The sequence below is a fragment of the Candidatus Izimaplasma bacterium HR1 genome (assembly GCA_000755705.1).
Lineage (GTDB): Bacteria > Bacillota_I > Bacilli_A > Izemoplasmatales > Izemoplasmataceae > Xianfuyuplasma.
The window spans coordinates 1,730,142-1,787,812 of the sequence record CP009415.1 but is presented as its reverse complement, the minus strand read 5'-3'; the positions used below and the strand labels follow the sequence as shown (position 1 = coordinate 1,787,812).

Here is a 57,671-nt window from a genome sequence, read left to right as displayed (position 1 = left end):
CTACCATTATTTAAAGAATATGTTGACGCGACAGACACTCACGGTAGTGATGGACTTAGCGGAATGAATTATAAAGTAAAACGAGTTGCGAAAGATGGTGCTGTTGATTATATCTTAGATATGATAAGACAACATCCAGGTGAAATCACAATATGTGCCCTTGGACCACTAACTAATATCGCACTAGCTATTCAAAAAGATAAAGAAACAATGATGAAAATAAAAGAAATTGTAATTATGGGTGGAGCTGCAAAAATTCACGGTAACTGTTCACCAGTTGCTGAATACAATTTCTGGGTAGATCCAGATGCAGCAAAACAAGTATTCCAAGCTAATTTACCAAATGTAACATTGGCAGGACTTGATGTAACTTACGATATCTTATTCTCACCAAACATGAGAGAAATGGTTAAACAATTCGGTGGTGAAGTTGCTGAATACGTACATAATATTACACAGTTCTATGTTGATTTCCACTGGGCTCAAGAAAGAACATTAGGATGTATCATTAATGATCCATTACTAGTTGCCTACTTAATCGACAGAACCGTACTAACAAGTTATGATTGTGCTATTGATGTTCAAACTGAAGGTATTTGTATCGGTGAATCAGTTGTTGGATTTAACTTACCAGTTGAATACCAAAAATTATATCCATATAACGCTAAAATGTGTATGGATGTAGATAAAACAAAATTCTTTGATATCTTCTTTGAAACAATTTTTCCTGAACATGTTGAAGACTATAGACTAATGAAAAAGAGAGGTTATATATTATGAGAAAGATAATATTTGACACAGACCCGGGGATAGATGACGCTTACGCTATAGTTACAGCAATGAAGAATCCTAATATGAAAGTAATGGGAATATGTACAGTTGCAGGAAATAAAGGAATCGAGTTTACCACAACTAACGCTCAAAAATTAGTTAAGTTTATGAATTATGATTGCAAAGTATATAAAGGAGCTAGTGAATCACTATTAAAAGTAGCTGATGATGCTGGAGAAACTCATGGTACTGACGGTTTAGGAGGAGTTAAATTAGATTTTGATCAAAACTCACTATCTGATATGCATGCTGTTGATTACATTTTAAAAACAGTAAAAGAGAACCCAGGTGAAATCGAATTAATCGTGATTGGACCAGTTACTAACATTGCACTAGCTTGTAGAAAAGACCTAGAAACAATGAAAAAAGTAAAAGCCATTTATTCTATGGGTGGTGGAGTATTCCGTGGGAATATTACCCCAGTCGCAGAATTCAATTACTGGTATGATGCTCAAGCATTAAAAGAAATGTTTGATCTAGGATATCATGTTCCAATCCATATGATTGGATTAGATATCACTCATAATTCAGTAATTACGGCAAACGATTTAGAGTTTATGAGAATGGTTGGTGGAGAATTAGGTGAGTTATTATATTCGATGATTACTCCATATGTAGAATCTTATTGGAAATATAGTCGCTATACAGGTTGTGTAATTCATGACTTACTAGCTGTAATATATGCAATTGATCCTACAGTTTGCCCAAGTGAGGAAATATATCATTCTAACTTAGAAGTTTCTACTAAAGGGATAACTATTGGCCAAACAGTAGTAGATTTAGTTGATAGTTGGAAAAAACCTAAAAATGTTTATGTACCTATGAAAGTAGATGCAAGAAAATATAAGGAAAAATTCTTTGAAATAGCATTTGGTAAAGAAGTTGCTGAAATGTATAGAAAGTACGTGAAATAATGAGAAAAATAATTATTGATACAGACCCAGGTACTGATGATGCAGTAGCAATTATTGCTGCTAGTAAACAAAAAGATTTTGATATTTTAGGAATTACAACTGTAGCAGGTAACAAAGGAATTGAAACGACAACAAGAAATGCTCTTGGATTAGTTAAATTCTGTAATATAGATTGTAAAGTATATAGAGGTGCTGAAGTAAGTATGCAACCTCGTTATCTTAGAACTGAAGATGATAGTTGTCATGGTATAAACGGTATGGGTGGTGTTGACTTAGCATATGATATGGCTGATTTAAGTGATCAACATGCTGTTGATTTCATTTTAGAAACAGTAAGAGCTAATCCAAATGAAGTAGAATTACTTGTAATTGGACCTGTTACTAATATCGCTTTGGCAATCGAAAAAGATTTAGAAACAATGAAAAAAGTAAAAGCCATTTATTCAATGGGTGGAGGAGTTCATTCAGGTAATATGAATCCTGTTGCTGAGTTCAACTATTGGTTTGATGGAAAAGCTACAAAAATGATGTTTGAATTAGGAGAGTTTGTCGAACTACACATGGTTGGATTAAACGTTACTCATCCATCATATTTCTCACCGAATGATTTCTGGTTTTTAAAACTAGAAGGTGGAGAAATCGGACAATTTATCTTTGATGTTGAAATGAACACAATGGAAGCACTAGGATTCTTAGAATCAGGTGTAATCGGGAACACTATTCATGACTTGCTAACAGTAATGTATATGATGGATCATTCCTTATTAACTACAGTTCATGCAAATGTTGAAGTAGCTACTGAAGATTTTATTGGACAAACAGTAGTCGATACTTTAGGATTAAACAAAGAGGCTAAAAAGAATGCCTATGTAGGTATCGACGTAGATGTAAGAAAATATAAAGAGAATTTTATTGATTTAGTGTTTGGAGAAGACACAGGTCTTCTATTCAAGAAACACGTTAAAAGTTAGGCTTTAAGCATTCATAGAATGTAAAAATAAATTAAAAAGAGGAGAGAACAAATTATGAAAAAAAGTTTTACTACAATGACTTTAATCTTAATCCCTATCGCAATCGCGGTAAACTTTATCGGTGGGCAACTAGCTAGTATTTTGAAATTACCAATGTATTTAGATATGATTGGTACTATCTTAGTAGGTGCAGTTGCTGGTCCTATCCCTGCAATGGTTACAGGGTTAGTTACTAACTTAATCTTAGGATTATCATCACCAACATGGATCCCTTACGCAATCGTTCAAATCGCTTGTGGTGCAGTAGCTGGTTATGCTGCTAAAAAAGGTGCCTTCAAATCAATCAAATGGACTGCAGTTACTGCAGTTGGAATTTGGGCAGCAGCTTTATTAACAGCAGTTCCAATTACTACAATTTTATTCGGTGGAATCGCTGGTGGTGGTGGAGGATCTGTAATCACAGCATTCATCTTAACTACTGGACAAGGATTATGGGCTTCAGTTTCAACTTCTGCTTTAATCACTGAAACAGTTGACAAATTCTTATCAACATTCTTAGTATTCTTTATTATCAAAGCTATTCCAGTATCAACATTAGTAAGATTCCCACTAGGGCCTCTATACGTAGAAGAATAAACACACAATACATTTCAAGAGACTCAGAAATGAGTCTCTTGATAAATTGAAAAAGGAGTTGGGCTTATGTCTAAAAAAGGTATCATATCTAGGATGTACCCTTTAGCGAAACTAAGTATTGCGCTAATATTGGGAACAACCTCAATCATCGTTCAAACATGGCAATTTGGATACATGTTTTTACTACCATTAACAATGTTCTTAGCATTAATTGATGGAAGATTTTGGTCATATTTCAAAAAAGTTTTATCAGTATCAATTATATTTTTCTCGTTTATCTTTTTAATTCAAGCATTCTTAGTACCAGAAGGTGCAGTTATGTGGGAATGGAAATTTTTAGTATTAACAGAAGGTGGATTAAACAATGCATTAAGTATAACATCTGTTATCTTATCGTTTTTAACTACATTATTACTTGTATTTGAAACTACAAACATTAGTGATCTAATGGTTTCATTACAAAAAACAGGGATGCCAAACGGAGCAGCATATGTATTCTTAGCTTCATTGCAAATGATTCCGCAAATGAACAAAAGAAGTAAAGTAATTATGCAAGCTCAAAGAGCACGTGGAATTGAAACTGAAGGAAATTTGTTAGTACGTATTAAAGCTTTCGTACCAACATTGAGTCCGTTAATTATATCAAGTATCACTGACATCGGAGATAAGGCACAAACATTAGAAGCTAGAGCTTTCTCGGCAACATGTAAAAACACATTCTATCGTCAAATCAAAGCTAATACATTAGATAAGATTTTACCAGTAGTGGTTGGTCTATTATGTATTGCTTATATTGTATGGACATATGTTCCAGCATTAGGAGGTATGTAATATGCAACCAGTATTATCAATGAAGAACGTATCATTTAAATATTTAATAGGTAAAGAAAAAGTATTTGAAGACATTAGTTTAGATATCTATGAAGGTGAATTTGTAGCAATCGCTGGTAAAAATGGTTCAGGGAAAACTACTTTGTGTAATCTTTTAAGAGGATTTATTCCTCATTTAAATACCGGTAAATTATCAGGAGAAATCCTTTTAAGGGGAGAATCAATTCCTGACACGGAATTAAGTGAATTAGCTGACAAAATTGGTTACATCTTCCAAAATCCGTTTATTCAAGACAGTGGAATTAAAGAAACTGTTTATGAAGAAATTGGTTTCGGTTTAGAAAATTTAGGTGTACCAAGAGATCTTATGATTGAACGAATTGAAAGTACAATCAAATTATTAAAAATTGAAGATCTTCAAGATAAACATCCAGCTGAATTAAGTGGTGGACAACGACAAAGAGTTGCTATTGCTTCAATCTTAGCAATGGATCCAGGTGTTTTAATCATTGATGAACCAACATCACAATTAGACCCTCAAGGTACAGAAGAAATCTTTGAAATTATCAAATTATTAAAAGAGCAAAAGAAAACAATTATCTTAGTAGAACATAAAATAGATCAAGTAGCAGAATACGCTGATCGTGTTATCTTACTTAGTGATAAGAAAATCATATTTGATGGTCCTACTAATGAAATCTTTGCTAATGAAAAAGTTATGGAATATGGAACTAACTTACCACAAGTTGCTAAGTTAGGTATTCGTTATAATAAAGAAGTACAAAAAATCGAAAAAATACCAACTGTATTAAAAGATGCAGTTAAAGTATTTAAGAAGTAGGTGCCAATATGGGAATTATCGTAAAAGATGTGGTATTTAACTACCCGAATGGTTTCTGTGCTATTGATGGTGTATCTATAAATATCGAACATGGTGAAAAAATCGCTATTATCGGACAAAATGGTGCTGGTAAAACAACATTTGTAAAAATGATGAACAATTTACTTAGACCTACAGAAGGTACTATCTCAGTTGATGATGTTGATTTAAGTACATTAACTACAGCACAAATTTCAAGAAAAGTTGGATATGTTTTCCAGAATCCTGGAGATCAGTTATTTAATAGAACTGTATTTGATGAAATAGCTTATAACCCTAGATACAACAAATTGGGTGAAAGCAAAGTCAAAGAATTAGTTGAAGATGCTGCTGAAATGTGTGGAATTACTGAATTCTTAAAAAGTAATCCATATGATTTACCATTTGGAATGCGTAAATTTGTTACAATAGCTTGTGTTATTGCTATGGGTAGTGAATATATTATTCTTGATGAACCAACAGCAGGACAAGACCTTGATGGTTTAAAACTACAAAGTAAAATCATTGATGAATTAATCAAAAGAGATAAAACTGTTATAATCATTACTCATGATATGGAATTTGTTATTGATAATTTCGAAAGAATTATCGTAATGGCAAATAAAAAAATCGTAACTGATTCAAACAGTCATGATGTATTCTGGGACTTTGATGTCTTAGAAAAAGCAAATCTTAAGCAACCGAGTATTTCGAAACTAGGGAACGAACTAGGAATTACTGGAATAGTTAACATTGACGAATTCTTGGAGAAATATAGAAAATAGTGAAGAAATATGCAATTGTTATTCTAACTCTTTTAACATTCGTTACTGTTGTTGAGTTTAGTATAGTGATGCCTCTTGGCCCACAAATAGCAGATAAATATAGTATTTCTAGAAATCATATTTCATGGCTATTCGTTGGTTATACCTTTATGGGTGTATTTACACCAATCATTGGTTATCTAGCGGATAAATATGGGCTGAAAAGATTTATTATTAGTAGTGTAGTATTCTTTATAATTGGTGCTTTTATGAACTCAGTTGTAACTTCAGCTGTAGGTTATTTTATAGGTAGAAGTATTATTGGTTTAGGATATTATGCGATAACTACATTAGTAATTGTTTACTCAAGTAAAATTATTAGTTACAATCATTTAGGTATTGTTAGTGGAATATATAAATTTGCCTTTGCCGGAGCGATGTTTGCTGCTCCAATAATTGGTACATTCTATGTTCAGTACTTTGATATCTCTGCGTTATATCTTTCATTAGCAATCGCAACATTTATTTTATTACTGCTTCTAATTCCTATAAAGGAAATTAAAGGAGAGAATGATATAAGTCTTGGTGATTTGAAAAACATGATGAAAGATCGCAATGTAATCTTAATGATGACAGCAACATTTATGTTATCAGTACCTAGTGTATTCTTCTTTAATTATTTAAGTACACATTTACAAGATATTGGTTACTCAGTAGAACGAGCTAGTATGATGTTTACAATAGTTGCTAGTGGTTCAATCTTTGCAGCAATCCTTATCTTATTAATTAGCGATAAAGTCGGAAAACTTCGAATGGCAAAAGTTGGTATTGTTATCGCAACTTTCGCAATGCTAGGATTTCTATTCAATATAGATATTGTCATTATTATAGCCGGAATTCTTTTCGGGATTGGTTATGACATTATATGGGGATTATTCTTCCCTGTATCATCTAAAATGTATGATGTTGGTGTAAATAGTTATATAGCTGTTCTTAGTATGAGTATGGCAGCAGCAGGTGTCTTTACAAATTTAGTTGCGCCTATTGTAATGGAAAAATGGAATTTCTCAGGAAATGTCGTTATTTCCTTTGTAGCATTAATCTTAACATTTATAACTTTCTATTATGGAACTATAAAATTTAAATCTCGACTCAATTAAAAAAAAGAACCGATTCACTTCTAAAGTGAGTCGGTTCTTTTTATTCTAATAGTTCAATTAATAAATCGACAAATCTTTCATAACTCATATTGGTGCAAACATTATAATTGGTTTTACCATCAACAGTTACTTGCTCACCATAGTGTTCCTCGTTATCAATGACGATATCACTAGATGCTTCGACATATTTAGTTCCGATACTTGGATCAATCATTAAAGCAATGATTCCAGCATCGCAAACAACAAACCCGTTAATATTATGATTTTCATTACTGTATTTTATTAGACTTGAATTAATATCAACAACCCACTTTCCAAGTTCATTCAATTCACTAATTCTCGTAACATCATTATCACGAACATAAACGCCTTCTAAACAAGTATGCCAAGGTAACTGAGTAATTGTAATATTGAAGTTAGAAACGATTTTAGCGGCTAAACCATCAACGTAATAATTAAATTCAGCATAGGGAGTGATGTTTCCTTCGACTAGTCCGTTACCACCCATGACAAAGATGCCTTTTAATTTCTTCATTACATTCGGATTCTGCTTAATAGCTAGTGCAACATTAGTTAAAGGACCGATTGCTACTAATTCTATTTCATAAGGATACTTAGCTACTAATTCAATAATTGCATCAACAGCATGTTTGTCTTCTAGTTTTTGCTTTGGTTCAGTTAATTCAATGTCACCCATACCGTTTAACCCGTGAGCGAACTCTGCAGTGTGTAATTTTCTGTCAATAGGCTTTGAAGCGCCTTTATAGACAGGTGCATGATAAGTATTAGATTTCTCAACGGAAATCAGGGCATTTTTACAAGCCAAATCAATGGGTATATTCCCAGCAACAACAGTGATTGCTTCAACTTTAAAAAGAGGTGATCTCATAGCCATAATAATAGCTACAGCATCATCGCTAGCAGTGTCAGTATCTATAATAATTCTTCGCATAATTAGGTCTCCTTTTTTTGGAAAATAAGTTAATTTAATTATAACATATAAAATGTGTTTATTTGTGATAAAATAGGGATGGATATGATTTTATTACTAAATAATCTCATGAGTTCATACTTGTAAATAATTTAACTTATTTAAGAGTCTTAAAGTATGTCCCAGTAGTATTTAGAGAACAGATTACAAAAGCAAAAATATATTTTTATATAGAAAAATACTATTAGGGATTTAACCTCATTGACAAAACGTTGCTTAAGACCTATAATAAGTATTAATTAGACCTTGGAGGAGAGAATTATGGTTTTTGAAAAAGTTAAAGAAATAATCGCAGAAGAATTAGGAATCGAATTAGATGAAATCAAAATGGAATCTGACTTAACTGATGACTTGGGGGCGGACAGTCTAGATGCTATTGAATTAATCATGGAAGTTGAATCACAATTCGATGTTGAAATTGCTGATAGTGAAGCTACAAAAATCAAAGCAGTTTCAGATATTGTTGAATATTTAATTGCACAAGGAAAATAATACTCATTTATGAGTATTTTTTTTATCTTTAAAGCGCTAAATATGTTAGAATATAATTAATAGTATAGAGGTGAATTCAATGAGTAAATTAATATTGATAGATGGTTCAAATATAATGTTTAGAGCGTATTACGGTACGGCATATTCTGGGAATCTAATGCGCAACTCAAAAGGGCAATATACAAATGCTGTTTTTGGATTTGTAAATATGATGAATAGTGTCTTAAGAGAAGACTTTACCCACATGTTGGTTGCATTTGATAAGTCAGGAAAAACATTCCGCCATGATAAGTTTGAAGACTATAAAGGTGGCAGAAAACCAATGCCTGATGAATTTAGATCACAAATTGATCTTATTAAAAAAAGTCTTGACGTTTTAGGTGTAAAACAACGAGAAATATATTTGATAGAAGCTGATGATATTATCGGTACATATTCAACGAAATATTATGATCAATTCGATGAAATAGAAATAATTAGTAATGATAAAGATTTACTACAATTATTAAATGATAAAGTAAGTATGCGAGCTAGTAAAAAAGGGATGCAGAACTATACACTATATACTCCTGAATTACTTCAAGAACTTATGGGTGTAGCACCTAATCAAGTCACTGATTTAAAAGGTTTAATGGGGGACGCTAGTGATAATTTACCAGGGATACCTGGTGTTGGTGAAAAAACTGCAGTTAAACTTCTAGCTCAGTACCAAACACTTGAGGGTGTTTTAGAACATAAAGATGAGTTAAAAGGGAAACTAGGAGAACGAGTTAGAGAACATTATGAAAGTGCAATTCTCTGTAAAGAGATTGCGACTATTAAAACTGATGTTGAATTTGAATTTACACTTGATCAAGTTGAGTATCACGGTGTTAATGAAGAGGAAATGCTCGAATTCTATAAAGAGTTAGAACTTCATTCTTTAATTAAGAAATATGTCAAAAAAATTCCTAAAGTTAAAAAGGATTTTTCTTATAAAGTAATAGATAATATTTTTGATTTAGATGATATTTTAAAGCCAGATAGTTATTTAACCTTAGAAACATTTAATCCCAATTATCACTTAGCTAAAATCTTAGGTTTTGGATTAGTAAATGATTTAGGTAATTTCTTTATACCTTATGATTTATTACATCAATCATTAAACTTTCAGTTATATTTAAGTGATGAGAATATAAAGAAAAACGTTCATGACGTTAAAATGATGAAAGTTTGCTTAATGAATGACTTGTACGATATTAGAGGTGTCGAGTTTGACTTATTACTCGCAGCTTATATCTTAAATCCTAATAACACAAAAGAAGATTTCAAAGTAATTGTTAATAGTTTTGATTATGATGATATTAGTTATCATGAAGAAGTGTATTCTAAAGGTGCTAAATACCATATACCTGAAGAAAATGTCTATCAAACATATGCCGTTAAAAAGGCTTTTGCGATAAAAGAGTTAAAAGAAGAACTAATTACAAAACTAAAAGCTAATAATCAATTAGATTTACTAAATGATATGGAATTACCAGTAGCTAATGTTCTTGCTGAAATGGAGTTTAATGGTATTTTAGTTGATCAAGATAAACTAGCTTCTTTGAATAAAGAAATTAGTGCTAAAATCGAAACAATTACTAAAGAAATATATGAATTAGCAGGAACTGAATTTAATGTTTCTTCTCCAAAGCAATTAGGGCTAATCCTTTTTGATAATTTAGGATTACCTTTTGGTAAAAAAACTAAAACAGGTTACTCAACCAACGTTGATGTTTTAACTAAACTTTTAGGGAAACATCCAATTATTGAAAAAATCATGACATACCGTACTTTAACTAAGTTGTTTAGTACATATATTATTGGTTTAGAGAATACGATTCTAAAAGATGGAAAAATCCATACGATTTACCGTCAAGCATTTACTTCTACAGGAAGGCTAAGTAGTATTGAACCAAACCTTCAAAATATTCCAATTAGATATCAAGAAGGTAGAGAGATAAGAAAAGTCTTTATCCCTGCTAAGGGTAATAAACTACTAGCTGCCGATTATTCACAAATTGAGTTAAGAGTTCTTGCGCATATGGCTAATGAAAAAGTCCTTATAAGCGCTTTTAATAATAATGAAGACATTCATACCAAAACTGCCCAAAAAATCTTCCAGAAAGAAGAAATCACTTCTTTAGAGAGAAGACAAGCTAAAGCAGTGAACTTTGGAATCATTTATGGCCAAAGTGCATGGGGGTTAAGTGAGGAAATAAATATTGGAGCTAAAGAAGCTGAAAGATTTATTACAACTTACTATGAAGAATTTCCAGGAATAAAAACGTTTATGGATGAAGTTATTGACGGTGCTAAGAATAATGGGTACGCTGAAACACTTTACCACCGAAGAAGATATTTACCAGAACTTAATTCTAGTGTTTATATGCAACGAGAAGCTGGAAAAAGAAATGCAATGAATGCACCTATCCAAGGTAGTGCTGCGGACATAATAAAAATTGCTATGATTGAAATTGATAAAGTTATAAAATCAAAAAGATTAAAATCAAAATTACTATTACAAATTCATGATGAATTAGTATTTGATGTTGATAAAAATGAAATAGAGATAATGGAAAAACTTGTTATTGATACAATGGAAGCTTGTGTTAAATTACAAGTGCCATTAAAAGTAGAACAAGAGAGTGGAATTAATTTATACGAAACAAAATAAGGAAGTGTAATTATGCAACAACAACAAGCTATGATAAAGAGTTTTATTGTTAATACATTTTTAGTAATTTTGAAACTAATAAGTGGGTTTATTTTTAACAGTATTGCACTTATTGCTGATGGTGTTCACAGTATTTCTGATCTCCTTAGTGATATTTTTGTCTTATTAGGAATAAGGCACTCTGTAAAACCAGCTGATGAAGATCATCCTTTTGGCCATGGTAAATTTGAGTATGTCTTAAGTTTGTTTCTTGGTTTATCAATAATCCTTATCGCTTATAACTTAGGAAAAAATGTTATTCTTAGTTTTAACGAAGTATCAGATATACCAAGTTATTTAAGTTTAGTTGTTATTGCTTTTGTCGTAGTTATCAAATTGGTTTTAGCTAGATATTTGATAAATAAAGGTGATGAAATTGATAGTGAAATAATCAAAGCTAGTGGGCAAGAATCATTTAGCGATGTTATAAGTAGTGCTGTTGTTTTTATCGGTGTAATCTGTGTTTTAATCGGTGAAAGATTCGATGTTACCTTTTTAACGAAAGGTGATAAAGTATCTTCGATTATCATTGCCTTATTCATTATAAGAATTGGTCTAATCATTATTTGGAATAGTATCCAAAGTTTGCAAGGTAAATCAGTTAAAAAAGACATTTGTGTGGGTTATAAGGATAAAATCAACAACATAAAAGGTGTCATTGACGTTGATAAACTTGATATGATTAGTTATGGTCCATATTATCAAATCATTGTTGAGATAAGAGTAAATGCAAATATATCTGTAAAAGATGGGCATGAGATTGCTCATAATGTTCATGATAAATTATTAGAAGATGAAAAAATATGTCATGTAAGTATACATGTTAACCCGGAGGAAAAATGATGAGTTTAGTTATGCAAAGAAAAAGTTGTAGAAAGTACACAGAAGAACCAGTAAGTGATGAAGACATTAAAAAGTTATTAACAAGTGCTATGCAAGCTCCAAGCGCTCACAATCAACAACCTTGGGAGTTTGTTGTCGTAAGAGATAGAGAAACACTTGATAAATTATCAAAAGTAAGTACTGGAGCTTGGATGTTAGCTCAAGCACCGTTATGTATTTCTGTAGTTATGAGAGACACTGAATTTGACGTTGATATGCGCCAACAGGACATGGGTGCGTCAGTTCAAAATATATTACTAGAAGCAGTTAATTTAGGTTTAGGTGCATGCTGGATTGGTGCTTATCCGATTGAAGAAAGAATGATTCAATTAAATGAAATATTAAATCTTAAAGATCTAACACCTTTTGCGAATATCTCAATCGGACATCCTACAAAAACTGAAGAAGTTAAGGTTCGTTTTGATGAATCACGTATTCATTACGAAAAAGTAAAATAATGCCCGAACTTCCTGAAGTTGAAACAGTTAGAAGAACCTTAAGTAATTTAATATTAGGAAAAGAAATAAGAGATATTGATATCTTCTATAATAAAATAATTAGAAATAAAACCGAGCAGGAATTTAAAGATATCCTAATTGGCAAAACGATTGATGAAATCGATCGTTATGGGAAATATCTTATCTTTAATCTAGGAGATACTTCATTAATTTCTCATCTAAGGATGGAAGGTAAATATTTTATTAAAAATGCTGATGAACCAAAAGGAAAACATGAGCACATTATTATCTATTTTACCGATGGAAATACACTTAGATATAATGACACAAGAAAATTTGGGACAATGGATATTGTTGAAAGAGATAAAGTATATGTTGACAGCCCGGTAACTAAATTAGGTCAGGAGCCATTTAGTGATAAGATGACTTTGAAATATTTAAAAGAAAAGTTATCAAAAAAGTCTATTGCTATAAAATCAGCTTTATTAGATCAAACGATAATGACTGGTCTAGGGAATATTTATGTTGATGAAGTTCTATTTTTAAGTAAATTAAATCCAGAAACTCCTTCGAATAAAGTAACTAACAAAGATATCAAGAATATTATTGATAACAGTATTAAAGTACTAAATAAAGCAATCAAATTAGGTGGAACGACAATTAGAAGTTATACTTCTAGTTTAGGAGTTACAGGTAGATTCCAAAATGAACTTAATGTTCATACAAAAGCAGGAGAACCTTGTCCTGTATGTAACACACCAATACTTAAAATAAAGGTCAATGGTAGAGGTACTTACTATTGTGATAAATGCCAAAAAAAATAAACTAAAAAGAAGCTTTGGCTTCTTTTTAGTTTCTAAATTTTGTGATATAATTCTCTTAAGGAAGAAATAGGAGGTATGCTTGTGAAGATTCTAGGACTTACTGGTGGAATAGCTAGTGGAAAATCAACTGTTACTAAATTTTTTATTGATGAAGGGATACCCGTTATAGATACAGATTTAATTGCTCGTAATCTTTTAAACAAAGGTACAGAATCATACAATGAAGTAATTGAATTTTTTTCTGATGAAATTTTGCTAACGAATAATGAAATTAATCGTAAAAAACTTGGTAGGATTATTTTTTCTAACCCACAAAAAAGACATAAGTTAAATGAAATTTGCCATCCAAAAGTGTTAAAAGAAGTTAATGAGCAAATTGCATTGTTGAAGGAAGAGAATGCTAAAGTAATTGTGATTGATGTTCCTTTATTATTTGAAACCAACTATCAAGAATTAGTTGATAAAACAATTGTCGTGTATACATCACCTGAAAAACAATTGGAAAGATTGATTTCTAGAGATAGCATTACTGAAGAATATGCCAAAATGAAGATTAATAGCCAAACGCCTTTATCTGAGAAAGTTACTTTGGCTGATTATGTTATAGATAACTCTTTTTCTATTTTAGATACAAAAAGAGATTTTAAAAAAATACTTAAAGATTTAGAGGTGTAATTATGAGTTTTAATTCATGGATAGGTACAATCGCAGAAACAAAAGAATTACATTCAGTGATTTCTTTACGCTCAAGATACTATAAAACAAACTACCAACAAGCCAAAGCAGTTGTTTTAGAACATGCTGAAGCTATTAAAGTAGATGTTAGAAATATCGATGATGAACATAAAGAGATACTACTGCAAAACAGTAGATTTCACATCATTGTTTCTTTTGTACAAGTTAACCCGATTGAAACATCTATCGATTTTAAAGTAGAAATGTATGGATTCTTTGGAATGCATCGCCCTCGTAAAATGATTACTAAATTTTACGAGTATTTAGACAATAACTTAAAATTTAAAGGTGTTGGATTACATCCATAAGGAGAATGTTACATGGAGTTGAACGGACTTGATAAGTTTAAACTTATCACATATCAAAATCTAGATATCGATGAAAGAAATGTATTTACATTACTATATCAACCATTAATTGGGTGTGACGCGTTCACACTTTATTTAACTTTATGGGCATTTATTGGTAGGTCTAGAATGAAAAGTCCTGAGTTCTTACACTATAAACTCTATGATATTCTAAGGGTATCTCCCGCTCAATTTATCCAAGCTAGAAAGAAATTGGAAGCAATAGGACTAATTGTAGCTTATCATAATGAAGAAGTTTATTTATATGAATTAAAGGCACCACTATCAGCAGAAGAGTTTATCAAAGATGGTAGTTTGGGAGCTTATTTATTCTCAAAAATTGGTAAAGAGAATTTCGATGATTTAGTAGAATTATTTAGAGTAAGTAGAAGTGATAAAGATGGCTTTAAAAACATTACTTCAAACTTTGATGAAGTATTCTCATCAATCCCTAAACCAATTGATGTAAAACACAATTTTACTAAGAAATCGAAAGCTAAAATTCAAATAAATCATAATTTTGATTTTGAAATATTTGTTGAAGGTCTTTCGAAAAATTATGTTGATCGACGTAAATTATCAAAAATTGTAAAAGAGAAAATTATGAACATAGCATATGTATATAATCTTGATGAATTCACAATGCAAAAGGTCTTCATGGATAGTGTTGATAGAGACCGTAATATAAACATTGAGGAGCTATCTAAAAATGCTCGTAAGTGGTTTGAATTTGAGAGAGAAACAGTTGAAACAACACCAGAAAAACCATCAAAGCAAAGTGTTACCCATGATGATATATTAACGCAATGTAAAACGGAAACACCATCAACTATTTTAGGAATTCTATCAAATGGGAAACCATCAACTGTTGAATTAAGAGTAGTTGAAAGAATAATTGAGAATTATGAATTTAGTGTAGAAGTAGTTAATTTCTTACTAGTTTATGTAATTGGACAGTTAGAAGAGTTTCCTTCTTATAATTATTTTGATAAAATAGCTGTAGAGTGGCAACGAAACAATGTTGATACAATTGAAGATGCTATTGGGAATATTAAAAATAGACAAAAAAGAATGACAACTAGTAAAGTAAGAAGACAGCCTGGTAAAAACGTATTACCAAAAGATGTTGAATCAGATTGGTTCGATGAATACTTGAAAAATAGATAGGTGATTTTATGAAAAAATTAAACTTAAGATTTAAACCGTTAAACAAAGAGGAAATTGTTGATTTAATCGTTGATGACGAGTATTTAAGAGAGTTTTTTATTGAGAATGATCTCGATACTAATTTCATCGAAGAAAACCTTCAAAATCTATTCAATTTCAAAATCGAATATGACAAATGTAGGAATTGTGAAGGTCTTGATAAGTGCACCCAAGATTTAATAGGACAAGAACCAGTAATTAAGTATGAAGATGATAAAATAATGTACTATTATAAAGACTGTGTGTACCGCGTAACTAGAAGAGAGCAACAAGCACAAACAGAATTAATAAACGCAATGTTCATGCCGAAAATGATTCAAACTGCTTCTCTAGAAGATTTCGATTTCAAAAGAGGTAAAAATCGTACCTATATCCATAACAAATTAACTACTTTTATCACTCTTTATTTAAATGGAGAAAAAATAAAAGGGTTATATTTATATGGACAATACCAAAAAGGTAAAACATACTCACTAGCAGCATTAGCTAACGAACTATCTAAGCGAGGAGTAAAAGTAATAATTGCTTATTACCCAGACCTAGTTAGAGAATTTAAATCTAGAATTGGTAACAACACAATAGAAGAACTAGTTTCGAGATTAAAGACTGTTGAGATTTTAATGCTTGATGATATTGGAGGAGAATCACCTTCACAATGGGTAAGGGATGAAGTCCTAGGACCAATCTTGCAACATCGTTTGTTAGATGAAAAACCAACGTTTTTCTCATCTAACGTCGCTCAAAAAGATCTCATGACATTGATGACTTTGAATAATCAAAAAGCTGAAATGATGAAAGCAGCTCGTATTGACGCTCGTATTCAATCATTAAGTGACGAAGTTGAAATGTAAAAACCTTTGACAAAACACTAAAAAAAGTTATAATAATATTGAAATACATTGAAGAGGATATGATTAATAAAAAACATTTCTTTAGAGAGGTAGTGCTTGCTGAAAACTACCAAATGTTCTTATTAATTACTCCCTTGGAGTAGGACTTGAAAAAGATTCCCGTTTCACTCGCGTTACGAGTTAGAGGGCTTAGGAGACTAAGAACAAAGGTGGTACCACGGATAACAATTCGTCCTTATTTTTAAGGACGATTTTTTTATACAAAAGGAGGAATAAATATGCCCAAAAATGATGTTTTAGAAAGACCTGTTAAGCAAGATGAGAAAATTAAAGAAAATGAGAAGCGGAAAGAAGATATACCTTTTCACTTTGGTGATTTCAAAATAGATGTTGAGAGAAATCCTTTCTTTATATCTTTTCCTAATGGAAGTAAGAAAGAGTATTTTACTGAGAAGTCATTATTCGAAATAGCTCAAGACATTTCGCCATCACTAAAGAAACGCTGTATCGTCGGAAAAGTAAACGGAAATGTCGTTGATATGAACACCGTAATATCAAGTGATAGTGAGGTTGTTTTCATCACAGACGCAGATCCTGAAGCTTTAGAAGTGTTACGACACTCTACAGCTCACCTTTTAGCAGAAACAGTAAAGAAATTATACCCACATGCTAAATTTGGAGTAGGTCCAACTATTGAAGATGGATTCTATTATGATATAGATTTAGGTGAAGATATTGTAAGTGAACATGACTTAAAGAATATCGAGAAAGAAATGAAAAAAATCGCATCAAGAAATGCGAAGATAGAACGAGGAGTCTTAACAAAAGAAGAAGCTCTAGATTTCTTTAAAAAAGACGAATATAAAGTAGAGTTAATCTCAGAATTACCAGAAAATGAAGAAATTTCAATCTATAAGCAAGATCTGTTTACAGATCTTTGTAGAGGGCCACATGTACCTGGTACTAAATGGGTTAAGCACTTCAAATTATTAAGTGTTGCTGGAGCATATTGGCGAGGTAATTCAGATAATATTCAGTTAACTCGTATTTACGGTACTGTCTTCTTTAAAAAAGAGGAACTTGATGAGTATTTACATTTATTAGAGGAACGAAAGAAAAGAGATCACCGTAAACTTGGTAAACAATTAGATTTATTCATGTTAAGTGAATACGGACCAGGATTCCCATTCTGGTTACCTAATGGAATGACTTTAAGAAGAGAATTAGAAAACTTCTGGTATGACGTTCATTTAAGAGAAGGGTACAAACTTATTCAAACTCCAATTATGTTAAATAAAGAATTATGGGAAATTTCAGGACATTGGGGTAATTATAGAGAAAATATGTATACTTCAAGTATTGATGATAAGGAATTTGCTGTAAAACCAATGAACTGTCCTGGTGGAATGCTAGTTTACAAAAGAGATATCCATTCTTACAAAGATTTTCCATTAAAAGTTGGAGAATTAGGATTGGTTCATCGTCACGAAGCTAGTGGAGCTTTGAACGGATTATTCCGTGTTAGGAACTTTACACAAGACGACGCACACATCTTTATGACTGAAGAGCAAATCGTAGACGAGATAAAAGATTTAGTAAAATTATATGATTACATGTATAGTGTATTTAACCTAGAGTATCATATTGAATTATCGACTCGTCCTGAAGACAAATATATCGGAGAAATCTCGACTTGGGATCGCTCTGAAAAAGCTTTAGCTGATGCCTTAGATTCAATGGGCAAAGAGTATGTTTTAAATCCTGGTGATGGAGCCTTTTATGGCCCTAAATTAGACTTCAAACTAAAAGACTCAATGAAACGTATTTGGCAATGTGGAACTATCCAATTAGACATGAATTTGCCAGAGAGATTTGACCTAACATATATCGACAAAAATGGAGATAAAAAACGTCCCGTTATGTTACACCGTGCTTTATATGGATCAATTGAAAGATTCATTGGAATTTTAATTGAACATTATGCAGGAGCATTTCCACTTTGGTTGGCACCTGTTCAAATTAAAGTGATTCCGGTTAACTTACAGTTTCATGAGGAATTTGCCAAAAAACTAAATGAAAACTTGCTTGACCATGGTGTTAGAAGTGAGATGGATATTCGCGATGAGAAACTAGGATATAAAATTCGTGAAGCTCAAACAAGAAAAGTACCATACCAACTAGTTATCGGAGATAAAGAAGTAGAATCAAACAACGTTACTTATCGAAAATATGGTTCACAGGAGCAAGTAACAGTTTCTATTGAAGATTTCATAAATATGGTTACAAAAGAGATAAAAAACTTAGGTAAATAGTAAAATAATAAAAAAGTGTGATTTTCACAAAATTCACACTTTCTTTTATATTTAAAGTAGTATAATATAAATGTAAGTACCTTTTAAGAGGTCTAAAAAGCTGTTATAATTATGATTTGAGGTTATCAAACATACTTGACTCTTATTGATTTATTATAAAAATAAACCATTGATAATCTCCATTAGAAGTAAAATTTGAACCCCCTTATCTAACTGACCTCAATCATATTATGATGTTATATAAAAGTGATCATGCTTTTTTATAAAGAATGTTCATAAAAAAAAGAATAGAACTGTTTAAATACAGTTCTATTTTTTATTTAAACTTAGAATGAATTCCTCGTTTGGATCAATATAAATTGTCTTGTTATTCTTGTAGGTAACAAAACTATTTACCTTCCCAGGGACTTTTTTTAAGTATCTTACCTCTACATAATCAATGGGAACACTACTCGAGTCTCTATAAGTGGAATAATAAGCAGCTAACTGAGCACAGGTTCTAATTGTAACTTCATCAAGAGGTGCAATGGCTCTACTGACCACATGACTTCCAGGAGCACCTTTGACGTGAAACCACATTTCGTTATGCTTAGCTAATTTATGTGTGATAAATTGGTTTTGAAGATTGTTTTTACCGACTAGTATTTCAATTCCTAATGAATCATAGTATGTGTCATAATTTGGTTTATATTTCTTCTTTTTAACTATATTTGTACGTTTAATTAACTTTCTGTTCATAAGTTCCATTTTAATCTCTTCTATATCTTTTAAAGAAGCGGATTCGATTTGAGAGGAAATTTGATCAATATATCGTATTTCCATTTTTGCATCTTTAATTTGATTTTCCAAATGTGGAATACTTGCCTTTACTTTTTTGTATTTCTTGAATATTTTTTCACTATTCTGAACAGGTGTTAGCTTATTATCAAGTAATATTTCTACATCCTGGTCAGTATAGTAATTTCTACATTTCAGGACACTATCACCCTTTAATAAATTGTGTAAATTTGCTTGAATTAACTCGCCTTTTACTCTAATTTCATCCATTTTACTTGTATCATTTAGATCTTTTGAAATTTTATCGATTTTATTAAGCAATTTATTACGATATGTCTTAGTGAACTTAATCAAATTTTTGGAATACTGTTTTATGATATCTATTCTATCTCGATTATAAAAATGATAATCAAGCAATTCGTTAACACTATTGAAATATCTTCTGTCACCTTCAATATAGGTTATATCAGTATAATAAAAATGGTCTCGTTTATTTGTGATTATTACTGGTTTATACTCGTTTTTTACTGTATTTATTACTTCTTTTATGGATTTACTCGTATTGTCTGCTCGATGAATTATCTCTTTATTAATTAGTGGACTGAATCCCATAAGTTGATTATAGTTCTCACTATAATTGTCAATTGATATATTTTTAAGAAATTCATTTAGGTCAGCCTCGATATACGGGTTGATTTGTGTAGTCTTTGGGTACTCATATATTGCTCCAGGAAAGATGGTTCTATCAGTTCCATCAAATGGCATTTGATGTTTAATTGATTCCAATATCTTAAATTCATTGTCAGTAACTATGATATTTGAGTATCTACCCATTACTTCAATGACTAATTTCTTATCCTGTAAATCACCGATTTCATTACGTCTTTCGATGGTTATTACTATGACACGATCATTTTCTTTCTGTTCGAGATTTTTTATAATTCCACCTTCTATTTGCTTCCTTAAAAACATGCAAAATGTAGGTGGTTTATTCGGTTTCTCATATTTCTTATCCGTAAGATGGATTCTAGCGTAGTTTGGAGAGCTAGAAATAAGTAATTGTTGCTTTTTTCCTTTTGCATTAATATTGAATATCAAGTCAAACTTAGAAAGCTGGTAGATTTTAGTAATTCTACCAGTATTTATTAACTCATTTAGTTCTTTGGTCAAATGTCTTATTATATTCCCATCTAAACTCATAATTATCACCACACAAATTATAACACAGAACAAAAAAAATGAAAAAAGTGTTTTCAAATCCTTACAATTTTGTCCATTTAATGTTATTATATATATAATTTATATCAGGTAAAGATATCTCACAAAGGGGGTCAGTTGAGATGAAACTCAATGAACGTGGATTATTAGTTGTCCTAAGCGGTCCCTCTGGGGTTGGTAAAGGTACAGTTAGAAAAGCTTTATTTGAATTAGAGGGTCATGATTTAGTTTATTCAATTTCAATGACTACGCGACAACCTCGTGAAGGGGAAGTCGATGGAGAAGATTATTACTTTGTTTCAAAGCAAGAGTTTGAGCAAAGAATAAAAGACGACCAATTCTTAGAATATGCGGAATTTGTCGGTAATTACTATGGGACCCCGCGAGACAAAGTGGATGAGCAAATTGAACTAGGTAAAGAAGTTGTATTGGAAATCGAAATACAAGGTGCTTTACAGGTTCGTGAAAGAGCTAAAGATGGTGTGTTTATATTTATAGCGCCACCAACAAAAGAAGCTCTTTTTAGAAGACTCTTAAGAAGAGGAACTGAAGATCCGAAAACCATTCAAAAGAGAATGGATAAAGCTGAGAGTGAGTTCCCGTTAGCACATAAATATGATTACATTGTTGTAAATGACGAAGTAACGAATGCAGCAGATAGAATACTGGCAATCATTCGTGCTGAACATGCAAAGACAGAAAGATCTATATACAAATACAAAGAAATGTTGGAGGTAGAATAATTTGAAAAATCAAGAAGGATTACGTTATCCATCAATTGATAATTTACTAAAAAAAATCGATTCTAAATATAAATTAGCTTATACAAGTGCAAAAAGAGCTAAGAAAATTAGAGAAGAAGAATATGTGGCTGTGACCCCAAAATGTAGCAAACCAGTTGGGCAAGCACTTGAAGAGATTTTAGAGGGAAAAATAGAAATTGACTTTGAAGAAAATTAGTAGAATTCGTTCTACTTTTTTTTATTTTATGACCCTATAGGGTCATAATTATGCTATAATATACAGTAGAAAACAAAGCTGGAGTTGACAACATGAATGATAATTTTTTAAACTTACTAAAACAATTAAATCTCCAAGAGAAAACAGATATATATAATGGTGATTTAGTCGAAATCCTAATCGATCCAACTACTGATAGTTGGCTTTTTGATGTGGAATTTGATGAACCGATTTCAATAAGTGATTTTGAAGCTTTTCATCTACAAATACAAGAATTACCAAAAGAAATAAAATCTTGTAAGAAAGCTGAATTAACTATTAGGTATAAGAACAACGACTTCAAAAGGCTTGAAGATTATTATGATTTTGTTCTAAAGCGTTTGGCAGTAAATAAGCCAAGATTTAGTGCGATAGTAGATTTTGATATTGAAATAAATAAAAACCGTATTGAAGTAATATGTCCTAGTGATGGGACATTTGTTACTGCAATGTTATACGAGATAAAATCAGAACTATTAAAAATGGGGTTTGATGCTTTATTAGCAACAAGAATATGTAAAAAGCAACCTAAAATAAAAGACCGAATTATTAAAGAAGGTGTTGATTTTGAAAACACTGTAAATCAACAACAAGAATTCGAAGTTGTTGAAAAGAGATATGTTAGTTTTAATAACAATGCAGTGCGAGGAATTAAACATACAATTGCCGATGTACCTAAAACAGAAAATGATTTAATCGAATATAAATCTATGAGTGAGAATACAATCTTTACCCTTGAAGGTGAAATTACCAAAGTAGATTACCGCGCTTTAAATACGGGTACTCATCTCTATACTTTTATCCTTAGTAATGATGTAGATTCTATATATCTTAAAAAGTTTGTAAAAGACAAAGATGAGAAGAAATTTATGGATGGTACAAAAGTAGGAATGCTTGCCAAAATTAAAGGTAATGCATCATTTGATAAATTCTCTGATGAAGTAACTGTAACTGCAATTGTCTTTGAAAGAACAAACTACATAATACCAAAAGATCCTCGAAAAGATTTGGCAACAGAAAAACGTGTTGAGTTACATCTTCATACAAAAATGTCAACTCTTGATGGAATTGACAATATTACTGACTTTGTAAATACCGCTAAAAAATGGGGACACGAGGCTATAGCTTTAACTGATCATGGTAATGTTCAGTCATTCCCGGAATTATATAAAGCAACAAAGGATAAATCAATAAAACCAATTTATGGTTGTGAGTTTACCTTTGTTGATGAAAGAGATTTGCAAATCGTTCAAAACCCAATTGATATAGCATTTACAGATGCTACATATGTTGTATTTGATATTGAGACAACAGGTCTTAGTGTTAATTATGATAAAATCATTGAAATCAGTGCAATCAAAGTTAAAAATAACCAGGTTATCGATCAATACGATACCTTTGTGAACCCAGAAAGACCAATTAGTCTATTAACAACAAGACTAACATCAATTAAAAACTCTGATGTAGCTCTTGCACCGAAAATAGAAGAAGTAATCCCTGAGTTTAAGAAATTCTTTGAAGGTTCAATTATGGTAGCCCATAATGCTCACTTTGATATGGGATTCATCTATAGTGTTTTAAAGCAAAACGACTTATATGATAAAGAAATCACAACAATAGATACTTTACAAATAGCTAGAAGTCTTTATAGTAATCAACTTAAAAGATTTAACTTAAAAGCTGTTTCTAAGTTCTTTAAAGTAAATTTGGAGCAACACCATCGAGCTGAATACGATACAAGAGCAACTCAAGAAATATTCTTACATATGCTAAGAGATGCTCGTCATCAAGGTATCACAAATATTAAAGATTTTAATATGTTAAGTGATAAAAGTGATGCATATAAACACTCTATTTCTAAGCATATAAACATTTTAGTTAAAAACCAACAAGGACTTCGTAACTTATATAAAATCGTCAGTGACGCTAATACAACACACTTTCATAGGGAAGCACGTCTTTTAAGAAGTGTTCTTGATGAAAATAGAGAAGGATTACTTGTAGGTAGTGGGTGTATGAACTCTAAATTATTCGAAATAGCTAAAAACAAAAGCTATGAAGAATTAAAAGAATACGCTAAATATTACGACTACTTGGAAGTCCAACCAATCAGAGATTTTGCACACTTAGAACAAGACATGGATAACTTCAAAGTAAACATCCAAGATACAATAACTAGAATCATAAAAGTAGGTAAAGAACTTAACATCCCCGTAATAGCTACTGGTGATGTTCACCATATTAGAGAAATGGATAAAAAATATCGTGAGATATATGTTGTTACACCACTTGTTGGTGGTGGATTACATCCATTATCAAGATATAAAAATATCCCTTCACAATACTTTAGAACTACTAACGAAATGTTAGAAGAATTCTTCTTTGTTGATGAAGAAACAAGAACGGAAATCGTTATAACAAATAGCCAATTAATTAACAGTAAAATTGAATTTGTTAAAGCCTTTATTCCTGAATTATATGCTCCTAAAGATGACTTCTTAGCTTTAGAAGGTATCCCGTCAGTGCAAAACAAATTAATCAAAATGGTTAATGACAAAGCACGAGGATTATATGGAGATACCCTACCTAAAATTGTTGAAGATCGTATTAATAAAGAAGTAAAAAGTATCACAGAAAACAAATTCTCAACTGTTTACTATATTTCCCATCTCCTCGTTAAAAAATCTCTAGATGAAGGATATTTAGTAGGTTCACGTGGTTCAGTTGGTAGTAGTTTAGTAGCTACTTTAATGGATATTACAGAAGTAAATCCATTACCACCTCATTATGTTTGTCCTAAATGTAAATTTTCTAGTTTTAAAATGACAACCGAAGAGAAAGGTAAATATAGCTTTGAAGAGAATGAAATTCGTCTACAAGCAATCCTCGATAAATACCAAACAGGGTACGATTTACCAAATGAAACTTGCCCGGTTTGCTCGGAAGATTTAAAAAAGGACGGACACTCAATTCCTTTCGAAACATTCTTAGGTTTCAAAGGAGATAAAGTTCCCGATATCGACCTTAACTTTTCAGGTGATTATCAACCTGCAGTACATGAATATATTAGAAAAATATTTGGCCATGAACGTGCCTTTAGAGCTGGAACGATTTCAACTGTAGCTGAGAAAACTGCATTTGGGTATGTTAAAGGATTCCTAGAGAAAAAAGACCTAACAATGCGTAAAGCAGAAATCGAAAGAAATGCTTCTCATATTACTGGAACAAAGCGTTCAACAGGACAACATCCTGGTGGAATCGTAGTTGTACCTTCATACAAAGAAATAATTGATGTTACTCCCATCCAATTCCCTGCTGATGATACAACAGGTAACTGGCGTACAACACACTTTGATTACCATAGTTTTGAAGATAACTTATTTAAATTAGATGTACTAGGTCATGATGATCCAACAATGATCCGTTTCCTAATGGATTATGTTAAAGAACATCCAATCGATTTTCCATTCTCAGATGCAACAGAAATACCTTTAGACGATCCTAAAGTATATAGTTTACTAAGTACTACCCAATCAATTGGTTTATCACCAGATGAACTAGGATTAGATAGTGAAGTTGCTAGTTTCGGTGTCCCAGAAATGGGAACGAGGTTTGTTCGTGATATGTTAAAAGATTCGCGTCCAAATACTTTTGCAGATATTGTAAAAATATCAGGACTTTCACATGGTACAGATGTTTGGTTAAATAATGCCAAAGACTTAGTAACAAACCGAACTAGTTTCGGTAAAATAGCCTTCAAAGACGTTATTGGTTGTCGTGATGATATCATGGTTTCCTTGATTGCTTGGGGTATGGAAGAAGCGACAGCTTTTGAAATATCAGAGTTTATCCGTAAAGGTAAAGCTGCAGGTAATCCAGATAAGTGGGAAGGCTATAAATTAATCATGAGGGATCATAAAATTCCTAATTGGTATATTTGGTCTTGTGGTAAAATCAAATACATGTTCCCGAAAGCCCATGCTACAGCATATGTTATTATGGCTTTAAGAATTGCCTGGTTTAAATACTATCATCCAATCGTATTCTATAGCGCATATTTCAGTAAGCGAGCTAGTGATTTTGATGTTTATGCATTAAAAGGCGGAGAATATGAAATCTATAAAAAATACCGTGAAATCATGGATAAAGGAAACGCTGCTTCTGAAACAGAAAAAAGAACAGCAGTCGTCCTAGAAGTTGCTTATGAAATGGTGAAGCGAGGATTTAAATTTAAAAATATCAATTTACACAAATCAGAAGCTAGAGACTTTGTAATTGATGAAGATAATAAATCACTTATCATCCCATTTATTACGATAGATGGACTTGGGTTAAAAGTAGCTGAATCAGTTGTGACAGCCCGAACTGAAAGAGAGTTTAAATCAAAAGACGATATTAAAGAAAGAACTTCTTTATCGAAGACGTTATTCAATAAACTAGATATGTTAGACGTCTTTGAAGGTATGCCTGATAATAGTCAAATGAATCTTTTTAACCTTTCATAAGATTTTCAAAACTATTAATTATAAGGTGGTATAATAATTAAGAAAAAGGAGTGGATTTAGATGAGATTTAGAGGAGAAAATCCTGTATATAAATATGGAAATTACGAGGAAGCATATAGTGATACAGATGCAGCTACTTATACTGGAGTAGCAGTAAAAACTGGATTACTATTAGCAATCATTGCTTTTTCTGCATTATATTTTGCTAGTACTTTAAGTTTTAGTACATTTAGTGCAATAACTCTTGCACCAATCATCGCAGCACCAATCATTGCTATAATTGCTGTAATAATGACTCATAGAATGCCACAAATTGCCTTTGCAACATCAATTCTGTACGCAATTTGTGAAGGAGTATTTCTTGGTTTCATTAGTGCATTATTTGCATTTGCATATGGCGGAGAAATAGTTCAAATGGCATTAATTGGAACATTCGGAGTCCTTGCTGGAATGTTGTTCTTATATTCGACTGGAACAATTAGAGTAGGAAGTTTCTTCAGAAAATTTATGTTCTCAATGTTAATAGGGTTAATCTTTGCTTCGTTAGGTTTATTATTACTAAGTTTTACAAGCCTATTATCTTTTGCAGCATTTGATACTTTATATGTTGGTATCGTAGTTATAAGTGTTGTTATATCAAGTCTCTTTTTATTAGTAGATTTTGATAATATTACTAGATACGTAGAATCAAGTGCACCAAAACAATATGAATGGTCTTTATCATTAGGATTAGTTGTTACTATTGTTTGGATATATATTGAGTTACTAAGATTCTTTGCAATTTTAGCTAGAAGAAATTAGATAAAAAAAGCACCTTTTGGTGCTTTTTTATAATAGGGGGAATGCAGTATGAGTGCTGTGAAGAGAAATCCAGTTTACCCAGAATTAAGATATAACTATTCGGGGGACAAAAAAGCAACCTATCTTGGAATGTTTTGGAAAATCGGGTTATTACTAATTGTTCTTTTTATTTCGATTTATTTTGGATACACGTTTGCAAGTGAACCAACTTATGTAAATATTTTAATCTATATCGGAGTGACACCAATCACTGCATACATAGCTCTTAGGCTTGCCCTGAAAGTAGAACCATTAACTGCACTTTTATCATTTGTTTTCTCAACTACATTCGGAATTACTCTTGGGTTTATTATCCGCTTAATTTACCGAGTTGGAGAGGATTCGATATTGCTAATAGCAATATTTACAACAATAATTGTGTTAGTTGTCTATTTAATAATCTTCTTAATCAAACCACTTCGAGTTCAAAATTCGATGTATCAAGGTATGATAGGAATGTTCTTAGGAATAGCATTTTCAATAGTGGGAAGTTTAGGTTTGGATTATTTAAATATAACTTACTCTTATGATCAGTTATTTCTAATGGTTCCTATATTTAGTTTTCTTGCGGCAATCTTCTATACAGTAGATTTTAATAAAATCAATACTTTAGTCGAGGCTGATGCACCAAAACTTAAAGAATGGAACTTAGCATTAGGGTTACTACTTACAATAGTATGGGTATATATAAGAATAGTCGAACTGATTTTGTATATCATTTATAAAAACAATCAGAGAAGAAAAAGAAGCTAATAATCAAAGATATTTACTTATAAAACTTGAATAATAAAACAAACTGCTTTATAATTATAAAGAAATTGAAGACATAGAATTAGTACTTAAAAATTATTAATTACAAGAGAAGAGTATATGATGCTGGAATTACTCAATTAATAACTTAAGGAATTCATCTATCGAGAGATGCTAATCACATCCGCTTGTCCGCGTTAAAGACATAAGAGTGCCTAGAAATATCTAGGAACTAAGGTGGTACCACGGATATTTTAGTTCGTCCTTATTTTAGGACGGACTTTTTTTATATAAAAGGAGTGAATTAAATGAGTGTTTTAGATAAACTAAAAGCAATTCAAGAAAGTGCATTAGAAGATATCAAAGTTATCAAATCAATGCATGAATTAAATGATGTTAAAGCGAAATACCTTGGTAAAAAGGGTGTCTTTAGTGATGTCATGAAACTAATGAAGGATTTACCAAACGAAGAAAGACCATCATTTGGTAAAATGACAAATGAAACAAAACAAGTAATTCTCAAATATATTGAAGAACAACGTACTCTGATTGAAAGAGTAAAAGTTGAAGAACAACTTTCAAAAGAAACAATAGATGTTACCTTGCCAGGTAAAAGAATGAGTTCAGGAAACCGTCATCTACTTACGCAAGTAGTAGAAGAGTTAGAAGACTTATTTATTGGTATGGGGTATGAAATCATGGAAGGACCTGAAGTTGAAACAGATGAATACAACTTCGAAAAATTAAACCTTCCAAAAGATCACCCAGCTCGTGATATGCAAGATACATTCTATATCACTGAAGATACACTTCTAAGAACTCACACATCTCCTGTACAAATTCGTACAATGTTAGAAGTTGGAGGAACCGAGCCAATTAAAATATTATGTCCCGGAAAAGTATATCGAAGAGATGATGATGATGCTACTCATAGTCATCAGTTCATGCAAATTGAAGGTTTAGTAGTTGATGAAACAACTTCGATGGCTGACTTAAAAGGAACACTATTAGAAGTCGCAAATAAAATGTTTGGTGAAGGAAGAGATATTAGATTAAGACCATCATATTTCCCATTTACTGAACCAAGTGTAGAAGTAGATATAAGTTGCCATAATTGTAATGGTAAAGGATGTAATATTTGTAAAGGTACTGGATGGATAGAAGTTTTAGGCGCAGGAATTGTTAATAATAACGTATTAGAAGCTAGTGGTTATGATAGCACTAAATATCGAGGGTTTGCCTTCGGGATAGGTGTTGAACGTATGGCTATGTTAAAATACGGAATCAATGATATTAGACAGTTCTATACAAACGATCTACGATTCAACAAACAGTTTAAGAAATAATGGAAAAAGACTTAGTCCTGATAATAAATGGTGCTGGTACAAACGGTAGTGAGCTAAAATCTTTATACAAAGAATTAGCTAGAAATGAAAAGTACTTCGTTTACTACCCAGGAATTATGCCAGGAGCATTTATTGGAACTCATTTCCCAAAATCAACAACCAAAAACTTTATTGAATTTATTGATTCTACCATGGAAATTGTAAATCAACAAGAATTCAAGAATGTTTACCTAATAGGATATAGCTTAGGAGCTTCTACCGCCGCTATAATGGCTTCTAGAAGCGACAAAATAAAAAAACTTATCCTCATCGCACCAATCGTTAAAAATCCTAACTACAGTAAATTTCTACGAGGATTATCATTCAGTTTATCGTATTCAAAGAACTTAACACGAGTTCAAAAAATATTCTATAGTGAATTTATTAAAAGATTTATAAAAGTCCCAAAAATTCATATTTGGCACTTACAAGTATATCTTCACTTTACAAAGAATTATTTAAAGAAAATAGACAAACCAACATTAATTATCGAGACAATCAATGATGAATTAGTAAAAAGAAAAACAATCGATCAAATCGAAAAAAATATGGACCATCAAGACTTTGAAAGATATAAAGTAGACTCATCACATTTCTTATTCTTTGATCGTGATGTAAGAGACGATGTTATCAATAAAGTTAAAACATATTTAGAGGAGGAGTAAAGATGAAAGTATCATTAAACCATCTAAGAGAATTAGTAAAGACTGACATTAGTGCACAAGAATTAAGTGAACTATTTAATCTTCACTCAGGTGAAGTAGAAGAATATTATCAATTAGCAACAGCATCAAATGTTGTTGTAGGACATGTGTTATCTAAAGAACAACATCCTGACGCTGACAAACTAAGTGTTTGTCAAGTCAATATTGGTGGAGAAACTTCACAAATTGTTTGTGGAGCACCTAATGTTGATCAAGGCCAAATGGTTATTGTGGCTAAACCAGGCGCAGTTTTACCAGGTGGGTTCAAAATCAAAACTTCGACAATAAGAGGTGTAGAATCAAACGGTATGATTTGTAGTTTAGCTGAACTGGGTTTAGATAAGAAATTCGTTTATTCTGAAGGAATCGAAGTTATCAAAGAAAAATGTGAACCAGGAGATAACCCTCTAGAAGTTTTAAGCTTAATTGATGAGGTAATGGCTTTAGATTTAACACCTAACCGTGCTGATTTACTTAGTGTAATGGGTGTTGCTTATGATACCGCAGCTATTCTAGATGTTGAACTAACTCCTCGTAAAATCTGTATTAAAGAAGCAGCAAAAGAATGTACAGTAAAAATAGCTATTGAAACTGAAAATTGCACTTCATATTACGCCCGTATTATTGAAGACATTGAAGTTAAAGAATCACCACAATGGATGAAATCAAGATTAATTGCTAGTGGTATCCGCCCAATTAATAACGTTGTTGATATTACAAACTACGTAATGTTAGAAACAGGGCAGCCTCTTCATGCTTTTGATTATGACACTATTACAACAAACAAGATATCTGTGCGTATGGCAAACCCTGGTGAGATACTTAAAACATTAGATGAACAAGACCGCACTTTAACTGTTGACGACATCGTTATTACTGATGGTGAAAAAGCAGTTGCACTTGGTGGAGTAATGGGTGGATGTAGTACAGAAATTACTGATACTAGTAAAACCGTGTTACTTGAAAGTGCTAACTTCAACCCAAGCAATATTAGAAAAACATCAAGAAGGTTAGATCTAAGAAGTGAAGCTTCAACTCGTTTTGAAAGAAAAATAGATCCAAAAAGAACAATTCTTGCTTTAGAACTAGCAACAGAATTGTTCCAAAAATATGCAGCTGGTAAGGTTTTAAAAGGACATCAAGCAGTTGATAATATTGATTACACAGAAAAAGTAATCACAACTTCAACAAAGCAAATTAATGATAATTTAGGTTCTAACTTATCCAACAATGAAGTAATGGATATATTAAGAAGACTAAACTTCGATGTAAAAGAAGATAAAAACAATTTGCTAGTTACACTTCCAACAAGAAGACAAGATATGACAACATATCAAGACATCGTTGAAGAAGTAGGTAGAATTGTTGGTTACGATAAGTTACCACTAACTTTACCTAAGACTGTATCTAAAGGATTCTTATCTCCTTCTCAATTATTTAGAAGAGAACTTATAAGTAAACTTACTGGTTTAGGTCTAACAGAAGTAGTTACCTACTCATTAGTAAATGAAAATAGAATTAACGATTTTACAAAAGAACCATCAACTTCAACAAGAGTAGCTCTCCCAATGAGTCTAGATAGAAGTACACTAACTTCTTCACCACTAGTTGGAATTATCGATGTTTTAAAATACAATATCAACCGTAAGAACAATGATATCTTCGTCTTTGAATTAGGGAAAAGATATAATGAAAGTGAAAAACTTGTTGTATCAGGAGCTCTAACAGGAGTGATGTCACAAACACTTTGGCAAGGTAAAAAAGAAGTAGTAGACTTTTTTACTGTCAAAGGAATTCTCGATACATTATTTGATAAACTACATTTAGGTCACCTAGAATATGAAGTAAGTAAAGACTACAAAAACTTACATCCAGGTCAAACAGCTATTATAAAAGATAGAAGTGGTCAGGTAGGGTTTATTGGTAAACTTCATCCTGAATACGCTAAAGATCATGACTTAAAAGATGTATATGTCTTTGAATTAGAAATAGAAAAAATGGATCAAGTAAAACGTGTTCTAAAAAAAGTAAAAGAAATTAACAAATTCCCAGAAATGACACGTGATATCGCAATTGTCTTAGAAGACACAGTTTTAACTAAAGATATTCTCGATGCGATTAATAAAGCTGGAAAAAGAATGTTACTATCAAGTGAAGTATTTGATTTATACAAAGGTACACCACTAGATGAGAATCAAAAATCATTGGCTATTAAATTAGTGTTTAGCGATCCAAAGAGAACTCTAGAAACTAAAGAAGTAGATCAAAGAGTAAATGAAATCTTAGGAGTACTTAAAGCTAGATTTAACGCTGAACTAAGATAGGATTGTTTTAACTACATTTATATTCATAATAAAAGTCATATTAGAATTTTATCTAATATGACTTTTTTATTTTCTAATCATCTAAAAGATCAAATACTTCGAAAAGTATGGGATCTGTGACAATAAACCAATTAGCAGCAAAGTATTCATCTATCGTGTATATGCTGCTTCTACCAATATGAACTTCCTTTGACTCGGGGTAATACAACAAATCCTGTAAACCTCCGCTAACTTCAACAAAACCACCTGTCTCATCATAATGAATCAAAGTATTGCCAAGTCTGTAGTAAGGTGTTCCTGCTTCCAAAGTTCTTACATAACCTTCTGATTTCAGATAGAACTCAGCACATTCTAGTCCTGTTAACAAGGTATATTCTACTGGACTTAAAATTGTTTGATCAATATCTACAAAAGTTACTGTAGAATTTGCAGAATCAGTTATATATTCTACCATTGTAAAATAGTGGTCCTCAATATATAACTTAACAGTCGCTGGATATTCGAAATCCAAGTATACTTCAATGTAGCCATCATTAATGGTAGCGGTAACTTCAATACATGATATTAGGAAATTGATATCTATATCAATCCAACTTAATTCATCAGATTCAAACTTCTCGATTGCATAGTATAATCCATCTTCTTCATACAAGTCGTAATACTTATCATTTTTAATCTGATATTTATCGAGCTTATCAATATACTTGAAATCATCAGAAATTTTTATTGCATATTCAGTTACTCCTGTTTCACCTCTGTCAGTGCGAAACATCATCGTTACATTTTCGATTCTCTCCATATTATAAATCGCCTTTTCAACATCGTTTAATGATTCATAATCACGTGGAGCATCATCTCCAATGACACCATTATCAGGATTTTCTCCTGTATTGGTACTGTCTGTATTGCCAAACTCATCACAACTTATTAAAGTGAACCCACTTATAAATATTATTACTAGCATTATTATTCTTTTCATAATATCCCCTCCAACATAATTGTATAATTTTTTTAAAATGAATTCAATCATAAAAAAAACACAAAACTAATTTGTGTTTTTACTCAAATATATCTATTAATTCAGGATATAAATCGACACTAGCATATGCAATTACGCCATCATCAAATTCAACGAAAGTTACCAGTTTATCTTCGTCATCCTCAACAATACAAGAACTACGATATAATAATGTTCCGTAATTAGTCTCGATTAAGATTGTTACTGGGCTATCTGTTTCACAGAGATCAGTTGAATCTTCTAGAAATATAAAATCATATTCAGCAACTGCAGCAATAACTAAACCAAAGACTTCATTACTTTCAGTTGTAGAATTGAATTTAGAATCATATTGTACTCTCTCTTCAAAGATTGTTGTAATACGGGAAATTGTATAATTGTCTAATTTAAATGTTTTTGGTTCACTTGTGCAAGAAGCAAGTGTAATTGTCAATATAAATAATGCGATAATAGTTGTTATTTTCTTCAAGTGTTTTCACCCTTTCTTCTTGTAAAATGTATCATATTTCGGATTAATAAACAATAATAATCCATAAACTACAAAAATTTATATGTAATCTACATATTATAGAATAAATTCTTAACTAATTTTGGTATTTCTTTGTTAGTGAATCCTGAGTATGGAAAGATTACACTATTAGTTTTCTTAATCTCTTCATATTTTAGATAGTAGCGATCACAGTTTCTTGTGAAGACACCTTTAGAAGATTTGCCTTTAAAGTCTAAAACAACGTGTAAGTTAGACTCTGTACCTCTAACTTTGAATTGCTTCTTTTTATTATTCTTAGTTAAAGCGTTAATCATTACTGCGTTTTTCTCTTTATATAAGTTAAATAGTTTTTTGATATGTCTTTGGAATAAACCATCTTTCATATACTGGGCTAATGATAACTGTTCTAACTTTGATACACCTTGTGAGAAATCCATAAATCTACCTTTATAGATATTGTATAAATCAAGTGGTAAAACCATATAACTAACTCTTATTGAAGGGATTATAGTTTTACTAAATGAACCAACATAAATAACACTTCGACCATCATCGTAACTATAGATTGCTGGGATACTATAACTATTGTATCTAAAGAAGAAGTTGTAATCATCTTCTATAATGTATGATTTATTCTCATGAGCCCACTTTATAATTTTGTTGCGCTCTTGAGCTTTTAATACTTCTCCAGTTGGGTAGGTATTAGAAGGTGATATATATAAGAAATCTGCCTTTAACCTAGCGATTTCAATGGTGCTTTTTCTAGGCTTCAAACTATAGCCGTATCCTCTAAAGATATTCATAGCTTTAGGGAATTCAGGAGATAGGTATGTCACTGTCTTTTTATTTGTAATAGAAAGTAAGATATTAAGTAAAGACTGAATCCCGGGTCCAACGATAATTTGATTAATATCACATTTTACATTACGCTCTTTTAATATGTACTTTCTTATTTCCTCGCGAAGCTCATATTCTCCTCTTGGATCAAGCGTTTCGTACAGTTTCTCTGATTGATAGTTAAATACTTTATTAACAGTTGCCTTATAAGGTTTCATATCAAAAAGGTCTTCTGTAAGCTTGTTGTTCTCAGATTTACGGTAATCAATAGGTTCTATATATTTACGGTATCTTTCCTTTTCAAGAATATGGACATCCATAACGATATATCCACTTCTTGGAATACTCTTGATATATCCTTCAACCATTAGCTGATTATAGGCTTTTTCAACAGTAGTCGTGCTTATATCAAGACGTTTAGCTAAAGAACGTACACTTTCCAATTTTGAGTTTTTCTTGTAATCATTTCTTATGATTTTATCTTTGATATCTTCATATAAGGATTGATATAACGGGATATTCATTTTAGACATGTGACCACCTCAAAATAATATTTTTTGCATATTTTTATATATGCACGTTTCCATTATAATACAGGTGACTAAGATTTTAAAGGAGAATTCATATGACTAATAGAAAAACAATTCAAATCGTCGCAAGTGCGATGTTTATTGCACTAGTTGTTGTCGCTACATTTATCAATGTTCCATTCCCAGGAGCTGCCGGTGGACTTGTCCATTTAGGAACCTTAATGATGTTAATCATCGCAATGCGTTTTGGTAAACATTACGGGGCATTAGCTGGAGGTATTGGGATGACTATCTTTGATGTACTAGGCGGATGGTTAGCTTGGGCACCAGGAACTTTTGTTGTTAGATTACTAATTGGGTTTGTTGTTGGTTTAATTGCACATGATAGTAAATTAGGACAAGGTAAGAATATATTAAAGAATATTGTAGCTTGGACAATTGGTTTAGTGATCATGGTAGTAGGTTACTACTTATATGAAGCAATCTTCATAACTACATTTGAGGCTGCGCTACTAAGTATTTGGGGTAATATACTTCAGTTCATCATCGGATTACTAGCAATTCCTGCAGTTTTCTATGCAATGAACAATAAGACATTCGACGACGTAGAATCAAAACTATAGACAAGCACATTTGCTTGTCTTTTTTTTAGCTATAAGCCATATTTATTATTATAATGAGTTATGTGATACAATTAGTAATAAAGACAAATAATAGGGGAGGACTTATGCATATATTTATAACCGGTGGTACAAGAGGTATTGGGCAAGGTATTGTAAAAGAGTTCTTAAAAAAAGGTCATCAAGTTTCATTTACTGGAACTAGTGAAAATAGCATTAAAAAAGGGCAAGAAGGATTAAACGGTGAATATCTTGCGCTTGTTTGTGATGTTAGATATAAAGATATGATTACAACAGCTATGAAATTTGCTGTTGATAAGTTCGGTGATATTGATGTTTGGTTAAATAATGCTGGAGTTGATCAAGAAAGATTGACAGTTTCCGAATTACAGGAAGATGAAATTAAAAGAGTTGTAGAAATCAATATAACCGGAACAATGCTAGGAACTAGTGTTGCTTTAGAGCAAATGAAGAAACAAGGCCAAGGAATGGTTTACAATTTTGAAGGACTAGGTAGTAATAACATGGCTATTCCTAAAACGAGTATATATGGTACTTCCAAAAGAGCTATTACTTATTTCTCAAAAGCAGCTAGAAAAGAAATAAGAGATTACCCAAATATATATGTTGGGACAATTCAACCAGGGATGGTTTTCACTGATTTACTATTACATAACTTAGGTGATGAAGGAATGAAAGTAGCCCGTGTTATCGGTAACGATGTTGAATATGTTACAACCAGAATTGTTACAGGAATCTTGAATAAGAAGATGAGAATTAATATTATGAGCAATGCTTTACTTATGTGGAGATTTATGACTAGTCCATTTTCAAAAAGAAATAAACATATAAAATAAAAAAACAGGAGAAATCCTGTTTTTATTTTTTATTTCCTTTAATATATAAATCTGTTCCAACAATTTCACAACAACCATCAATTAATCCCTTATAAGATTCAAAGTACTTATTATTTTCACCATCACTAGTTCCAACTAATGTTACTTTCTTATCATGAAATTTATGGTCTAACAGAAAAGTTCTCATAACAGCATTTACTTTTCCAGCCCAGACCGGAGACACTAATACGATTTCCTTATATTTATCAAAATCGATTCCTACATGAACATATTCAACACGTTTCTTAAATGTTGTTTTATACCCATACATTAGCATTTGCATAAAAGTAGATTTATATTGCTTCACAGGTTTAACTTCATATCGATCACCATCGAATGAAAAAGCAACAGTCTCACTTCGTTTTTTATTACTATTTGAATGATAGATAATAGCTTTCATAACACCCTCCATTTTCTTTGTTCTATTTATTATAACTTATATAACTAATATGTTATAATGTTTTTGGTGATAATATGAAGAATATATTTAATTTTACGCTTAAAGAATTACAACTTGAATTCGTTGGAAAAGGCTTTAAAAAATTCAACTCAAGACAGGTCTTTGAGTGGGTTTATAAAAAACAGGTTTTAAGTTTTGATGACATGAGTAATCTTAGTAAAAATCTAAGAACTTTCCTAAGTGAAAATTACTCTTTCTTTAACATAGGTGTTAACTCTCATCAAAAAAGTAAAGATGGGACAGAAAAATTCTTGTTTGAATTAGAAGACGGTAATTTAATTGAAACTGTCTTAATGAGACATAATTATGGAAATAGTGTTTGTGTTACAACACAACTAGGTTGCAACATAGGTTGTACTTTTTGTGCCTCAGGGTTACAAAAGAAAAAAAGAGATTTAGACGCTTATGAAATTGTCTTACAAGTTCTAAAAGTTGCTGAAGTAACTAAGGAAAGAGTAAGTCATGTAGTAGTAATGGGTATTGGTGAGCCATTTGATAATTATGAAAATACAATGAAGTTTATTGATATTATCAATGAACCTTATGGCTTAGAAATTGGAGCTAGACATATCACAGTTTCGACAAGTGGTATTGTACCAAAAATACATCAGTTTAGTAATGAGTCTAAACAAGTGAATTTAGCAATAAGCTTACATGCATCTAATAATGATATTAGAAGTAGTATTATGAAAATTAATGATGTTTATCCAATTGAAATGGTTATTGATGCTGCTCGTAATTATGTATTAAAGACGCACCGTAGAATTACTTTTGAGTATATTTTACTTGATGGAATTAATGATGAAGTATGGCAAGCCGAAGAACTAGCTAAATTGATTCGAGGAATTAACTGTTATGTCAACATAATTAGATATAATAGTGTCGAAGAATTTAGTTATAAAGGAACTCCAGAGGATAAAGCTAGAAGATTCCATCAAAGACTTTTAAATAGAGGAATCACAGCAACATTAAGAAGAGAAAAAGGTGGCGATATTGACGCTGCTTGTGGACAACTTAGAAGTAAAAAAATCTAAGTGAGGTGGTTGAAGTGGATTATAGAAATACTATAATTACAACAAAAAGGCTATCGCTAATCCCGATAACTTTTGATCATACTGATGTTTGTTTTTCAAACTTCACTAAAGATATCGCTAAATACATGTACCCACAACCAAGTAATAATAAAGCTGATACAATAGACTTTATTAGTTCATCAGTTAAAACGATGAAAGAAGGAACCAACTTACAATTAGTTATCAAACATCGTCATACTGATGAATATTTAGGTAATGTTGGACTTCATCATTTAGATACAGCCACACCTGAACTAGGAATATGGGTAAAAAAAGATGCTCATGGTATTGGTTATGGTAATGAAGCAATCGTCGCTATAATCGAATGGGCTCAAAAGAATATTGAATTTGAGTATCTAAAATATCCCGTTGACAGAGGTAATATCTCAAGTAGGAAAATACCTGAAAGAAACAACGGTGTAATAAAAAAACAGTACGTAACTAAGAACGCTATTGGTAAAGAATTAGATATCGTTGAATACTGGATTTACAAATTAAATAAATAACGAGAAATCTCGTTATTTTTTTATTGACATGCGCTTACAAAATCACTACACTAATACTGTATATAAATATTACTATATAGGAGTGATCACTTTGGATAGTTATACGGCAAAGAAAATACTTGATTCTAATCTTACTAAAACAATGGGTTGTACAGACATTGGTGTTGTCGGATATATTGCCTCAATCGGGGCATATATTTTGCGTAATAAAAAGATTAAATCTGTTGATTTAGTTATGAGTGAAGAACTCTACAAAAACAGCGTTAACGTTGGTGTTCCAGGACTTAGAAAAAGTGGTTTAGATAAAGCTTTAGCTTTAGGTATTCTTCTAAAAAATCCAAAGAAACAGTTAAGTGTTTTTGAAAGTGTAACCAACGATGATATTGAAAAAATTGAAGAATTGTTAAGTGAAATAGATGTTACTATTTCACATAAGAAATTTGAGGATACAGTTTTATATGAGGAACTATATTTAACTTCAGTTGATGGGGACGAAGCTCGTATTATTATTAAAGATTTTTATGATAATGTCGTTAGTGTAATTAGAAATGGTGAGAAATTAGCTGAGTTTGAAAAAGATGCTTTAATTGGCAGAGTTAATAAACATAAAATTGAGAATTTTGATGAAATCTTAGATTTTGTTAAAGAAGAGGATTTTACTGGTTTAGAAGAATTATTTGATATTGCTAAAATCCAATATGATAATGCCCGAGAGGAAATTAAAAAAGAAGGCGGAGAATACTTAGTAGAAAACCTAAGAAACGCACAAAAAGACTGTTTATATGATTTATCTAACTTCTTAAGGAAACATGTTAGTGTTCCTTCTAAAAAACGTATGGTGGGAGATATTTACACAGTATACGGAGTTGCTGGTAGTGGTAATCTTGGTATTGGTACATTGATTACACCAATGTTCTTAAGTGATGCCCTACAACTATCTAAAAAAGAGACAGAGAAATTAATAGTTCTATCATTTTTAACTAGTGTTTATGTAAAACAAGAAATGAATGTCGTAACAGTATTATGCGGAACTGGTCATGCAACCGGTTGTAGTAGTGCTGCTGTTACAGCATACATCAAGAATGGGACTAGAGCTCAGATTAAAGAGGCAATAAACCTATATCTTTCTACTTCAATGGGATTTGTTTGTGATGGTGCTAAAATATCTTGTACTTATAAAGTATCATTTGCAGCAATGAACGGAATGATTTCAGGTAAAATGGTTATCGATCATCGCAATGTCTGTGATGGTGTTGGTTTAAACAAAGTTGATATTGATAAAACGATAAAGAATTTAGGTAAATTAAATAACGAAATCTTGCATACAGCAAATAAGGGAATAATCGAATTAATTTAAAGGTGTGAAAACACCTTTTTTATTTGTTTAAAACTAGATAAAAGTGCTATAATAAATTAAACGATACAAGTAATTAAGGGTATTTAAAGGAGGATAACAATGAGTATAAAACTAGAAAATGTAACAAAAATTTACCAAGCTGGTGAAGTTGAAACAGTTGCTTTGAAAAATGTTGATTTAGAAATTTTAGAAGGTGAAGTTGTTGTTTTATTAGGACCATCAGGTAGTGGTAAAAGTACAATGCTAAATGTTTGTAGTGGGTTAGATAACCCAACAAGTGGTACTATCACTATTGATAATGAGGTTATTAGTGAAATGAATTCAAAACAGTTAACTAAATTTAGAAGAGATAACTTAGGATTTATCTTCCAACAATATAACTTACTTCAAACTTTAAGTGTTAAAGAGAATGTAGAAGTAGGTAGTGAAGTAAGTAATGATCCTTTTATGGTTGAAGAGATTATTGAACAAGTAGGATTAACTCCGAACATTGATAAGTATCCTTTTCAATTATCAGGAGGAGAACAACAAAGAGTATCAATCGCAAGAGCGGTTGTTAAGAAACCGAAAATCATGTTTTGTGATGAACCAACTGGAGCTTTAGATGAGGAAAACGCAAAAGAGATTTTAGGTGTAATTCAAAAACTTAATGAAACATATAATACTACAGTAGTATTAATTACACACAACCCTAGTATAAGTGTTATGGCTGATCGTATTGTTAAACTTAATAGCGGAGAAGTTGTTGAAGTTATTATTAATAAAGATAAAAAAGATGCTAAAGAAATAGTCTGGGGTTAAGATGTTATTTAAGAATGTTTTTAGAACCCTTCAGAAACAATACGTACAACTTATATTACTAGGAGTAATTATAATCTTAAGTAGTTTTATGTACACCGTTATGGAATATGCAATTGGCGGAGTAATGGAACCAACGGAAAACTACTTTGAAGAATCAAATCAAGAAGATTTTGCGATAAGTATGATTGATATCTTATTAGAAGACGATATCACCTATCTATCTACTAACTGTTCAACACTAGAGGCTTTACCTATGGATAATTGGCCTTTTACAGTTACTGGTGTAAAAGGGATTGATAGTGCTTGTTATTATGATGTTTTAGATAATAGGTTAAACATCATAATGTCTGAATATGAGGATATAGATTTAGAAATCAGAGAATATAAAGATGTATATTTTACTTATGAAACAGACACTTACCGTATTCGTTTCTTAAAAGATATGGAAACAATTAATACAAGTTTCTTTGTTACAGGAAGATCACCTTTGTCTGATTTACATATTGCTGTAGCTGAGACATTTGCGAAAAGTAATAATTTAGAACTCGGTGATAGGATTACAATCAACGAGACAATTTATACAATCAGTGGCTTTGTATTATTCCCAGATTATAATCTTCCAATGTTTGGTAGTGATTTTATCTTAGATAATAAAACACAAACAGTAGGAATGTTAGCAGATAATGCTTTTGAAAGTATGGAAGAGAGCACAAAGTTTGAAGTTGCTGGTGTCTTTACAGGAACGATGGATGTAAAAACTTTTGATAATAAAATAATTGATACTTATCGAGATAATGATAAACTATCTTTTGTAACTAATGTTTTGCAAACAGAAAATAACACTAGAAGTGGGGCTATCTATGCTGAACTTAGTGGTGGTAGAGCATATGGAATCTTATTAAGTTTACTTGTAGCTTCTATCGCATTAATGATTGTGGGAATCATGGTTTCAAGAGTCCTTCATTCACAAAGAGGACCAATCGGAATTTTGAAATCGCTAGGTTACACTAATAATCAAATAGCCTTCCCGTATATTCTTTTTATCGGGGTTATGACATTACCAACTGTAATTATTGGTTACTATTTAGGGTTACTAGCAGCAACACCTTTTAAAGATATCTTTATGTCTTTCTACTTATTACCATCTAATCCAATCGAACAAAACATACCAACAATCATTGTTGCTGTAGTTGTTCCCTTAGGATTTATTCTTGGTTTAAGTTTCTTGATAGTTAGAAGATTATTAAGTCAAAAACCAGTAACTCTTTTAAATCCTGAAGTAACTTCAAAAAGTAACTTCATTACAAAAAGAGTAGGTAAGTATTTAAAACGATTAAAGATTACCGCGAAACTTCAACATTTACTTCTATATAGAAATATCGTTAAGTTTTTAGTATTCTTAATCGGAATGTTCTACGCAGCTTTCTTAATTCTATTTAGTTTCTCACTAAACGGAATATTTGATCGTATGCTTTATGATTATTATGAAAATACTGATCATGAATATATTGGTATTTGTGAATTTGGAGAACTATGTTCTGTTACTGGTGATGCCGAAAAAGTAATTGAATTACCAGGTGCTTTACTAGATGATGAAAATGTAATTATTACTGGTCTTAGTGACGATTCAAGTCTTCATCCTTTATTCGATAAAAAAGGTAAGGAAATTACTTCCCTATTAAGTGAAGGAATAGTTATCACAGAATCATTACGAATTCTTAATGGAGTTAAAATCGGGGACATGCTTGTTTTGGATGTCGGGACAGACTCCGTTGAAATAGAAGTAGTAGGTATAACAAAAGAGTATAGCGGTGAGAAAGCATATATGGATATCGTTCAACTATCTAATATGCTTGTTGATACTGATGATTATTACAATGCAGTATACTCATCTGAAACACTTGATGAAGATGACTATGATATTGTGATTAGTACAAATGATATTGTCCAGCAAGCCACTAATATGCAAGGATTCTTTAATACATTTATATTAATGATGACGATTAGTAGTATTGTTATCGGAGGAATTATAATATATATTCTTACAGTTATGACTATTGAAGATAACTTCTATAATATTTCATTATTCAAAGTTATTGGTTATAACGAGAAAGAGATCAATAAAATGATCTTAGGTGGTTATAGTTTATACGGGGTAATTATCTTTATTCTAGCAATCCCTGTTGCACTTATTAGTTTCTATCTGATGGAAATGATTATGGGAGAATTCTATGGAATATTATTACCATTCCAATTTATTTGGTGGCATGCACCTCTAAGTATTGGAATCTTCTTGGTTATTTTCTACATCGGTGCTTTTCAAGCTAAAAGAAGATTAACCAAAGTATCATTACAAGAAGCAATGAAAATGTATCAAATATAAAAAAAAGCGCTAATTAGCGCTTTTTTATTTTATATTATTGCCTGAGAAATATATCTAGAGATTTCTCTAATATCACTACGACCTCTAAATTCAAAACGTAATTTACCAATACCACTTATAAAAATATCTAATTCAGCATCCATATCAAAAGTACCAGCTGTTTCAATTGAGTAAACGTTAATACGTTTATATGGAATACTTGTATAATCTACTTTCTTTCCTGTTAAGCCTTGAACATTTATTACGATGATACGCATTGTAGTAAATACAACACCATCTCTCATAGATTTATAACTATCCAGTATTTCTTCACCCTGAGCTATTAATTCATGAACTTTCTTTGAAAAACTTGAATCTTGTTTCATTTTTAAGAAACTCTTATTTTGAAAATCAATCATATTTGATTCCTCCTTTTTCCCGTTATTCTAATTATACACAATTTAGTTTAAAAATTAAATTATTACTTTATTTTATAATATTTATAAATTATTATACAATTGAAGTGTAAATAAAAAATAGAGGTGTATGTATGAAGCAAAAAATCGCTATTATTGGAACAGGTCCTTCGGGAATGGCTGCAGCACAAATCTTAGTACAAGAAGATTATCAAGTAACTATGTATGATAAGGCTGATAGACCTGGTGGAATATTAATGTATGGTATTCCTCATATGAAGTTAAATAAAAGTAACATATTAAAAAAAGCAGAAAGATTAGAAGATATGGGTGTTAAGTTTATCCTTGATACTTATGTTTCAAAAGATACTGTAGCAGATGAAATCAGTAAAGATTTTGATGCAGTGTTATTAGCTACAGGAGCAGAACACGCTCGTGACATTAGTATTGATGGAAGACAATTAAAGGGAATTCATTTTGCTATGGAGTATTTAACTGATAATACTAAACACTTGTTAGATGGTTCTAAATTAGATATTGATGCAAAAGACAAAAACGTCGTTATTATCGGTGGTGGAGATACTGCGAATGATTGTGTTGCTACGGCAATTCTTCAAGGAGCTAAAACAGTTAGACAATTAGAGATAAATCCTCCTCGTGAAAATCGTAAAAAGACATACTATGATTTTAATGAAGATGAAGTAAGACTATATCAAAAAACAGCTGTTAAGTTTATTGAATCTGAAGGTACAGTTCAAAAAATAGAAATGGATCATGTAGAAATCATTAGAGATGAGAATGGGACAAAAGTAGAGTTCCAAGATCAAAAAGGTTTAATTGATGCTGATTTAGTCTTTGTTGCTATTGGTTTCTTAGGACCAATTGATGAAGCACTTGCTGCATTTGACGTTAAATTAGATAAAGCAAAACATAACAGAGATACTACAATATTTACCACAGAAAAAGAAAATGTCTTTATTTGTGGGGATGCTAGAAGAGGCCAAAGTCTTATAAAATGGGCTATTGGTGAAGGGAAAATGGCTGCAGAAGTGATTAAAGAATATCTAGCAGCATTAGATTAAACTCTAATAAATAAAAAAGGTGATCCAGAGGAGCACCTTTTTTTTATTTACTTTTGTTTTCCTTTATTAAACCGGTACGATAAGCACCAAGTAATTTGTATAAATCTTGAATTTCGGTTTCAATACGTTTACCTTTATCAGTATTATAAATATATTCTCTTTTGGTATTTATTTCTTCAGCTTGAACGAGATTGATAATGTCTTTCTCGCTTTTGATAAGTTTTTCTTTTGAATCAAAACGATCATGAGATATTAAGAATAACTTATAAGAGTCACTGACAAGGGTGTATCCACCAATATTAATCTTTTCTTTGTACTGTTTACTCATACCACCATCGATAGCATAAATTCTACCATTGGCTTTTAAAGGATTTCCACCTTGAGAGACATCAGTAGGAACGTGGCCATTTATTATCTTTGATTTATTCCATTTTATTCCGAATTCCTTGTATATATTTTTTAAGATACTTTCGTTCTCTCTTAATGTGAAATATGGGTTTTCATTCTCTTTTCTGACTTCATAGTTATCAATAAAGTATCTTTCAAAAGTCTTCATAGCATCTTTACCAAACAAAGGAGATTTAGCTCCTAGCCAAAGATATACAAAATAATCTTTTTCAGCGTTATTAGGACTATATCTATTTAGATAACTAGTTCTAATTTTTTGATCTAATTTATCAAATAGTTTTCTTCCTTTGTATAACTTTTCATCTACTTCAAATTCTAAGAAGTTACCTTGTTCATTTAATGGAATACAACCGTGAAATAACAGGTTGTCATTATAGATCAAATACATCTGTCCGATGTTGAAAAGTTGTTTGATATGAGTTTGCAGTAAATCACTATTTAAAAATGCTCTTTTAAGTTGGTTCAGTACATTAATTTCTTCTGGTAATAATTCAAAAGGATTATCGGTATTAATCGTTGGGAAATTACTATCTTTTAGAGGATAGGTTTTCCCATCGATTGTTATTGTTTTGTCTTGATGATTTATTTTATCTAATAACAATCTATCTTGAAGTCCAAAATGAGGATTCCTGTCACTTAGAGATTTTTCTAGTTTAAACTGCATTATTGTTATTGCCTTATGCATTTTTGCAGTTAGTAATGCTTTATCTATATCAGTAATTACACCAGTAGAAGGCATAAATACATCACAAGGGTCATCGTTGTAGAACTTAAGAGCGAATTGAGCTAAAGGCATTAAACTAATAGCATAACCTTCTTCTAAAGTATCTAGAGTGTTATATTTTGCACTATTTCTTAAAACATTACAGATTGATAATCTACTACCACTAGCAGCACCCATCCATATAATATCGTGATTACCCCATTCAATATCAACACTATGATATTTCTGGATTTTATTCATGACTAGATGTGCTCCAGGACCACGGTCGAAAATATCGCCAACTATATGTAATCTATCAATTGTTAGTCTTTGTGCTAAGTATGATAATTCTATAAGAAAGTTTTTCTCTCTTTTAGTTAAAAAGATTGCATCCAATATCGAATTATAGTATTCACTTTTATCAGATAGATGTCTATCTTCGTACAGTAATTCCTGAATAATGTAGTTGAAGGCTTCAGGGAGTATTTTTCTAACCTTGCTTTTTGTATATTTTTGCGATAAATGATTACAAAGAGTAATTAACTCTAATAGTTTATTTCTTATGAATTTCTTATAAGAAATTCTATCTAAAAGGTCTTGATACTTTGCTATCATTTGTTTTGGATAATATACAAAAAAAGCTAAAGTATTTTTATCTTCGTCACTATAATCATCAAACAAGATGTCAATTTTATCCTTAGTTACCCCACTACCATTTTTTAAGAAGTGATTAAAAGTTTCATATTCCCCGTGGATATCACTAACAAAATGTTCGGTTCCCTTAGGAAGGTTCAAAATAGCTGTTAGGTTTATTAATTCAGTACTTACCTCTTGGACACTTGAGTACTCTTTACTTAGTAGTTGTAAATATTTGTTCTCATATGGCATATTAATACTTCCTTTCCCTTGATATACATATATTATATAATAACTGAGTGAATGTAAGAATACTTTTTTAAAAAATATAGAACATAAATTTATCGGATATTGAGCACCGATAGCAATCAGTATATAATGTTGATAGAGGTGATCAATATGTTGAAGAAAGAAACACTAGATTATTTAAGTAAGCAAAGAGAGAGCAAGTTCTCATTTGAAGGTGTAAATAAGCTAGAATTAACCACGGAACTATTAGAAAACATAGGCGACAAAAACAATGAAATTAGAGATGGATTAATTTATCCTTGTTTGGCTCATTTACTATATGATAAGCATTTTGATGAAGCGACATTAACAACATTCTTATATTCATTATTTTCAGAAAAGCACTTATTCTTTGATATTGATAATAAAATTGGAAATAGTGTCTTAACTAGAAGTTTCTCTTCCCTCCAAATTGTTATTCTCCTTCATGTTCATAAACGAGATAAAATCTTCAAAGAAGATACAATAAGAGAACTATTTAAGATATATCTTGATTACTTCAAAAAAGAGAAACATTTAGAAGGATATAATAAAGAGGTTGGATGGCTTCATAGTATTGCCCATAGTGCTGATGTCTTTGATCAGTTCTTTACATTAGAGTATTTTAAACAAGAAGAGATAAAATTGATGTTAGAAGCAATCCTTTTGAAACTACACAATAGAGATTACTATTTCTCACATGATGAAGATGAAAGAATGGTAGTTGGTATTACTAAAGCAATAAAACGAAATCTTTTATCAAAAGAATATCTGATCGATTGGGTTGAAAGGTTTTCTACCTATGAGAAAAATGGTGATTATCCGGAAATGTATTTCATTACAAACAATATAAAGAATTTTCTAAGATCCCTATATTTTGCAATACTTGAGGAGGAAAAACACAATTATCTAACAGATATAATATTAGAATCATTAAAAGAAAACGTTGGTTTGAGATAAAAAATGAGTATCAGCTTTGTCTGATACTTTTTGTTTGTTTAGAAATATTGTATAATAGAAATATATGGAGGTGGTCTTATGAAGAAACTCTTTAATGATTATACTCATTCAATACCTATTATCCATTCTCATTTAGAAGGGCAATACAAATATACTTTAAGTGAAGTAAAGTACTCATTCACCATTCTTTTCACTGAATTTGATTTTCATTATATTTCAGGAACCATTCCCGAAGATAAAGAAGAAGTTATTAGTGAGATAAGAAAATACATCAAAGAACGTAAAAAGGATGAATTTATTCTCTTTTCTCCTAATGAAGATTGGGATAACTATTTAAGTGAAATATTTAAGCAAATTGGTGGAGCAATTGATTTAAGATATTCTTTTACTTTAGATCAAACTGCTTTCAAGAAAATACATGATAATTATAAGTTTAATCACGAGGTTAAATTACAAAGATTTAGTGACAAATTATCATCATCACCATACTATCAAGCAGAAGTGTATAAAGATGGGAAAGTTATCTCTTTCTCAAGAGCATATATGGAAGGTGCAGCTAATGCTGAATTCGATGTTTGGACAGACTCCAAACACCGTTATAAAGGACTAGCATTTGAGACTTCATTGGTAACTATAAATAAACTTCTTGAATTAGGTTTTACGCCTAATTGGAGTTGCTGGGAGCACAAGAAAGGGTCACATATGTTAGCCTATAAACTAGGTTTTATTAACCCAATTAAGATTAAAGCATTTATCTGGGTTAACGATATGGGAGAATTCTAAATTGCATATCTAATAATTACAATATAAACTTTATTCAATATGGACAGATAAGAAGTCATTTATTGACTTCTTTTTGTATGGTAAAATATTTGAAAAAGATATACTTTTTTGACTTCTGGGTTTTAAAAGAGTTATTTTTAAATGAAATTAATGCAGATGCCAGAAAAATAATCTTAGAATTGAGGATGCTTTTATGTTTGACTTTTATGGACTTATATTGTATCTAGTATTTGGGTTCCTTATGGGAGTTATTGTTGTTATAGGTGTTAGAAGAAGTGTTGAGAATGAACATGCAGGCTATTATGAGTCATGGACAAGTAGGAAGTATAGAATTATATTCACTGTTACTTTCTTAATAGGAACTTTGTCAGCATATTTTGGTTAGTTTTTTTTGACAATTGCATTTTTTTAATATCATAATTTAGAAATAAACTACAAAAAAGTCATTTTAATGAAAAGGTCATGCTTGATTAAGCATGACCTTTTTTAATTTTATTTGATATAAAAATTGGTAAATACATTGCGCCCATAAGTAATGCTGCTACAGAACTGAATATCACTTGATACAACAGTGGATGAATATCGATTAAAAATTGTACTTCCACAAGTGGTGGGTGGAATAGAAATAACTCGTCAGAACCACCAAAACGATAAGTCGCGTAGCCAGAGATAAGGGCAAATATAGCTAAAAGCAACATTGATTTGTATAAATCACTTTTAGTGGGTCTATAGTCTAATACAGTAACACCATATACTGCTAACCAACCTATACAAGCATGTGCTCCGAAAAATGTCCAACCACTCCATCTATCTAATCCCCATAATGTATCAAAGAATAAAAATGTAAGGAATGTCCCAAAGGCGTAGAAGTAAATAATCCTAAATGCTTTTTCTTTACTAAATGCAATCGCAAGAGTTAAGCCATATAATGATACTGCACAAAGTGGCATTCTAAATATAGAATTTTCAAGCATTCTACTTTCAAATACACGCCATTCAAATAGGATAACTAACCCGACTAGGAAAAATCTAAGCACTTTTTCATATTTACTTTGTTTAATCTTTGGTGAAATCCACCAAATTAATACTAAAGATAATATAAAACCAATAATTAAAAGGAAATGACCCAAACTAAACCAAGAAATTGTATAACCAATTTCGTTACTAAAAAAATCTCCCATAAGTATCCTCTCTTTCTATCCAAATTATATCATATTTATTACGATATTAACCAACAAGTATATTTTGTTTTTCTATTATAATAATAGATGTAAAAAGTGAAGTAATGATTCAAAGAAAACTAAACTCTAAATAGTTTAGTTTTCTTTTATAAGTTGATTTGTAGGTTAACATAGAATTCTTATTCAATACTCTTAACCAGCAAAGGTATGAGATATTCTCCATCAATTGATCCATCACTAAGTAATGTTTCAACTGGAATATCAGTGCCATCAATTCTCATAAATAAAATGTTGTCTTTGAGACATCCACTTGCATTATATGTGTAAGTTGTATTATCTATAATAAACGTCTCGCTTCCATTTTGATCACATTCACCACCGGCATAAGCATAAACAACTTTACCATCAATATGGAAATCTAACCAGTAATAATCTGCTTCATCGGATTCTATTATCTCAGGATTACGTTCTAACATCATTAACTCAGGTATTAGGGAATCTAGAGTGATATATTCTAAATCGAGTGCATCACGAAGATAGATATATTCTGAATCTCCTGTTTTAATGAAGTATGACATATTTGCGCTACATCCTTTAAAACTGTAGCCATAATTATAAATTTCACCACTATAAAATATGTCCTCCCAATAAGTATTACAAAGAATACCATTTTGTTCCTTATAATATATGTAGTATCCATCAACAGGTTCAACACTTACAATTATGTATGAACTTGGTTGACATGAGCTGAGTAGAAGAATAAATAAGAATGATATCAAAATCTTTTTCATTTCTTTCCTCCTTACATAAATAGTATAATTCTTTTTAAAGTAATAAAAAAGGAATTGATAGACTATATTGAAAATTCCATATAATCAAACTGATTAAGCAGCCATAAGTGATTGAGATAAGTATTTCATTATGTTACAATTTATTATTGGAGGGGATAGTATGTATAAGGGTATAAAAATAACAATTCTAATTATTATGTTCATTTGTTCAATCCTAATTGGGTTTGAGAAGGATTATGAATTTATTACACATGAAATGTACTATGATGGATATGAAGAAGTGTTTAATGATTTTGTGATAGAAGTAGAAACAAGAGAAAAGGCAATCCAAAAGTATAAGGATAAACATATTATAATAGACGGAGAGTATTATCGTGAATACTATAATTGGAAAGAAGGTATGTTCTTCTTTTCAGGGACACTTTTAGTAACTCTTGTGGTATCAAGTAGCTTGAGAAAAGAAGTAGAGAAAAAAGAAATAGATTATAAGTTTTAACTTAAAAAAGATACATATGAAATGTGAAGTCGTTTACCGGCTTCTTTTTTTATGATAAAATTTAGTTGAGGTGATTATATGTCAAATTTAACAAAAATTATTTCTTGGATCTTGTTAGTTTTTGGAGCAACTTTAACAGTAGTGTTTGTAATTCAAGTTTATGATATGCTTATTAAGGACAGTAGATTTTTATTCTTCCAAATAATATTTGCATTTGTTTGGGGAGTCGGAGCATTGATATTTTGGATAATAGGTTTAGCATTATTAAGAAGTGGTAAGAGGAAAGAAAACGAAAATGATGAATCTTGAAATTGAGAATTGCATGAACTAAAATTTTTCATCCTTTATATTTCTGTATTTTATTAGCGATTTAGAAGTCATTTATTGGCTTCTTTTTTTGATAGAATATTGTATCTATGAAAAACTTGTAATTACACTTTACAAACTGTATAATTGAGTGTTAAACTGCAGAATAATTACAATTGTAAATATTGAGGAGTGATACAATGATTAAAAAAACTAAAATTGTCAAATTAAACCTATCTGTTTTAGGTGTCTATATTAGAGTAGCTAGAATTGAAGCGGGGATATCATTGAGAAAACTAGCAACTCTAACAAATATCTCTCATACTTTGATATCTAATATTGAAAAGGGAAAACAGGCACCATCAGAGGAAACATTGAAAGATATAATGAATGCTTTAGATTTGAAGTTAAACACATCAGATGATGTTTCTACAAGTATGGCTTATTATTATAAAAACATCTTTTCAAATATATTGAATTATAAATATGATGCTGCCAAAGAATTTGTTGATGAATTAGAATCAAAGTCGCAATTGTTCTTAACAAGTTTAGAAGTTGTAAACTATCATATTATTAGATCTTTGTATTATGCTATAACAAATACAAAAGCAGTTCGTGACGAGATTATGGTATATGAGCCTGTTATTCAGTATTTATCACCAGAACAACAGCAACTCATATTTCTTATCAAAGGGGTTGAATGCTTAAGTAACTCGTTATATTCAGAAGCAGAAATACAACTTGAAAAGGCAATTGAAATTGGGCGTGACGAAATTGATGTTTTTATAAATGAATACTTAGTAAGAGCATACTTAAAACAATATAAGTTCACTAATAGTGTTTCATTGTGTAATAAAGTAATTGAGGAATACGAAAAGAGAACTAATTACTTACGGGCAATGCGTTGTAGGTTGTTAATCGCAAAGGTTTATCTAACGATAATGCGATTTGATCAAGTAATTACATTAGTTGATCATGTAGCACAATTTGCTGAGCAGTTTACACTCCAATACTTATTAGATAATTGCTATGTTATGCGAGCTGAAGTATATTTTTATAAAAACAGTTACGAGAAAGCAATAAATGAATTAAACAAAGTTGTTGATACTTCAACAACTGGATATGCTTATACTAAATTTAGAGTGTATTTAGTAAATAAAGATATAAGATTGGTTGGATTTTATAACGAAATAATCAAAGATGAATACTCTGCATTATCAGAGTCTAGTAAATTACTTATAAAGATATTAATGAAATGGCAAAATAAAGACTACAGAGATGATACCTATATTTCTGAAATTAATGAGTTGAAGACTCATTCAGTAAAAGGTAATAGTCAAGAATTAATAGGATTGACATATAACTTATTGATTGAATATTATAAAGAAGATAGAAAATACAAGAAGGCTTTAGAAATATCTGAAGAATTATTAAAATTAAAAAAGATACATATTACACATTATTCGATAAAACCAAGCACTATATAGTTTACAAACACTCGAAAACTGCAAAAAAATAGCTCATTTCGGTACAATGTATATCGACACAAATGAGGTTGTAAAACCAAGACATATTAGTTAAAATATAGTAGTAACGGATTAAGGGAAAAAGTATTAGGGATGATACAAACAATTTTACTGAGGGCATACATGTTAAATGTATGCTTTTTTTCTTTTTATATGGTAAAATAACGAACGAGGAGTGATGTTATGAACAAAAAAAATATAACAAAAGAATTTGACAAAATCACGGATTTTTGGTCGCCCTCTATAGTTGCTGAAGTGAATGATTCATACATGAAGGTAGCTAAAATTAGTGGTGATTTAGTATGGCATACTCATGAGAATGAAGATGAACTTTTTATTGTCATTAAAGGAACGATGATTATTGAATATAAAGATAGTGAAGTACTCCTTGAAGAGGGAGATTTTCATGTAGTTAAAAAGGGGATTGCACATTTCCCGAAAACTACAGAGGAGTGTTGGGTAGTATTATTTGAAAACAAGACAACCCTTCATACCGGTGAAGTAGTTCAGAATTATACAAAATCAGTTGATGAACAATTGAAGTAGGTATAACGTAGTTTATTATAATTGGATGAGGTGGACGAAATGATTGGAAAAATAGTAGATTAACCTTATTAGAGGATAGTATTTTATAAAACCACATTAGATTTAAGGAGACAATGATGATTAAATACATATACGAAGAGAATTTGAAGAATCGCCCGGAGTTATCAAAACATTTAGTAGAATATAATACTGTCTTCACTGGTGTAAGGCCAACCGAAGACAGATATTTTTATATAAAAGAAAACGGTAGGCTAGTAGCAACAATACATGCAAGTCTAGGGTGGGACATGATAACTCTAGAAGATATTTACTATGAGAGAATTGAATTGTTAAATCATCTATTATCAGCAATCTCCAAATACTTTAAAGGAAAAGCCAGTGGAATTCTTTATCAAGGTGAAGAGTCGAAAACAATAAATGATTTTTATACTATAGGATTTTTATGTGACGGTATAATTGAAGCTACACCATTAACAAAGAAATATCATTATCTATCAAACACGTCTTTTAATATTAAAAGTAATCTAAATTTAGAGATTATAGAATCAAAGGATAAAGACGAGTTATTATATAAATCACAAAAGAGCATAAAAACAAGTGATTTGATCGTACTTGCAAAAGAAGATGGCACAATCATTGGTGGTGTCCACGGTGAAATAACATCTGATAGAATAGATATTAGTTTACTTGTAGTTATAGAAAATTTCCGAGGAAAAAAAATAGGTAAGAAATTAATGGAATTAATCGAAGAAAAAGCAACTGAAAAAGGTGTCGCATATGTAGCTCTAGAGACTTGTGAATTTCAAGCAAAACAATTTTATGAGAAACTAGGCTATCGACTAGTAGCAACACTTAAAGATTACCCAAAAGGTTATGAGGAATACATATTTGCAAAAGAACTAAATAAATAAATTTTATTATAAAAAAACCATTGTGAAAAGTTCACAATGGTTTTCTATTTCTATTTAATAAAAGCTTCTCCTGGTCTAACTGCGGACTCATCATATTCATTTGACGGTTTATCCTGATAAAATTCTATTTTGAATAATACATTTCCTGTAATTATCACATGGTGATATCTTTCGGGTTCAATAACGATTGGATGATAACTATTCCCGGTAATAATATCATCCGGAGTGTCCTCCCATACAAAGTCTAACGACCCTTCTTTTACTATAACTAGTCCAACCTTACCTTTAGGAGCCATATGCTTATTGAGAATTGGTTTAAGAACAGTTTCTTCTGTAAGCCAAGTTGTTTCTCCTAATTTGTTTTCTTTACTTGGTAATGGTAGCTTTTGGAATCTCATTTTATACCTTCTTTCATTGATGCTTGTTATTAGTTTAAGTCTAACACTATTTTGATATGTCGTTTCAGAAAACACTATAAATTATAAACAAGCAAATGAGTATCTCGGAAGGATAAATAGTATGAGTTATTAATTATTATAATATAGAAGGCATTTACCAGATTAGTAATCTATGCTAAGATATTTATAGATAATAAAAAAGGAGATACATATGGAAACTTATTCAATTATAACTTTAGTAACTGGAATTATAATAACAATATTAGGAATTCTAGGTGTAGGAAAAAATCAAAGAAAGAATCAATGGCTTATCCAATTTATTGGTGACATTGGATATCGTATTTTCCTAATGGTTATTGGAATAGTCATTATTGTCACATCTTTTATATTTTAGATTCTGTATCAATGATTTACACAAAGAAGTCATTTACTGACTTCTTTCATTATGTTAAAATTGGGTCGGTAAATTATTTATCAACTTACTAAATATGAGGTGACATTATGCCGTTTTATGTAATAAAAAAGGATATTACAGAGTTTAATACCGACGCTATAGTAAATAGTGCTAATACTTTACCAGTAGTTGCTGAAGGAGTAGAAGCGCAGATTTACAATAAAGCAGGTATTGAACTGTTAAATGAAAGAAAAGAGATAGGTGAGATTCAAGAGTCTGAATCCCGTATTTCTAATGCCTATAATTTAAATTCTAAATATGTAATTCATACTGTTTCTCCAATCTATGAAGACAATAATAGTTTTAAAGATAGATTAGAAAAAGCATACCTGTCTGCACTTAAACTAGCAATCAAACATAATTTAGAATCGATTGCATTTCCATTACTATCTGGTGGTACTAATGGATGTCCTCGACATATCGCTATAGAAATAGCAATAGATTCAATTAATAGATTCTTAAGAGAATATGATATTGATGTGTACCTAGTACTATATAAACCATATAGATCTAGAACCTCAAAAATGATATCTCATGATATAAGAATGTATTTAAGAGAACAACATGCTAATAATAGAAACAATATCTTTGAAGCTGAAATGCAAAAACAATCAATGTTTAACATGAATATGGAAATTGATGAATTTCCAAAAGTAGATACTCTTACATTTCAACAAAAATTATTTAAGCTAATTGATGAAAAAGACTATAAAGAAGTAGAAGTGTATAAACAAGCAAATATGAGCAGGAAACTGTTTTCTAAGATTAGGTCAGATAAGTGCTATCAACCAAAGAAAACAACTGCAATAGCGTTGTGTCTTGCATTAGGACTAGATTTAGATGAAACTGAGGATTTACTAGATAGAGCAGGTTATTCCTTAACAGAAAGCATTGAGTTTGATTTAATGATTAAGTTTTTCATTGAGAAAAGAATTTATAACATAATTGAGATTAATCTAGTTCTTCACGAGTATGGTAAGAATCCACTATAATATAAAATAAAATGTCGCTTTCAGGGCGACCTTTTTTATGCTTTATTATCATATAATGAAATCAGAAAAGGAGTGAGTGATATGAAAAAAAACATTACTGAGATAGTATTTATATTAGATAGAAGTGGGAGTATGGGCGGACTTGAGGAAGATACTATTGGGGGATTCAATGCATTAATTGAGAAACAAAGAAAAGAAGATGGGGAAGCATATCTAACAACTGTGTTATTTGATGATCGATATGATATGATTAACAAACATGAAAATATCGAGAATGTAAATCCATTAACAAGTAAAGAATATTATCCGAGGGGGATGACTGCTTTACTAGATGCTGTTGGTAAAACTATTCTTAAGATTAAAAGACAACATGAAAGATTAGATGAAAGTGAAGTTCCTAAGAACACATTAGTAGTTATTACTACTGATGGGCATGAGAATGCTTCAAAAGAATTCACATACAGAGATATTAGAACTTTGATCAAAAAACAAACTGATATTTATAACTGGGAATTTATCTTTTTAGGGGCGAATATCGATGCGGCCAAAGAAGGGGAAAAATTCGGGATAAGAAGAGAACGTTCTGTGAATTACCATGCTGATCATAAGGGAGTTGAAAAACACTATAAAGAACTAAGTAAGACAGTAAGTAATTACCGTATGAATTCAAAGATTGATGATAACTGGGATAAGGATCTTAATAAAGATTTTACAAGTAGGAATCAAATATAAAATAATATTATGACAGTGAATAAAAAAGAAAAGAGAAACTCATCAAGAGTCTCTCTTTTTTAATGACTAAGTATTGATTCTCAAATGGTTAATTTAATCCTCGTATCCATGTAAGTTACCAGAATATCCACCATAAGTGCCAAGCATAAGTTTATTTGCAATTGCACCAGAATTTGTACAGTTTATAATCGTAGAACTTTTCTTGTGTCCAATAATTCCACCAACATTGCTATGGAAACTTGCACCATATATTGTACTAGAGTTTGAACAGTCCGAAATGTTAGTGTTAGTTGAATAACCTGCTATTCCTCCTAGTTGTAACATTCCATATACATTTATAAATGGGTTGAATTTTCTCAGTAAAATAGTGGTTTCACCACTGCTGTTACAGTTTTCTATTATAGTATCCTTGGTGTATCCTGCGATACCACCAACATTGTAATAGATTCCGTTAACAAATAGATATCCTGCAACTCCTTCACTGTTTTTACTTAAAATTGTATTTGAAACATTTAGATTTTTAATTGTTGCACCATCGGTCGCTCCGAACAATCCAAGATTGTAGTATGTACTCGTGCTATCACTTGATCCAAAGTCTACATCAATGCTGTATGTTATGGTATGTCCACCTCCATCAAAATGTCCCTTGAAAGGATTTGCTGGTACAGCAGAACCACTCTCTTTATATGACCCAATTGGAGTCCAATTAGTAATACTAATATCACTTACAAGTTTGAAGTACGTGTTTGCTTGTAAGAAGTTACCAATATTGGATAGATGTGTTTCGCTTGAAATGATGTATGGAGATGCAGAAGTACCTTCTCCACCAC

57 protein-coding genes and 2 other annotated features (2 of these 59 cut by a window edge) are annotated in these 57,671 nt (G+C 31.0%); of the genes, 45 read left to right on the top strand and 12 right to left on the bottom strand.

Going from position 1 to position 57,671, the window contains the following annotated elements; translation table 11 throughout:
* The 8 genes from KQ51_RS08745 to KQ51_RS08710 form a co-directional block, all read left to right on the top strand.
* Window positions 1-780 carry the 3' portion of a nucleoside hydrolase gene (locus KQ51_RS08745; protein WP_038471278.1) on the top strand. It extends 189 nt beyond the left edge of the window, so 780 of the gene's 969 nt are visible here — the last part of the coding sequence; the start codon falls outside the window, past its left edge; its stop codon occupies window positions 778-780.
* Window positions 777-1,745, top strand: a complete 969-nt coding sequence (locus tag KQ51_RS08740; protein ID WP_052609424.1) for a nucleoside hydrolase — start codon at window positions 777-779, stop codon at window positions 1,743-1,745. The genes KQ51_RS08745 and KQ51_RS08740 overlap by 4 nt, the downstream gene beginning before the upstream one ends.
* Window positions 1,745-2,716, top strand: a complete 972-nt coding sequence (locus KQ51_RS08735) for a nucleoside hydrolase (protein ID WP_052609422.1) — start codon at window positions 1,745-1,747, stop codon at window positions 2,714-2,716. Before KQ51_RS08740 ends, KQ51_RS08735 begins: the two co-directional genes overlap by 1 nt.
* A gap of 54 nt (window positions 2,717-2,770) precedes the next feature.
* Window positions 2,771-3,352 carry a hypothetical protein gene (locus tag KQ51_RS08730; RefSeq protein ID WP_038471277.1) on the top strand — a complete coding sequence of 194 codons (582 nt, stop codon included), beginning with the start codon at window positions 2,771-2,773 and terminating at the stop codon, window positions 3,350-3,352.
* Between the two features lie 66 nt (window positions 3,353-3,418).
* Window positions 3,419-4,183, top strand: a complete 765-nt coding sequence (locus KQ51_RS08725) for an energy-coupling factor transporter transmembrane component T family protein (protein WP_052609420.1) — start codon at window positions 3,419-3,421, stop codon at window positions 4,181-4,183.
* A gap of 1 nt (window position 4,184) precedes the next feature.
* Window positions 4,185-5,024, top strand: a complete 840-nt coding sequence (locus KQ51_RS08720) for an energy-coupling factor ABC transporter ATP-binding protein (protein WP_038471276.1) — start codon at window positions 4,185-4,187, stop codon at window positions 5,022-5,024.
* Window positions 5,025-5,032: 8 nt separating this feature from the next.
* A complete protein-coding gene (locus KQ51_RS08715; RefSeq protein ID WP_038471275.1) occupies window positions 5,033-5,827 on the top strand; it encodes an energy-coupling factor ABC transporter ATP-binding protein in 795 nt (264 codons plus the stop codon).
* On the top strand, window positions 5,827-6,966 hold the full coding sequence (locus KQ51_RS08710) for an MFS transporter (protein WP_038471274.1): 1,140 nt from the start codon (window positions 5,827-5,829) through the stop codon (window positions 6,964-6,966). Before KQ51_RS08715 ends, KQ51_RS08710 begins: the two co-directional genes overlap by 1 nt.
* Window positions 6,967-7,006: 40 nt before the next feature.
* Here the strand turns inward: KQ51_RS08710 and KQ51_RS08705 are convergent, their stop codons facing one another.
* Entirely contained in the window at window positions 7,007-7,918 is a 912-nt protein-coding gene (locus KQ51_RS08705; RefSeq protein ID WP_052609419.1) for a nucleoside hydrolase, read from the bottom strand.
* 300 nt (window positions 7,919-8,218) lie between these two features.
* Here KQ51_RS08705 and acpP point away from each other — a divergent pair, with 300 nt between their 5' ends.
* From acpP to thrS, 10 genes are all read left to right on the top strand, one after another.
* Window positions 8,219-8,449, top strand: a complete 231-nt coding sequence (gene acpP, locus KQ51_RS08700) for an acyl carrier protein (RefSeq protein ID WP_038471273.1) — start codon at window positions 8,219-8,221, stop codon at window positions 8,447-8,449.
* Window positions 8,450-8,528: 79 nt separating this feature from the next.
* Entirely contained in the window at window positions 8,529-11,147 is a 2,619-nt protein-coding gene (gene polA, locus KQ51_RS08695; protein WP_038471272.1) for a DNA polymerase I, read from the top strand.
* Window positions 11,148-11,159: 12 nt separating this feature from the next.
* Window positions 11,160-12,029, top strand: coding sequence for a cation diffusion facilitator family transporter (locus tag KQ51_RS08690; protein WP_038471271.1), 870 nt, complete (start codon window positions 11,160-11,162; stop codon window positions 12,027-12,029).
* Window positions 12,029-12,526, top strand: coding sequence for a nitroreductase family protein (locus KQ51_RS08685; RefSeq protein WP_038471270.1), 498 nt, complete (start codon window positions 12,029-12,031; stop codon window positions 12,524-12,526). The genes KQ51_RS08690 and KQ51_RS08685 overlap by 1 nt, the downstream gene beginning before the upstream one ends.
* Window positions 12,526-13,350: a DNA-formamidopyrimidine glycosylase gene (mutM, locus tag KQ51_RS08680; protein WP_038471269.1), complete on the top strand. Its 825-nt coding sequence runs from the start codon at window positions 12,526-12,528 to the stop codon at window positions 13,348-13,350. The genes KQ51_RS08685 and mutM overlap by 1 nt, the downstream gene beginning before the upstream one ends.
* An 81-nt stretch (window positions 13,351-13,431) precedes the next feature.
* On the top strand, window positions 13,432-14,025 hold the full coding sequence (gene coaE, locus KQ51_RS08675; RefSeq protein WP_437178348.1) for a dephospho-CoA kinase: 594 nt from the start codon (window positions 13,432-13,434) through the stop codon (window positions 14,023-14,025).
* A gap of 2 nt (window positions 14,026-14,027) precedes the next feature.
* Complete coding sequence (locus tag KQ51_RS08670) at window positions 14,028-14,393, top strand: hypothetical protein (RefSeq protein ID WP_038471267.1); 366 nt, start codon at window positions 14,028-14,030, stop codon at window positions 14,391-14,393.
* 12 nt (window positions 14,394-14,405) lie between these two features.
* A complete protein-coding gene (locus KQ51_RS08665) occupies window positions 14,406-15,599 on the top strand; it encodes a replication initiation and membrane attachment family protein (RefSeq protein ID WP_038471266.1) in 1,194 nt (397 codons plus the stop codon).
* Between the two features lie 8 nt (window positions 15,600-15,607).
* Window positions 15,608-16,489, top strand: a complete 882-nt coding sequence (gene dnaI, locus KQ51_RS08660) for a primosomal protein DnaI (protein ID WP_038471265.1) — start codon at window positions 15,608-15,610, stop codon at window positions 16,487-16,489.
* Window positions 16,490-16,528: 39 nt separating this feature from the next.
* Window positions 16,529-16,729, top strand: a binding site (T-box leader).
* A 38-nt stretch (window positions 16,730-16,767) separates the two neighbouring features.
* A complete protein-coding gene (gene thrS / locus KQ51_RS08655; RefSeq protein ID WP_081909954.1) occupies window positions 16,768-18,801 on the top strand; it encodes a threonine--tRNA ligase in 2,034 nt (677 codons plus the stop codon).
* A 309-nt stretch (window positions 18,802-19,110) separates the two neighbouring features.
* Here the strand turns inward: thrS and KQ51_RS08650 are convergent, their stop codons facing one another.
* Complete coding sequence (locus tag KQ51_RS08650; RefSeq protein WP_038471263.1) at window positions 19,111-20,778, bottom strand: Rqc2 family fibronectin-binding protein; 1,668 nt, start codon at window positions 20,776-20,778, stop codon at window positions 19,111-19,113.
* A 140-nt stretch (window positions 20,779-20,918) separates the two neighbouring features.
* Here KQ51_RS08650 and gmk point away from each other — a divergent pair, with 140 nt between their 5' ends.
* The 8 genes from gmk to pheT all read left to right on the top strand — a co-directional run bounded on the left by gmk (window position 20,919) and on the right by pheT (window position 32,303).
* On the top strand, window positions 20,919-21,539 hold the full coding sequence (gene gmk, locus KQ51_RS08645) for a guanylate kinase (RefSeq protein ID WP_038471262.1): 621 nt from the start codon (window positions 20,919-20,921) through the stop codon (window positions 21,537-21,539).
* A gap of 1 nt (window position 21,540) precedes the next feature.
* Window positions 21,541-21,756 (top strand): DNA-directed RNA polymerase subunit omega, encoded by a 216-nt coding sequence (gene rpoZ / locus KQ51_RS08640; protein ID WP_038471261.1) that lies wholly within the window; start codon window positions 21,541-21,543, stop codon window positions 21,754-21,756.
* Between the two features lie 92 nt (window positions 21,757-21,848).
* Window positions 21,849-26,300: a PolC-type DNA polymerase III gene (locus KQ51_RS08635; RefSeq protein WP_038471258.1), complete on the top strand. Its 4,452-nt coding sequence runs from the start codon at window positions 21,849-21,851 to the stop codon at window positions 26,298-26,300.
* Window positions 26,301-26,360: 60 nt separating this feature from the next.
* Window positions 26,361-27,101 (top strand): Bax inhibitor-1/YccA family membrane protein, encoded by a 741-nt coding sequence (locus KQ51_RS08630; RefSeq protein WP_038471256.1) that lies wholly within the window; start codon window positions 26,361-26,363, stop codon window positions 27,099-27,101.
* Between the two features lie 48 nt (window positions 27,102-27,149).
* Window positions 27,150-27,893 (top strand): Bax inhibitor-1/YccA family membrane protein, encoded by a 744-nt coding sequence (locus KQ51_RS08625; RefSeq protein ID WP_038471253.1) that lies wholly within the window; start codon window positions 27,150-27,152, stop codon window positions 27,891-27,893.
* A 59-nt stretch (window positions 27,894-27,952) separates the two neighbouring features.
* Window positions 27,953-28,160: a binding site (T-box leader), on the top strand.
* 38 nt (window positions 28,161-28,198) lie between these two features.
* Window positions 28,199-29,236, top strand: coding sequence for a phenylalanine--tRNA ligase subunit alpha (gene pheS / locus KQ51_RS08620; RefSeq protein ID WP_038471251.1), 1,038 nt, complete (start codon window positions 28,199-28,201; stop codon window positions 29,234-29,236).
* Window positions 29,236-29,940, top strand: a complete 705-nt coding sequence (locus KQ51_RS08615) for an alpha/beta hydrolase (RefSeq protein ID WP_038471248.1) — start codon at window positions 29,236-29,238, stop codon at window positions 29,938-29,940. Before pheS ends, KQ51_RS08615 begins: the two co-directional genes overlap by 1 nt.
* A gap of 2 nt (window positions 29,941-29,942) precedes the next feature.
* Window positions 29,943-32,303, top strand: a complete 2,361-nt coding sequence (gene pheT / locus KQ51_RS08610; protein WP_038471246.1) for a phenylalanine--tRNA ligase subunit beta — start codon at window positions 29,943-29,945, stop codon at window positions 32,301-32,303.
* Between the two features lie 73 nt (window positions 32,304-32,376).
* Here the strand turns inward: pheT and KQ51_RS08605 are convergent, their stop codons facing one another.
* The 3 genes from KQ51_RS08605 to KQ51_RS08595 form a co-directional block, all read right to left on the bottom strand.
* Complete coding sequence (locus tag KQ51_RS08605) at window positions 32,377-33,282, bottom strand: hypothetical protein (protein ID WP_038471243.1); 906 nt, start codon at window positions 33,280-33,282, stop codon at window positions 32,377-32,379.
* Between the two features lie 79 nt (window positions 33,283-33,361).
* On the bottom strand, window positions 33,362-33,790 hold the full coding sequence (locus KQ51_RS08600; RefSeq protein WP_038471241.1) for a hypothetical protein: 429 nt from the start codon (window positions 33,788-33,790) through the stop codon (window positions 33,362-33,364).
* Between the two features lie 89 nt (window positions 33,791-33,879).
* Window positions 33,880-35,181, bottom strand: coding sequence for a PLP-dependent aminotransferase family protein (locus tag KQ51_RS08595; RefSeq protein WP_038471238.1), 1,302 nt, complete (start codon window positions 35,179-35,181; stop codon window positions 33,880-33,882).
* Between the two features lie 92 nt (window positions 35,182-35,273).
* Here KQ51_RS08595 and KQ51_RS08590 point away from each other — a divergent pair, with 92 nt between their 5' ends.
* On the top strand, window positions 35,274-35,801 hold the full coding sequence (locus KQ51_RS08590) for an ECF transporter S component (protein ID WP_052609416.1): 528 nt from the start codon (window positions 35,274-35,276) through the stop codon (window positions 35,799-35,801).
* A 104-nt stretch (window positions 35,802-35,905) separates the two neighbouring features.
* Window positions 35,906-36,655, top strand: coding sequence for an SDR family oxidoreductase (locus KQ51_RS08585; protein WP_052609414.1), 750 nt, complete (start codon window positions 35,906-35,908; stop codon window positions 36,653-36,655).
* Between the two features lie 22 nt (window positions 36,656-36,677).
* Here the strand turns inward: KQ51_RS08585 and KQ51_RS08580 are convergent, their stop codons facing one another.
* Window positions 36,678-37,094 carry a hypothetical protein gene (locus tag KQ51_RS08580; RefSeq protein WP_038471235.1) on the bottom strand — a complete coding sequence of 139 codons (417 nt, stop codon included), beginning with the start codon at window positions 37,092-37,094 and terminating at the stop codon, window positions 36,678-36,680.
* A 74-nt stretch (window positions 37,095-37,168) separates the two neighbouring features.
* Between KQ51_RS08580 and rlmN the strand changes: the two genes are divergently transcribed.
* The 5 genes from rlmN to KQ51_RS08555 all read left to right on the top strand — a co-directional run bounded on the left by rlmN (window position 37,169) and on the right by KQ51_RS08555 (window position 43,274).
* Window positions 37,169-38,188 carry a 23S rRNA (adenine(2503)-C(2))-methyltransferase RlmN gene (rlmN, locus tag KQ51_RS08575; protein ID WP_038471232.1) on the top strand — a complete coding sequence of 340 codons (1,020 nt, stop codon included), beginning with the start codon at window positions 37,169-37,171 and terminating at the stop codon, window positions 38,186-38,188.
* A 14-nt stretch (window positions 38,189-38,202) separates the two neighbouring features.
* Window positions 38,203-38,733 (top strand): GNAT family N-acetyltransferase, encoded by a 531-nt coding sequence (locus tag KQ51_RS08570; RefSeq protein WP_038471229.1) that lies wholly within the window; start codon window positions 38,203-38,205, stop codon window positions 38,731-38,733.
* 91 nt (window positions 38,734-38,824) lie between these two features.
* Complete coding sequence (locus KQ51_RS08565) at window positions 38,825-40,090, top strand: L-cysteine desulfidase family protein (RefSeq protein WP_038471226.1); 1,266 nt, start codon at window positions 38,825-38,827, stop codon at window positions 40,088-40,090.
* Between the two features lie 99 nt (window positions 40,091-40,189).
* The gene (locus KQ51_RS08560) at window positions 40,190-40,891 is read left to right on the top strand and encodes an ABC transporter ATP-binding protein (protein WP_038471223.1); all 702 of its coding nucleotides are present in this window, start codon (window positions 40,190-40,192) and stop codon (window positions 40,889-40,891) included.
* Window position 40,892: 1 nt separating this feature from the next.
* Window positions 40,893-43,274, top strand: coding sequence for an ABC transporter permease (locus KQ51_RS08555; RefSeq protein ID WP_038471221.1), 2,382 nt, complete (start codon window positions 40,893-40,895; stop codon window positions 43,272-43,274).
* Between the two features lie 29 nt (window positions 43,275-43,303).
* Here the strand turns inward: KQ51_RS08555 and KQ51_RS08550 are convergent, their stop codons facing one another.
* Window positions 43,304-43,672 (bottom strand): PH domain-containing protein, encoded by a 369-nt coding sequence (locus KQ51_RS08550; protein WP_038471219.1) that lies wholly within the window; start codon window positions 43,670-43,672, stop codon window positions 43,304-43,306.
* A gap of 131 nt (window positions 43,673-43,803) precedes the next feature.
* Between KQ51_RS08550 and KQ51_RS08545 the strand changes: the two genes are divergently transcribed.
* On the top strand, window positions 43,804-44,751 hold the full coding sequence (locus KQ51_RS08545; RefSeq protein WP_052609413.1) for an FAD-dependent oxidoreductase: 948 nt from the start codon (window positions 43,804-43,806) through the stop codon (window positions 44,749-44,751).
* A gap of 43 nt (window positions 44,752-44,794) precedes the next feature.
* Here KQ51_RS08545 and KQ51_RS08540 read toward each other — a convergent pair whose 3' ends face one another.
* On the bottom strand, window positions 44,795-46,750 hold the full coding sequence (locus tag KQ51_RS08540; protein ID WP_038471217.1) for a fructose-bisphosphatase class III: 1,956 nt from the start codon (window positions 46,748-46,750) through the stop codon (window positions 44,795-44,797).
* Window positions 46,751-46,897: 147 nt separating this feature from the next.
* Here KQ51_RS08540 and KQ51_RS08535 point away from each other — a divergent pair, with 147 nt between their 5' ends.
* The 3 genes from KQ51_RS08535 (at window position 46,898) to KQ51_RS08525 (ending at window position 48,893) form a co-directional block, all read left to right on the top strand.
* Window positions 46,898-47,725 carry a DUF2785 domain-containing protein gene (locus KQ51_RS08535; RefSeq protein ID WP_038471215.1) on the top strand — a complete coding sequence of 276 codons (828 nt, stop codon included), beginning with the start codon at window positions 46,898-46,900 and terminating at the stop codon, window positions 47,723-47,725.
* Between the two features lie 78 nt (window positions 47,726-47,803).
* Window positions 47,804-48,508 carry a GNAT family N-acetyltransferase gene (locus tag KQ51_RS08530; protein WP_038471212.1) on the top strand — a complete coding sequence of 235 codons (705 nt, stop codon included), beginning with the start codon at window positions 47,804-47,806 and terminating at the stop codon, window positions 48,506-48,508.
* Between the two features lie 193 nt (window positions 48,509-48,701).
* Entirely contained in the window at window positions 48,702-48,893 is a 192-nt protein-coding gene (locus KQ51_RS08525) for a hypothetical protein (RefSeq protein WP_038471210.1), read from the top strand.
* Between the two features lie 85 nt (window positions 48,894-48,978).
* Here KQ51_RS08525 and KQ51_RS08520 read toward each other — a convergent pair whose 3' ends face one another.
* Window positions 48,979-49,689, bottom strand: coding sequence for a TMEM164 family acyltransferase (locus KQ51_RS08520; protein WP_038471208.1), 711 nt, complete (start codon window positions 49,687-49,689; stop codon window positions 48,979-48,981).
* Window positions 49,690-49,868: 179 nt separating this feature from the next.
* Window positions 49,869-50,480: a hypothetical protein gene (locus KQ51_RS08515; protein WP_038471206.1), complete on the bottom strand. Its 612-nt coding sequence runs from the start codon at window positions 50,478-50,480 to the stop codon at window positions 49,869-49,871.
* A gap of 160 nt (window positions 50,481-50,640) precedes the next feature.
* Between KQ51_RS08515 and KQ51_RS08510 the strand changes: the two genes are divergently transcribed.
* From KQ51_RS08510 to KQ51_RS09545, 5 genes are all read left to right on the top strand, one after another.
* Complete coding sequence (locus KQ51_RS08510; protein ID WP_038471204.1) at window positions 50,641-50,976, top strand: hypothetical protein; 336 nt, start codon at window positions 50,641-50,643, stop codon at window positions 50,974-50,976.
* Window positions 50,977-51,054: 78 nt separating this feature from the next.
* Complete coding sequence (locus KQ51_RS08505) at window positions 51,055-51,285, top strand: hypothetical protein (protein ID WP_038471202.1); 231 nt, start codon at window positions 51,055-51,057, stop codon at window positions 51,283-51,285.
* Between the two features lie 197 nt (window positions 51,286-51,482).
* Window positions 51,483-52,769 (top strand): helix-turn-helix domain-containing protein, encoded by a 1,287-nt coding sequence (locus KQ51_RS08500; RefSeq protein ID WP_038471200.1) that lies wholly within the window; start codon window positions 51,483-51,485, stop codon window positions 52,767-52,769.
* Window positions 52,770-52,991: 222 nt separating this feature from the next.
* The gene (locus KQ51_RS08495; protein ID WP_038471198.1) at window positions 52,992-53,354 is read left to right on the top strand and encodes a cupin domain-containing protein; all 363 of its coding nucleotides are present in this window, start codon (window positions 52,992-52,994) and stop codon (window positions 53,352-53,354) included.
* Between the two features lie 116 nt (window positions 53,355-53,470).
* On the top strand, window positions 53,471-54,265 hold the full coding sequence (locus tag KQ51_RS09545) for a GNAT family N-acetyltransferase (protein ID WP_052609411.1): 795 nt from the start codon (window positions 53,471-53,473) through the stop codon (window positions 54,263-54,265).
* Between the two features lie 50 nt (window positions 54,266-54,315).
* Here the strand turns inward: KQ51_RS09545 and KQ51_RS08485 are convergent, their stop codons facing one another.
* Window positions 54,316-54,663, bottom strand: coding sequence for a DUF1971 domain-containing protein (locus tag KQ51_RS08485; protein ID WP_038471196.1), 348 nt, complete (start codon window positions 54,661-54,663; stop codon window positions 54,316-54,318).
* Window positions 54,664-54,874: 211 nt separating this feature from the next.
* On the opposite strand from KQ51_RS08485, the gene KQ51_RS08480 reads away from it, so the two are divergent.
* The 3 genes from KQ51_RS08480 (at window position 54,875) to KQ51_RS08470 (ending at window position 56,841) form a co-directional block, all read left to right on the top strand.
* Window positions 54,875-55,057, top strand: coding sequence for a hypothetical protein (locus KQ51_RS08480; RefSeq protein WP_038471194.1), 183 nt, complete (start codon window positions 54,875-54,877; stop codon window positions 55,055-55,057).
* 107 nt (window positions 55,058-55,164) lie between these two features.
* Complete coding sequence (locus KQ51_RS08475; RefSeq protein WP_038471192.1) at window positions 55,165-56,109, top strand: macro domain-containing protein; 945 nt, start codon at window positions 55,165-55,167, stop codon at window positions 56,107-56,109.
* Window positions 56,110-56,190: 81 nt separating this feature from the next.
* Window positions 56,191-56,841, top strand: a complete 651-nt coding sequence (locus KQ51_RS08470; RefSeq protein WP_038471189.1) for a vWA domain-containing protein — start codon at window positions 56,191-56,193, stop codon at window positions 56,839-56,841.
* A gap of 93 nt (window positions 56,842-56,934) precedes the next feature.
* Here KQ51_RS08470 and KQ51_RS08465 read toward each other — a convergent pair whose 3' ends face one another.
* Window positions 56,935-57,671: the 3' portion of an MAC/perforin domain-containing protein gene (locus tag KQ51_RS08465; RefSeq protein WP_038471187.1), read on the bottom strand. It continues 1,096 nt past the right edge of the window; only the last 737 of its 1,833 coding nucleotides appear in the window; the start codon falls outside the window, past its right edge; its stop codon occupies window positions 56,935-56,937.

Coding starts and splice junctions, on each gene's coding strand:
- KQ51_RS08740 (WP_052609424.1), top strand. CDS start 777: ATGAGAAAGATAATATTTGACACAGACCCGGGGATAGATGACGCTTAC.
- KQ51_RS08735 (WP_052609422.1), top strand. CDS start 1,745: ATGAGAAAAATAATTATTGATACAGACCCAGGTACTGATGATGCAGTA.
- KQ51_RS08730 (WP_038471277.1), top strand. CDS start 2,771: ATGAAAAAAAGTTTTACTACAATGACTTTAATCTTAATCCCTATCGCA.
- KQ51_RS08725 (WP_052609420.1), top strand. CDS start 3,419: ATGTCTAAAAAAGGTATCATATCTAGGATGTACCCTTTAGCGAAACTA.
- KQ51_RS08720 (WP_038471276.1), top strand. CDS start 4,185: ATGCAACCAGTATTATCAATGAAGAACGTATCATTTAAATATTTAATA.
- KQ51_RS08715 (WP_038471275.1), top strand. CDS start 5,033: ATGGGAATTATCGTAAAAGATGTGGTATTTAACTACCCGAATGGTTTC.
- KQ51_RS08705 (WP_052609419.1), bottom strand. CDS start 7,918: ATGCGAAGAATTATTATAGATACTGACACTGCTAGCGATGATGCTGTA.
- acpP (WP_038471273.1), top strand. CDS start 8,219: ATGGTTTTTGAAAAAGTTAAAGAAATAATCGCAGAAGAATTAGGAATC.
- polA (WP_038471272.1), top strand. CDS start 8,529: ATGAGTAAATTAATATTGATAGATGGTTCAAATATAATGTTTAGAGCG.
- KQ51_RS08690 (WP_038471271.1), top strand. CDS start 11,160: ATGCAACAACAACAAGCTATGATAAAGAGTTTTATTGTTAATACATTT.
- KQ51_RS08685 (WP_038471270.1), top strand. CDS start 12,029: ATGAGTTTAGTTATGCAAAGAAAAAGTTGTAGAAAGTACACAGAAGAA.
- mutM (WP_038471269.1), top strand. CDS start 12,526: ATGCCCGAACTTCCTGAAGTTGAAACAGTTAGAAGAACCTTAAGTAAT.
- KQ51_RS08670 (WP_038471267.1), top strand. CDS start 14,028: ATGAGTTTTAATTCATGGATAGGTACAATCGCAGAAACAAAAGAATTA.
- KQ51_RS08665 (WP_038471266.1), top strand. CDS start 14,406: ATGGAGTTGAACGGACTTGATAAGTTTAAACTTATCACATATCAAAAT.
- dnaI (WP_038471265.1), top strand. CDS start 15,608: ATGAAAAAATTAAACTTAAGATTTAAACCGTTAAACAAAGAGGAAATT.
- thrS (WP_081909954.1), top strand. CDS start 16,768: ATGCCCAAAAATGATGTTTTAGAAAGACCTGTTAAGCAAGATGAGAAA.
- KQ51_RS08650 (WP_038471263.1), bottom strand. CDS start 20,778: ATGAGTTTAGATGGGAATATAATAAGACATTTGACCAAAGAACTAAAT.
- gmk (WP_038471262.1), top strand. CDS start 20,919: ATGAAACTCAATGAACGTGGATTATTAGTTGTCCTAAGCGGTCCCTCT.
- KQ51_RS08635 (WP_038471258.1), top strand. CDS start 21,849: ATGAATGATAATTTTTTAAACTTACTAAAACAATTAAATCTCCAAGAG.
- KQ51_RS08630 (WP_038471256.1), top strand. CDS start 26,361: ATGAGATTTAGAGGAGAAAATCCTGTATATAAATATGGAAATTACGAG.
- KQ51_RS08625 (WP_038471253.1), top strand. CDS start 27,150: ATGAGTGCTGTGAAGAGAAATCCAGTTTACCCAGAATTAAGATATAAC.
- pheS (WP_038471251.1), top strand. CDS start 28,199: ATGAGTGTTTTAGATAAACTAAAAGCAATTCAAGAAAGTGCATTAGAA.
- KQ51_RS08615 (WP_038471248.1), top strand. CDS start 29,236: ATGGAAAAAGACTTAGTCCTGATAATAAATGGTGCTGGTACAAACGGT.
- pheT (WP_038471246.1), top strand. CDS start 29,943: ATGAAAGTATCATTAAACCATCTAAGAGAATTAGTAAAGACTGACATT.
- KQ51_RS08605 (WP_038471243.1), bottom strand. CDS start 33,282: ATGAAAAGAATAATAATGCTAGTAATAATATTTATAAGTGGGTTCACT.
- KQ51_RS08595 (WP_038471238.1), bottom strand. CDS start 35,181: ATGTCTAAAATGAATATCCCGTTATATCAATCCTTATATGAAGATATC.
- KQ51_RS08590 (WP_052609416.1), top strand. CDS start 35,274: ATGACTAATAGAAAAACAATTCAAATCGTCGCAAGTGCGATGTTTATT.
- KQ51_RS08585 (WP_052609414.1), top strand. CDS start 35,906: ATGCATATATTTATAACCGGTGGTACAAGAGGTATTGGGCAAGGTATT.
- KQ51_RS08580 (WP_038471235.1), bottom strand. CDS start 37,094: ATGAAAGCTATTATCTATCATTCAAATAGTAATAAAAAACGAAGTGAG.
- rlmN (WP_038471232.1), top strand. CDS start 37,169: ATGAAGAATATATTTAATTTTACGCTTAAAGAATTACAACTTGAATTC.
- KQ51_RS08560 (WP_038471223.1), top strand. CDS start 40,190: ATGAGTATAAAACTAGAAAATGTAACAAAAATTTACCAAGCTGGTGAA.
- KQ51_RS08555 (WP_038471221.1), top strand. CDS start 40,893: ATGTTATTTAAGAATGTTTTTAGAACCCTTCAGAAACAATACGTACAA.
- KQ51_RS08550 (WP_038471219.1), bottom strand. CDS start 43,672: ATGATTGATTTTCAAAATAAGAGTTTCTTAAAAATGAAACAAGATTCA.
- KQ51_RS08545 (WP_052609413.1), top strand. CDS start 43,804: ATGAAGCAAAAAATCGCTATTATTGGAACAGGTCCTTCGGGAATGGCT.
- KQ51_RS08540 (WP_038471217.1), bottom strand. CDS start 46,750: ATGCCATATGAGAACAAATATTTACAACTACTAAGTAAAGAGTACTCA.
- KQ51_RS08535 (WP_038471215.1), top strand. CDS start 46,898: ATGTTGAAGAAAGAAACACTAGATTATTTAAGTAAGCAAAGAGAGAGC.
- KQ51_RS08530 (WP_038471212.1), top strand. CDS start 47,804: ATGAAGAAACTCTTTAATGATTATACTCATTCAATACCTATTATCCAT.
- KQ51_RS08525 (WP_038471210.1), top strand. CDS start 48,702: ATGTTTGACTTTTATGGACTTATATTGTATCTAGTATTTGGGTTCCTT.
- KQ51_RS08520 (WP_038471208.1), bottom strand. CDS start 49,689: ATGGGAGATTTTTTTAGTAACGAAATTGGTTATACAATTTCTTGGTTT.
- KQ51_RS08515 (WP_038471206.1), bottom strand. CDS start 50,480: ATGAAAAAGATTTTGATATCATTCTTATTTATTCTTCTACTCAGCTCA.
- KQ51_RS08510 (WP_038471204.1), top strand. CDS start 50,641: ATGTATAAGGGTATAAAAATAACAATTCTAATTATTATGTTCATTTGT.
- KQ51_RS08505 (WP_038471202.1), top strand. CDS start 51,055: ATGTCAAATTTAACAAAAATTATTTCTTGGATCTTGTTAGTTTTTGGA.
- KQ51_RS08500 (WP_038471200.1), top strand. CDS start 51,483: ATGATTAAAAAAACTAAAATTGTCAAATTAAACCTATCTGTTTTAGGT.
- KQ51_RS08495 (WP_038471198.1), top strand. CDS start 52,992: ATGAACAAAAAAAATATAACAAAAGAATTTGACAAAATCACGGATTTT.
- KQ51_RS09545 (WP_052609411.1), top strand. CDS start 53,471: ATGATTAAATACATATACGAAGAGAATTTGAAGAATCGCCCGGAGTTA.
- KQ51_RS08485 (WP_038471196.1), bottom strand. CDS start 54,663: ATGAGATTCCAAAAGCTACCATTACCAAGTAAAGAAAACAAATTAGGA.
- KQ51_RS08480 (WP_038471194.1), top strand. CDS start 54,875: ATGGAAACTTATTCAATTATAACTTTAGTAACTGGAATTATAATAACA.
- KQ51_RS08475 (WP_038471192.1), top strand. CDS start 55,165: ATGCCGTTTTATGTAATAAAAAAGGATATTACAGAGTTTAATACCGAC.
- KQ51_RS08470 (WP_038471189.1), top strand. CDS start 56,191: ATGAAAAAAAACATTACTGAGATAGTATTTATATTAGATAGAAGTGGG.